At 58.6% G+C, this 54,565-nt stretch carries 65 protein-coding genes, 1 tRNA gene and 1 pseudogene (1 of these 67 cut by a window edge); 12 read left to right on the forward strand and 55 right to left on the reverse strand.

Annotated features, from left to right (window positions below; genetic code table 11):
* The 4 genes from AC1DE4_RS22365 to metG form a co-directional block, all read right to left on the reverse strand.
* Positions 1-1,106, reverse strand: a 1,106-nt coding sequence (locus AC1DE4_RS22365) for an ISNCY family transposase (RefSeq protein ID WP_477883125.1), incomplete at its 3' end; no start/stop codon positions are given.
* Between the two features lie 324 nt (positions 1,107-1,430).
* Entirely contained in the window at positions 1,431-2,261 is an 831-nt protein-coding gene (locus tag AC1DE4_RS22370; RefSeq protein WP_477883127.1) for an MBL fold metallo-hydrolase, read from the reverse strand.
* Positions 2,262-2,265: 4 nt separating this feature from the next.
* Positions 2,266-3,048 carry a TatD family hydrolase gene (locus AC1DE4_RS22375; RefSeq protein ID WP_113472155.1) on the reverse strand — a complete coding sequence of 261 codons (783 nt, stop codon included), beginning with the start codon at positions 3,046-3,048 and terminating at the stop codon, positions 2,266-2,268.
* Positions 3,049-3,055: 7 nt separating this feature from the next.
* Positions 3,056-4,606, reverse strand: coding sequence for a methionine--tRNA ligase (gene metG, locus AC1DE4_RS22380; protein ID WP_026371503.1), 1,551 nt, complete (start codon positions 4,604-4,606; stop codon positions 3,056-3,058).
* Positions 4,607-4,842: 236 nt separating this feature from the next.
* Here metG and AC1DE4_RS22385 point away from each other — a divergent pair, with 236 nt between their 5' ends.
* A complete protein-coding gene (locus tag AC1DE4_RS22385; protein WP_192242038.1) occupies positions 4,843-5,643 on the forward strand; it encodes a sulfite exporter TauE/SafE family protein in 801 nt (266 codons plus the stop codon).
* Here the strand turns inward: AC1DE4_RS22385 and AC1DE4_RS22390 are convergent, their stop codons facing one another.
* The 5 genes from AC1DE4_RS22390 to AC1DE4_RS22410 all read right to left on the reverse strand — a co-directional run bounded on the left by AC1DE4_RS22390 (position 5,644) and on the right by AC1DE4_RS22410 (position 11,682).
* Complete coding sequence (locus tag AC1DE4_RS22390) at positions 5,644-6,666, reverse strand: DNA polymerase III subunit delta' (protein WP_113472154.1); 1,023 nt, start codon at positions 6,664-6,666, stop codon at positions 5,644-5,646.
* Entirely contained in the window at positions 6,656-7,342 is a 687-nt protein-coding gene (tmk, locus tag AC1DE4_RS22395) for a dTMP kinase (RefSeq protein WP_026371504.1), read from the reverse strand. The genes AC1DE4_RS22390 and tmk overlap by 11 nt, the downstream gene beginning before the upstream one ends.
* Positions 7,343-7,457: 115 nt before the next feature.
* Positions 7,458-8,654: a D-alanyl-D-alanine carboxypeptidase family protein gene (locus tag AC1DE4_RS22400; RefSeq protein ID WP_477883131.1), complete on the reverse strand. Its 1,197-nt coding sequence runs from the start codon at positions 8,652-8,654 to the stop codon at positions 7,458-7,460.
* Positions 8,655-8,724: 70 nt separating this feature from the next.
* Entirely contained in the window at positions 8,725-9,825 is a 1,101-nt protein-coding gene (locus AC1DE4_RS22405) for a septal ring lytic transglycosylase RlpA family protein (protein ID WP_477883133.1), read from the reverse strand.
* Positions 9,826-10,827: 1,002 nt separating this feature from the next.
* Positions 10,828-11,682 carry a ParB N-terminal domain-containing protein gene (locus tag AC1DE4_RS22410; protein ID WP_477883135.1) on the reverse strand — a complete coding sequence of 285 codons (855 nt, stop codon included), beginning with the start codon at positions 11,680-11,682 and terminating at the stop codon, positions 10,828-10,830.
* A gap of 251 nt (positions 11,683-11,933) precedes the next feature.
* Between AC1DE4_RS22410 and AC1DE4_RS22415 the strand changes: the two genes are divergently transcribed.
* Positions 11,934-12,236: a hypothetical protein gene (locus tag AC1DE4_RS22415; RefSeq protein WP_477883137.1), complete on the forward strand. Its 303-nt coding sequence runs from the start codon at positions 11,934-11,936 to the stop codon at positions 12,234-12,236.
* On the opposite strand, the gene AC1DE4_RS22420 is transcribed toward AC1DE4_RS22415, so the two are convergent.
* From AC1DE4_RS22420 to AC1DE4_RS22545, 26 genes are all read right to left on the reverse strand, one after another.
* The gene (locus AC1DE4_RS22420; RefSeq protein WP_477883139.1) at positions 12,216-12,560 is read right to left on the reverse strand and encodes a DUF982 domain-containing protein; all 345 of its coding nucleotides are present in this window, start codon (positions 12,558-12,560) and stop codon (positions 12,216-12,218) included. The genes AC1DE4_RS22415 and AC1DE4_RS22420 overlap by 21 nt on opposite strands.
* A 107-nt stretch (positions 12,561-12,667) precedes the next feature.
* Positions 12,668-13,018 (reverse strand): DUF1515 family protein, encoded by a 351-nt coding sequence (locus AC1DE4_RS22425; protein ID WP_477883141.1) that lies wholly within the window; start codon positions 13,016-13,018, stop codon positions 12,668-12,670.
* 48 nt (positions 13,019-13,066) lie between these two features.
* The gene (locus tag AC1DE4_RS22430; RefSeq protein ID WP_477883142.1) at positions 13,067-13,444 is read right to left on the reverse strand and encodes a hypothetical protein; all 378 of its coding nucleotides are present in this window, start codon (positions 13,442-13,444) and stop codon (positions 13,067-13,069) included.
* Positions 13,441-13,632, reverse strand: coding sequence for a hypothetical protein (locus AC1DE4_RS22435; protein WP_477883144.1), 192 nt, complete (start codon positions 13,630-13,632; stop codon positions 13,441-13,443). Before AC1DE4_RS22435 ends, AC1DE4_RS22430 begins: the two co-directional genes overlap by 4 nt.
* Complete coding sequence (locus tag AC1DE4_RS22440; protein WP_477883146.1) at positions 13,629-14,369, reverse strand: glycoside hydrolase family 19 protein; 741 nt, start codon at positions 14,367-14,369, stop codon at positions 13,629-13,631. Before AC1DE4_RS22440 ends, AC1DE4_RS22435 begins: the two co-directional genes overlap by 4 nt.
* A 413-nt stretch (positions 14,370-14,782) precedes the next feature.
* Positions 14,783-15,280 (reverse strand): DUF7338 family protein, encoded by a 498-nt coding sequence (locus AC1DE4_RS22445; RefSeq protein WP_477883148.1) that lies wholly within the window; start codon positions 15,278-15,280, stop codon positions 14,783-14,785.
* Positions 15,281-15,290: 10 nt separating this feature from the next.
* Complete coding sequence (locus tag AC1DE4_RS22450; protein WP_477883149.1) at positions 15,291-15,704, reverse strand: hypothetical protein; 414 nt, start codon at positions 15,702-15,704, stop codon at positions 15,291-15,293.
* Positions 15,701-16,750 carry a hypothetical protein gene (locus AC1DE4_RS22455; RefSeq protein ID WP_477883151.1) on the reverse strand — a complete coding sequence of 350 codons (1,050 nt, stop codon included), beginning with the start codon at positions 16,748-16,750 and terminating at the stop codon, positions 15,701-15,703. Before AC1DE4_RS22455 ends, AC1DE4_RS22450 begins: the two co-directional genes overlap by 4 nt.
* Positions 16,747-20,382, reverse strand: coding sequence for a host specificity factor TipJ family phage tail protein (locus AC1DE4_RS22460; protein ID WP_477883153.1), 3,636 nt, complete (start codon positions 20,380-20,382; stop codon positions 16,747-16,749). The genes AC1DE4_RS22455 and AC1DE4_RS22460 overlap by 4 nt, the downstream gene beginning before the upstream one ends.
* Positions 20,367-20,768, reverse strand: a complete 402-nt coding sequence (locus AC1DE4_RS22465; protein ID WP_477883155.1) for a C40 family peptidase — start codon at positions 20,766-20,768, stop codon at positions 20,367-20,369. The genes AC1DE4_RS22460 and AC1DE4_RS22465 overlap by 16 nt, the downstream gene beginning before the upstream one ends.
* Complete coding sequence (locus AC1DE4_RS22470) at positions 20,768-21,271, reverse strand: DUF1833 family protein (RefSeq protein ID WP_477883157.1); 504 nt, start codon at positions 21,269-21,271, stop codon at positions 20,768-20,770. The genes AC1DE4_RS22465 and AC1DE4_RS22470 overlap by 1 nt, the downstream gene beginning before the upstream one ends.
* Before the next feature lie 11 nt (positions 21,272-21,282).
* Positions 21,283-21,636, reverse strand: coding sequence for a hypothetical protein (locus tag AC1DE4_RS22475; protein ID WP_477883159.1), 354 nt, complete (start codon positions 21,634-21,636; stop codon positions 21,283-21,285).
* Positions 21,633-23,987: a tape measure protein gene (locus AC1DE4_RS22480; RefSeq protein ID WP_477883161.1), complete on the reverse strand. Its 2,355-nt coding sequence runs from the start codon at positions 23,985-23,987 to the stop codon at positions 21,633-21,635. Before AC1DE4_RS22480 ends, AC1DE4_RS22475 begins: the two co-directional genes overlap by 4 nt.
* Before the next feature lie 270 nt (positions 23,988-24,257).
* The gene (locus tag AC1DE4_RS22485; protein WP_477883163.1) at positions 24,258-24,398 is read right to left on the reverse strand and encodes a hypothetical protein; all 141 of its coding nucleotides are present in this window, start codon (positions 24,396-24,398) and stop codon (positions 24,258-24,260) included.
* A 56-nt stretch (positions 24,399-24,454) separates the two neighbouring features.
* The gene (locus tag AC1DE4_RS22490; RefSeq protein WP_477883165.1) at positions 24,455-24,814 is read right to left on the reverse strand and encodes a gene transfer agent family protein; all 360 of its coding nucleotides are present in this window, start codon (positions 24,812-24,814) and stop codon (positions 24,455-24,457) included.
* Entirely contained in the window at positions 24,811-25,251 is a 441-nt protein-coding gene (locus AC1DE4_RS22495; RefSeq protein ID WP_477883167.1) for a phage tail tube protein, read from the reverse strand. Before AC1DE4_RS22495 ends, AC1DE4_RS22490 begins: the two co-directional genes overlap by 4 nt.
* A 28-nt stretch (positions 25,252-25,279) precedes the next feature.
* Positions 25,280-25,744: an HK97-gp10 family putative phage morphogenesis protein gene (locus tag AC1DE4_RS22500; RefSeq protein WP_477883169.1), complete on the reverse strand. Its 465-nt coding sequence runs from the start codon at positions 25,742-25,744 to the stop codon at positions 25,280-25,282.
* The gene (locus tag AC1DE4_RS22505; RefSeq protein WP_477883171.1) at positions 25,741-26,154 is read right to left on the reverse strand and encodes a DUF3168 domain-containing protein; all 414 of its coding nucleotides are present in this window, start codon (positions 26,152-26,154) and stop codon (positions 25,741-25,743) included. Before AC1DE4_RS22505 ends, AC1DE4_RS22500 begins: the two co-directional genes overlap by 4 nt.
* A gap of 8 nt (positions 26,155-26,162) precedes the next feature.
* Positions 26,163-26,513, reverse strand: coding sequence for a head-tail adaptor protein (locus AC1DE4_RS22510; RefSeq protein ID WP_477883173.1), 351 nt, complete (start codon positions 26,511-26,513; stop codon positions 26,163-26,165).
* Entirely contained in the window at positions 26,500-26,676 is a 177-nt protein-coding gene (locus tag AC1DE4_RS22515; protein WP_477883175.1) for a hypothetical protein, read from the reverse strand. The genes AC1DE4_RS22510 and AC1DE4_RS22515 overlap by 14 nt, the downstream gene beginning before the upstream one ends.
* 11 nt (positions 26,677-26,687) lie before the next feature.
* Positions 26,688-27,002, reverse strand: a complete 315-nt coding sequence (locus AC1DE4_RS22520) for a head-tail connector protein (protein ID WP_477883177.1) — start codon at positions 27,000-27,002, stop codon at positions 26,688-26,690.
* 1 nt (position 27,003) lies between these two features.
* Positions 27,004-27,609: a hypothetical protein gene (locus AC1DE4_RS22525; protein ID WP_477883179.1), complete on the reverse strand. Its 606-nt coding sequence runs from the start codon at positions 27,607-27,609 to the stop codon at positions 27,004-27,006.
* A complete protein-coding gene (locus AC1DE4_RS22530) occupies positions 27,609-28,970 on the reverse strand; it encodes a phage portal protein (RefSeq protein WP_477883181.1) in 1,362 nt (453 codons plus the stop codon). Before AC1DE4_RS22530 ends, AC1DE4_RS22525 begins: the two co-directional genes overlap by 1 nt.
* On the reverse strand, positions 28,970-29,254 hold the full coding sequence (locus tag AC1DE4_RS22535; protein ID WP_477883182.1) for a hypothetical protein: 285 nt from the start codon (positions 29,252-29,254) through the stop codon (positions 28,970-28,972). The genes AC1DE4_RS22530 and AC1DE4_RS22535 overlap by 1 nt, the downstream gene beginning before the upstream one ends.
* 66 nt (positions 29,255-29,320) lie before the next feature.
* Complete coding sequence (locus AC1DE4_RS22540) at positions 29,321-31,276, reverse strand: phage major capsid protein (protein ID WP_477883184.1); 1,956 nt, start codon at positions 31,274-31,276, stop codon at positions 29,321-29,323.
* A 10-nt stretch (positions 31,277-31,286) separates the two neighbouring features.
* Positions 31,287-32,984, reverse strand: coding sequence for a terminase large subunit (locus tag AC1DE4_RS22545; protein WP_477883240.1), 1,698 nt, complete (start codon positions 32,982-32,984; stop codon positions 31,287-31,289).
* 32 nt (positions 32,985-33,016) lie between these two features.
* On the opposite strand from AC1DE4_RS22545, the gene AC1DE4_RS22550 reads away from it, so the two are divergent.
* Complete coding sequence (locus AC1DE4_RS22550; RefSeq protein WP_477883186.1) at positions 33,017-33,331, forward strand: hypothetical protein; 315 nt, start codon at positions 33,017-33,019, stop codon at positions 33,329-33,331.
* 143 nt (positions 33,332-33,474) lie between these two features.
* On the opposite strand, the gene AC1DE4_RS22555 is transcribed toward AC1DE4_RS22550, so the two are convergent.
* From AC1DE4_RS22555 to AC1DE4_RS22565, 3 genes are all read right to left on the reverse strand, one after another.
* Positions 33,475-33,726: a hypothetical protein gene (locus tag AC1DE4_RS22555; RefSeq protein WP_477883188.1), complete on the reverse strand. Its 252-nt coding sequence runs from the start codon at positions 33,724-33,726 to the stop codon at positions 33,475-33,477.
* A 2-nt stretch (positions 33,727-33,728) separates the two neighbouring features.
* On the reverse strand, positions 33,729-34,052 hold the full coding sequence (locus AC1DE4_RS22560; protein WP_477883190.1) for a GNAT family N-acetyltransferase: 324 nt from the start codon (positions 34,050-34,052) through the stop codon (positions 33,729-33,731).
* 137 nt (positions 34,053-34,189) lie between these two features.
* A complete protein-coding gene (locus AC1DE4_RS22565; protein ID WP_477883192.1) occupies positions 34,190-34,324 on the reverse strand; it encodes a hypothetical protein in 135 nt (44 codons plus the stop codon).
* Between the two features lie 665 nt (positions 34,325-34,989).
* Between AC1DE4_RS22565 and AC1DE4_RS22570 the strand changes: the two genes are divergently transcribed.
* Positions 34,990-35,169, forward strand: a complete 180-nt coding sequence (locus AC1DE4_RS22570; protein WP_477883194.1) for a hypothetical protein — start codon at positions 34,990-34,992, stop codon at positions 35,167-35,169.
* A 133-nt stretch (positions 35,170-35,302) separates the two neighbouring features.
* Here the strand turns inward: AC1DE4_RS22570 and AC1DE4_RS22575 are convergent, their stop codons facing one another.
* The 11 genes from AC1DE4_RS22575 to AC1DE4_RS22625 are packed head-to-tail and all read right to left on the reverse strand — an operon-like array spanning position 35,303 to position 40,901.
* Entirely contained in the window at positions 35,303-36,025 is a 723-nt protein-coding gene (locus AC1DE4_RS22575; RefSeq protein WP_477883242.1) for a transcription termination/antitermination NusG family protein, read from the reverse strand.
* A 2-nt stretch (positions 36,026-36,027) separates the two neighbouring features.
* Positions 36,028-36,414 carry a hypothetical protein gene (locus AC1DE4_RS22580; protein ID WP_477883196.1) on the reverse strand — a complete coding sequence of 129 codons (387 nt, stop codon included), beginning with the start codon at positions 36,412-36,414 and terminating at the stop codon, positions 36,028-36,030.
* Positions 36,414-36,848: a hypothetical protein gene (locus AC1DE4_RS22585; protein WP_477883198.1), complete on the reverse strand. Its 435-nt coding sequence runs from the start codon at positions 36,846-36,848 to the stop codon at positions 36,414-36,416. The genes AC1DE4_RS22580 and AC1DE4_RS22585 overlap by 1 nt, the downstream gene beginning before the upstream one ends.
* Positions 36,845-37,114 (reverse strand): hypothetical protein, encoded by a 270-nt coding sequence (locus AC1DE4_RS22590; protein ID WP_477883200.1) that lies wholly within the window; start codon positions 37,112-37,114, stop codon positions 36,845-36,847. The genes AC1DE4_RS22585 and AC1DE4_RS22590 overlap by 4 nt, the downstream gene beginning before the upstream one ends.
* Positions 37,115-37,118: 4 nt before the next feature.
* Positions 37,119-38,849 carry a bifunctional DNA primase/helicase gene (locus AC1DE4_RS22595; protein ID WP_477883202.1) on the reverse strand — a complete coding sequence of 577 codons (1,731 nt, stop codon included), beginning with the start codon at positions 38,847-38,849 and terminating at the stop codon, positions 37,119-37,121.
* Entirely contained in the window at positions 38,849-39,562 is a 714-nt protein-coding gene (locus tag AC1DE4_RS22600; protein ID WP_477883204.1) for a DUF1376 domain-containing protein, read from the reverse strand. Before AC1DE4_RS22600 ends, AC1DE4_RS22595 begins: the two co-directional genes overlap by 1 nt.
* Entirely contained in the window at positions 39,562-39,789 is a 228-nt protein-coding gene (locus AC1DE4_RS22605) for a hypothetical protein (protein ID WP_477883206.1), read from the reverse strand. The genes AC1DE4_RS22600 and AC1DE4_RS22605 overlap by 1 nt, the downstream gene beginning before the upstream one ends.
* Positions 39,789-40,037, reverse strand: coding sequence for a hypothetical protein (locus AC1DE4_RS22610; RefSeq protein WP_477883208.1), 249 nt, complete (start codon positions 40,035-40,037; stop codon positions 39,789-39,791). Before AC1DE4_RS22610 ends, AC1DE4_RS22605 begins: the two co-directional genes overlap by 1 nt.
* A complete protein-coding gene (locus AC1DE4_RS22615; protein ID WP_477883209.1) occupies positions 40,034-40,246 on the reverse strand; it encodes a hypothetical protein in 213 nt (70 codons plus the stop codon). Before AC1DE4_RS22615 ends, AC1DE4_RS22610 begins: the two co-directional genes overlap by 4 nt.
* A 2-nt stretch (positions 40,247-40,248) precedes the next feature.
* Positions 40,249-40,527, reverse strand: coding sequence for a hypothetical protein (locus AC1DE4_RS22620; RefSeq protein WP_477883211.1), 279 nt, complete (start codon positions 40,525-40,527; stop codon positions 40,249-40,251).
* Complete coding sequence (locus AC1DE4_RS22625) at positions 40,524-40,901, reverse strand: hypothetical protein (protein WP_477883213.1); 378 nt, start codon at positions 40,899-40,901, stop codon at positions 40,524-40,526. Before AC1DE4_RS22625 ends, AC1DE4_RS22620 begins: the two co-directional genes overlap by 4 nt.
* A gap of 344 nt (positions 40,902-41,245) precedes the next feature.
* Between AC1DE4_RS22625 and AC1DE4_RS22630 the strand changes: the two genes are divergently transcribed.
* The 4 genes from AC1DE4_RS22630 to AC1DE4_RS22645 all read left to right on the forward strand — a co-directional run bounded on the left by AC1DE4_RS22630 (position 41,246) and on the right by AC1DE4_RS22645 (position 43,916).
* A complete protein-coding gene (locus tag AC1DE4_RS22630; RefSeq protein ID WP_477883215.1) occupies positions 41,246-41,764 on the forward strand; it encodes a hypothetical protein in 519 nt (172 codons plus the stop codon).
* On the forward strand, positions 41,761-42,915 hold the full coding sequence (locus AC1DE4_RS22635) for a site-specific integrase (RefSeq protein ID WP_477883217.1): 1,155 nt from the start codon (positions 41,761-41,763) through the stop codon (positions 42,913-42,915). Before AC1DE4_RS22630 ends, AC1DE4_RS22635 begins: the two co-directional genes overlap by 4 nt.
* A gap of 77 nt (positions 42,916-42,992) precedes the next feature.
* A tRNA-Ser gene (locus tag AC1DE4_RS22640) sits at positions 42,993-43,082 on the forward strand.
* A gap of 204 nt (positions 43,083-43,286) precedes the next feature.
* A complete protein-coding gene (locus tag AC1DE4_RS22645; RefSeq protein ID WP_477883219.1) occupies positions 43,287-43,916 on the forward strand; it encodes an eCIS core domain-containing protein in 630 nt (209 codons plus the stop codon).
* A 181-nt stretch (positions 43,917-44,097) separates the two neighbouring features.
* Here AC1DE4_RS22645 and AC1DE4_RS22650 read toward each other — a convergent pair whose 3' ends face one another.
* Entirely contained in the window at positions 44,098-45,627 is a 1,530-nt protein-coding gene (locus AC1DE4_RS22650) for a cation:proton antiporter (RefSeq protein ID WP_169684029.1), read from the reverse strand.
* A gap of 116 nt (positions 45,628-45,743) precedes the next feature.
* On the opposite strand from AC1DE4_RS22650, the gene AC1DE4_RS22655 reads away from it, so the two are divergent.
* Positions 45,744-46,961, forward strand: a complete 1,218-nt coding sequence (locus AC1DE4_RS22655; protein ID WP_477883222.1) for a flavin monoamine oxidase family protein — start codon at positions 45,744-45,746, stop codon at positions 46,959-46,961.
* Between the two features lie 38 nt (positions 46,962-46,999).
* Here AC1DE4_RS22655 and AC1DE4_RS22660 read toward each other — a convergent pair whose 3' ends face one another.
* The 4 genes and pseudogenes from AC1DE4_RS22660 to AC1DE4_RS22675 all read right to left on the reverse strand — a co-directional run bounded on the left by AC1DE4_RS22660 (position 47,000) and on the right by AC1DE4_RS22675 (position 50,736).
* Complete coding sequence (locus tag AC1DE4_RS22660) at positions 47,000-48,499, reverse strand: L,D-transpeptidase family protein (RefSeq protein WP_477883224.1); 1,500 nt, start codon at positions 48,497-48,499, stop codon at positions 47,000-47,002.
* Between the two features lie 469 nt (positions 48,500-48,968).
* Positions 48,969-49,475, reverse strand: coding sequence for a hypothetical protein (locus AC1DE4_RS22665; RefSeq protein ID WP_018855071.1), 507 nt, complete (start codon positions 49,473-49,475; stop codon positions 48,969-48,971).
* Positions 49,476-49,732: 257 nt separating this feature from the next.
* Positions 49,733-49,864 (reverse strand): annotated as a pseudogene (locus AC1DE4_RS22670) (hydrolase); the annotation flags it as partial.
* Positions 49,865-50,028: 164 nt separating this feature from the next.
* Positions 50,029-50,736 (reverse strand): type 1 glutamine amidotransferase domain-containing protein, encoded by a 708-nt coding sequence (locus tag AC1DE4_RS22675; RefSeq protein WP_018855073.1) that lies wholly within the window; start codon positions 50,734-50,736, stop codon positions 50,029-50,031.
* Between the two features lie 388 nt (positions 50,737-51,124).
* Here AC1DE4_RS22675 and AC1DE4_RS22680 point away from each other — a divergent pair, with 388 nt between their 5' ends.
* The 3 genes from AC1DE4_RS22680 to AC1DE4_RS22690 all read left to right on the forward strand — a co-directional run bounded on the left by AC1DE4_RS22680 (position 51,125) and on the right by AC1DE4_RS22690 (position 53,697).
* Positions 51,125-52,423, forward strand: coding sequence for an epoxide hydrolase family protein (locus AC1DE4_RS22680; RefSeq protein WP_477883226.1), 1,299 nt, complete (start codon positions 51,125-51,127; stop codon positions 52,421-52,423).
* A 62-nt stretch (positions 52,424-52,485) separates the two neighbouring features.
* Positions 52,486-53,031, forward strand: coding sequence for a hypothetical protein (locus tag AC1DE4_RS22685; RefSeq protein WP_169684022.1), 546 nt, complete (start codon positions 52,486-52,488; stop codon positions 53,029-53,031).
* Between the two features lie 21 nt (positions 53,032-53,052).
* Complete coding sequence (locus AC1DE4_RS22690) at positions 53,053-53,697, forward strand: cysteine hydrolase family protein (RefSeq protein ID WP_210258417.1); 645 nt, start codon at positions 53,053-53,055, stop codon at positions 53,695-53,697.
* 91 nt (positions 53,698-53,788) lie between these two features.
* Here the strand turns inward: AC1DE4_RS22690 and AC1DE4_RS22695 are convergent, their stop codons facing one another.
* On the reverse strand, positions 53,789-54,565 hold the 3' end of the coding sequence (locus tag AC1DE4_RS22695) for an ATP-binding protein (RefSeq protein ID WP_169684021.1). It continues 2,052 nt past the right edge of the window; the window shows 777 of its 2,829 coding nt (coding positions 2,053-2,829); its start codon lies off the right edge, out of view — the gene reads right to left on this strand; its stop codon occupies positions 53,789-53,791.

Below are 54,565 nucleotides of genomic sequence, written 5' to 3' on the forward strand. Positions count from 1 at the left end.
TTCCAACGCACATCCAGCCGACCGTCCGCATAGGCATAGGTCTCGACATAGCGACCGACCAAACCACGCGTCACCTCTGTCTCCTCCAGCATGATCCGCTTGCGCTCGAACGAGAACGTCAGCTGCGCACCGACATAGCGCTGCTCGCGYTTGCAGAGGATCTCYKKCAAYCGATCCGGCGCCAGATTCATCGGCCGRTGCAGGTCRTCWSRSCGGGCAGGGACGATCGCAAATCGCGTATTGTAGTCCTCCACGAAGTCCSGCAAGAASGYATTGCCKGCCTCCATGGTRTCRATGCCAGAAAGCCGCAGTTCYTTGACCAACCGRTCCTGCAGCGTCCGGTTCATYCGCTCGACACGGCCCTTGGCYTGGCTCGAATTTGCGCAAAGAATCTCGATRTTTAGCTCGCAMAGCGCACGCCCGAACTGGGTCATSCCCTGGCCACCCTTGGCRTCCTTTTTAGGGACCCGGAACACCGTRTGCTTGTCGGAATAAAAGGCGATCGGAGCACCGTGATCCTTCAGGTAAAGCTCGAGCGCCTCGAAATAGCTGAAGGTGCTCTCCGAACGCACGAAGCGCAACTGCATCAGCTTGCCGGTCGCATCATCGACAAACACCAGCAGCGAGCAAGCCGGCCCGCGGTCCTCGAACCAGCGATGCTCGGAACCGTCGATCTGCACCAGTTCGCCATAGGCCTCGCGCCGCAATCGTGGCTGATGAAACGTCCGCCGCTGCTTGCGCGACAACCACAGTCCAGCATCGACCATCCAGCCGCGCACCGTCTCGCGCGACACACGCAACCCATCACGCTCGGCCAGCTTCTCCGTCGCCAAGGTCGGCCCGAAATCCGCATAGCGCTCGCCAACCAGCGTTACCGCATAATCGCGAACGCCGTCGCTGATCCGGTTGTTCGACGGTCGGCCAATCGCCTTGTGCCGGATCGACGCCGCGCCGCCAGTCCGCATCCGTTGCAGAAGCCGACGGACCTGGCGGGTGCTCAGGTCAAGCACATGCGCCGCTGACACCAGCGTCATCCGGCCGTCAATCACCTTCGACAAAACCTCGATCCGCTGCAGATCACGCTCGCTCATCGCAATCAATCCCATCTGCAATCTCCGCCGTCATCAAAACCGGGGAGAGAGTGACATTTCTACTTTGCAGAAACAGGACACTTTAACTTTGCGGCTACACCATTAGATCGGATAAGATAGATTATGGAACCATTGCGTATCTAGATCTGCGAAGAGGCTCATAACTATCAGCCGTACGCCAACATCGCCAAATCGCTTTTTCTTTCGGCGCTTATCGCTGGATGCTGATGTGCCGATTAAATCACTTCGCGCTTTCAGCGCCAGCGAAACAATAAAAACCGCGACACCTCAACAACAGGCAAACTGCGATCATTACGCCGCGCGACATCATGCAGGTCGTCAGCCGCTTTCCAGTTCGACCAGTTCGATATCGAAGCTCATCTGATCATAAGCCGGAACCACATGATCGGGCGTTTCGGCCATGACCGTGTCATAGTCGAGCGGCGTATGCATATGGGTCAGGATCGCCCGTTTCGGCTTCAGGCGCTTAATCCAGTCGAGCGATTGCTCGAGCGACAGATGGCTCGGATGATAGCGATATTGCAAGGCATCGATGATGAGGACGTCGAGCTCTTGAAGTTTTTCGACAGTTTCAGGCGGAAAGTCACTGATATCACTGCAATAAGCGACGTCGCCAACGCGAATGCCAAGCGAAAATATGTCGCCATGCTGCTGCAGGTGCGGTCGGATCGAGATCGTTCCGCCCCCGCCGCTGATCCGCACCGGGACGTCGAGGCTTCCGATGACCTTTGCTTCGACGATCGGCGGATAGTTGCTGCCGGGCGGCGTTTCAAGGCAGTAGCCGAACCCTTGTCGAATGCGGTCCATCGTCTCACGCGTGGCGTGAATCGGAACCCGCTGCTGCGCGCCATAGAAATAGCCACGCAGATCGTCGAGGCCATGGATGTGGTCGGCATGGGCATGAGTATAGAGGACGGCGTCGATGTGAGTGACGCGGGCCGCGATCATCTGCTCGCGAAAATCCGGCCCGGTATCGATGACAACGGTCGTGACGCCGCCGTTGTCATCATATTGCTGGACCATGAACGCCGCGCGGGTGCGGCGATTCTTCGGATTGGTCGGGTCGCAGGCACCCCAATCGCCAGTGATGCGTGGAACGCCGGGCGACGACGAACAGCCGAGAATGGTGAAACGCCGCCTGTAGCCCACGCTGTCAGATCCTCGGCATCTTTGAGAAAATGCGGAATGCGTTTTCGGTGGTGATCCGCGCCATCTCGGCATGGCTGAGGCCGAGCGTCTCGGCCAGAACCTCGGCCGTGTTCACGACATAGGACGGTTCGTTGCGCTTGCCGCGCCAGCGCTTTGGCGCAAGGTAGGGCGCGTCGGTCTCGACAAGAAGCCGATCCTGCGGCACCGTTTTGGCGATATCACGAAGTTCCTCCGACTTCGGGAAGGTCAGGATACCGGAGAAGGACACGTAGCCGCCCAGGTCGACGCCGATCCTTGCGAGTTCAGCGCCAGACGAGAAGCAATGGAGGATAAAGGGAAACGCCCCCTTCCCCATTTCCTCTGTCAGGATCGCAGCCATGTCTCCGTCGGCGCTGCGGCTATGGATTACGAGCGGCAGCTGCGTCTCGCGCGAAGCGTCAATGTGGCGCCGCAGCCCGGTCTGCTGGTCCTCCGGCTTTTGCGTATCGTAGAAATAGTCAAGGCCGGCCTCGCCGATCGCGACAATCTTCTCGTGGGCATTGGCCAGACGCACGAGATCTTCCGTCTGGATATCGAGCTCATCGCCCGCATTATTCGGATGCGTGCCGACGGAACAGAAAACAGACGGATATTTCTCGGTGATGGCCAGCAGCGCGTCCAGCTTGCGCACCCGCGTCGAGATCGTCACCATCTGCTTGACACCCGCGTCGTGGGCGCGCTTGACGATCTCGTCCCGCTGCTCCTCGAAGTCGGCGAAATCCAGATGGCAATGCGTATCGATCAGCATGAGGTCCTCACGCTTCCGGCGCGACGTAGCGCGGGAACACTGGCTTCGGCGCTTCGAGCGCCGTGCCTGCGATGAGGCGGCCGGCTTCGCCGAGCGCCGCGAAGTCGCGCTTGTCGGCAGGGGCCGCAACCAGATCAAGCAGCTTGCCGGCCGATTCAGGCACGAAAGGCTGCAACAGGATGGCAATCTGGCGGACGACCTCGGCCGTGACGTAGAGCACGGTGCCCATGCGTGCCGGATCGGTCTTCTTCAGCGCCCAGGGCTCCTGGCCGGCGAAGTAGCGGTCGGTCTCGGAAACGACAGCGATGATCGACGCGAGCGCGCGATGGATCAGCTGCTTGTTCATGTCGTCACGCGTCGACGCGAGCAGCGCGTCGGCCTGCGCCAGCATGGTCTTGTCCTCGTCCGTCAGCGGACCGCATTCCGGGACCTTGCCGTCGCAGTTCTTGACGATCATCGACAGCGAGCGGCTGGCAAGGTTTCCGATGCCGTTGGCAAGGTCGGAGTTGATGCGCGTGCCGATCGCCTCTTCGCTGTAGCTGCCGTCCTGACCGAAGGAGACTTCGCGGAGGAAGAAATAGCGCACCTGGTCGAGGCCGAAATGGTTCACCAGATTGACGGGATCGACGACGTTGCCGAGCGACTTCGACATCTTCTCGCCCTTGTTGAGCAGGAAGCCGTGCGCGAAGACGCGCTTGGGAAGCGGCAGCTTGGCGGACATCAGGAAGGCCGGCCAGTAGACCGCGTGGAAGCGGATGATGTCCTTGCCGATGATATGAACGTCCGCCGGCCAGTACTTGGCGCGGGGACCGTTGCGATCCTCGATGTACCCGGTCGCCGTAATGTAGTTGGTCAGGGCATCGACCCAGACATACATGACGTGATCAGGGTCGTTCGGCACCTTGATGCCCCAATCGAAGGTCGTGCGTGAAATCGAGAGATCCTTCAGTCCCGACTTGACGAAGGAGATGACCTCGTTGCGCCGCTCGGCAGGCCCGATGAAGTCAGGGTTGGCTTCGTAGTGCGCGAGCAGCTTGTCCTGATATTCGGAAAGCTTGAAGAAGTAGCTGGCCTCTTCTACCCATTCGACAGGCGTGCCTTGCGGTCCGTAGCGCACGCCATCGGCGCGCAGCTCCGTCTCGCTTCCCTGATAGTAGGCTTCGTCGCGAACCGAGTACCAGCCGGCATAAGAATCCTTGTAGATGTCGCCATTGTCAGCCATCAGGTTCCAGATGTTCTGCGACGTCTCGTGGTGACGCTCCTGCGTCGTGCGAATGAAGTCGTCGTTCGAGGCGTTGAGGAGCTGCCCCATCGACTGGAACGCACTGGAATTGCGATCTGCAAGCTCCTGGGCCGACATACCCTCGGCTCGGGCCGTCTGCTGCATCTTCTGGCCGTGCTCGTCGGTACCCGTCAGGAAGAAGACATCCTTGCCGTCGAGGCGCTGGTAGCGCGCCATTGCGTCCGTCGCAATCAGCTCGTAGGCATGGCCGATGTGCGGCTTGCCGTTCGGGTATGAAATCGCGGTGGTGATGTAAAACGGTGTCTTCTCTGTCATGGCGGCCATTCGTGTCCGGCTTACTCTATAAAATTTGTCAGCCGCTCTTAGCGCAAGTCATGGCGAAGCGAAACAGCAAGTTTCGAAAGCAGGCGATTTGCCGTTCGCCGGCGTGCTGCACTTGACTCGATTCTGGGCGCATTCTACCCAAAGAAAATTCAAAGGGCGGGCATCAGCGACGTGACATATTCAGCACTCGGCAGCACCATTCACGCGCAGGGCTCGAGGTCTCCTATTTGACCGACCTTTTCAGCTTCAATCCCCTCTATTCCCTCTCCGGGCTTCTTGTCGGCGCCTTGGTCGGCATTACGGGTGTCGGTGGCGGGTCGCTGATGACGCCGTTGCTGGTACTTCTCTTCGGGGTTCATCCAGCGACAGCCGTCGGAACCGATCTGCTCTACGCAGCTTTGACCAAGACAGCCGGAACAGCAGTTCACGGCATGCATGGCAGGGTGAATTGGCGCATTGTAGGCTGCCTGGCTGCCGGAAGCGTCCCGGCCGCCCTGCTGACGCTCTGGCTGATGGCGGGAGTCGATCGTAGGAGCGTCGAGGTCGCCCACACGATTACAATGGCCCTTGGTTGGTTGCTTGTCATGACCGCGTTTATGCTGGTCTTTCGCAAGCAAGTCCTCGCGCTCGCGCTTCGCTCGATTGGAGAGCGCTCGCCGCCCAAGCCGCTCACGATCGCCATCTGGACAATGGTCCTCGGGCTGGTGCTAGGCACCCTCGTGACGCTGACGTCGGTGGGCGCAGGGGCGCTCGGCGTGACGGTACTGCTGGTCCTCTACCCGCGCCTCGATGTTCGCGAAATTGTTGGCTCCGATATCGTTCACGCCGTCCCGCTGACACTGATCGGCGGGATGGGCTACTGGGTGATCGGCGAGATCAACTGGGGAATGCTGTTTGCCCTGCTGGTCGGCTCGATCCCCGGGATTATCGCGGGCAGCCTGATCGCACCTAAGCTCCACGAACGGACAATCCGCATCGTGCTGGCGCTGACGCTTGCCGTCGTCGCATGGAAGCTGCTGGCAACCTGATCAGGGGCCGGGCTGCTTGATATCTCCAAGGATGCTGAGGATCGTCTGCTTGCGATCCAGATTGTAGGCATCCGAAACGGTCAGCCGCTCGCCAATGTCTGAATGCAGGCGGGCCAGCCTCTCCGCGGCAGCCACCTGCCCTGCCATCGCCGCAGCCCGTGCCTTCTGCATCAAGTCCTCGCCGACGTGGCCGGTGAAAAATTCAAAGATTGTGTCACTGTCCTTCCCGGAAAGCGCATCCGCCAGCCGATGCATAGCCCTGCGGGCAGATGCCCCCTGCGCACCCAATACATCGTTGTAAGCAGCGATGATATCGCTGCCGCCGTAGTTCACCAGCTTCAGCGCCTCGCCTACGCTGCCATTTGCCGCCGCAAGCAAGTCGCGGTTGGCCTCGATACCGAGATGGGCGAGCGCCGCACCGAGAGCACTGTCGTCAAGCGGCGCGAGCTTCAGCGGCAGGCAGCGCGAACGAATGGTTGGAAGCAGCTTGCCGGGCGCATGGGAGATAAGCAGGAACAGTGCGCGTTTCGGCGGCTCCTCGAGGATTTTCAGGATCGCATTCGCGGCATTGCGGTTCATGTCATCGGCAGGATCGATGATGACAATGCGCCAATTGCCGGTGCCCGACGTCTGCGAGAAGAAGCGCCCTGCCCGCCTGACCTCATCGACCGTGATTGCGGATTTCATCTTCCCCGTCTTTTCATCGACGGGCCGCGCCAGGTGCAGCAGGTTATGCGAGGCGCCCGAGGCGATCTGGCGGCTGACAGGAGAGGCCGGATCCGGATCCTCCAACCGATCCGGCGCGCCGGCCGGATCCGGATGCGTCAGGACATGATTGGCGAAGCGGAAGGCAAGCGTTGCCTTGCCGACGCCCGGCGGTCCCTCGATCAGGATCGCATGGTGGCCCTTGCCCGACCGATACGACTGCGCGAGGAAGGCCTCGGCGTCATCATGGCCGAATAGCTTCATGTTTTCGGCTGGCCAGATGGCACCGTCAAGCAATCCCGGTCGTTCATCGTTCATGAGTTGCTTCCGCTAACTTGGTCGCTGTCGCATGCGGCAGTTGCCGCCAGACGGTCTCCAGAACCTCGGCGGCAATGACCTCTTCGGACCGCGTTGCATCGATGACGTGGCAACGGTCAGGCTCCCGGGCGGCGATATCGAGAAACGCTTCTCGGCGCTTCTCGTGGGTTTCGAGCTCCTCCTTCTCGAAGCGGTCCGGGGCGACGTCGCCAGCAGCGCCTCGCCTCCGGGCGCGCTCGAGACCCGCCAGCGCCGGCAGATCGAAGACAAGCGTGCAGTCGGGAACGATACCATTGACCGCGACGCGCTGCAGCGCCTCGATGAATTCCGACTCAAGATTCCCGGTCACGCCTTGATAGACCCGCGACGAATCCATGAAGCGATCGCAAAGGACCACCTTGCCGGTCATCAAAGCCGGCCGGATGACTTCCTCGACGTGATCATTGCGTGCCGCTGCGAAGAGGATTGCCTCCATGCGGGTTCCAAAGGCTTCGGCAGCACCCGAAAGAAGCACGTGACGCACAGCCTCGGCGCCCGGAGAACCGCCCGGCTCCCGTGTCAAAAGCACGTCATGACCGCGGGCACGGAGAGACTCAGCAAGGCGGCGGATCTGCGTCGACTTGCCCGCGCCCTCCCCGCCTTCAAACGTTACAAACAACCCAGTACCGGATGGCAATGACTAATTCCTGCATTACGGCGGTCACCCGCACCACTGCCGTACATTTAACGGAAGGCAGCGAAAAGCGAAACCGCTCGACGGTAACTCTCACCCTGAATAGCGAATTCGGCGATCAGGTGGGTTCGGGCTTATCCCACAGCCAGGAGAACAACAGCGTCTCGCCGAGTTCCATCAGCGCGTCGACGGCACGGCGGCTCAAAGAGCCAACCGCCACGGTCTCCTTCGTATAAAGGGGTACCTCACGCAACAGGCGACCGCCCGCGAAGATGCGCAGCGTCCCTATTTCATGGCCGGCCTCCACGGGAGCCATCAACGGCCAATGGTAGACGATGCGCGCCGACAGCCGCTCGGGATTGCTGATCGGTACATAGACACTCACGGGCGTCTTTGCGACGAGATCAACGCTTCGCGAGGTTCCACCGTAGACGCTTGCTTCGCCGATCACCTCGGCGTCGGCGAAAATCTGACGGCTTTCGAAGGCGGTCAGCCCCCATTCGAGCACACGCTTGGCCTCTTCGGTGCGCTCCTTGTCGGAGGCAATGCCGCCCAGGGCCATGAAGAGCCGCCGGCCATCGCGTTCGGCGGAGGCGACGATGGAATAGCCCTCTCCCTCGGCAAAGCCGGTCGCCAGGCCATCAACACCCATGCCGAAACCAAGCAAAGGATTGCGGTTGCGCTGGAAAATCCTGTTCCACTCGAAATCAGGCTGCGCAAAATAGGAATAGAGGTTCGGATAGGACATTTGCAGTTCCGCCGCCAACGTCACCATGTCGAGCGCCGTCGTCCTGCTTTTGCCGTCAGGCAGCCCGGTCGAATTCCCGAAGATGGACCGCTCCATACCGAGCGTTTTAGCACGCCGCGTCATAGCAGCCGCAAAGGCCGGCTCACTGCCGCTCATGCCTTCAGCGAGAACGATGCAGCTGTCGTTGGCGCCCTGAATGGCAATGCCTTTGATCAGATCCTCGACGCGGACGTTCGACTTGAGCGCGGCAAACATCGTTGCCGTGCGCGACGGCGCCCCCCCAGTTCGCCAGGCGTATTCCGAAACCGGATACTGCGTGTCGAGGGTGATCTGGTTCTTCGAAAGGGCGTCGAAGACGAGATCCACCGTCATCAGCTTCGCGAGTGACGCCGGCGAGAAGGTCTGATTCTCGTTCTTGGCAAGAAGCACGGTCCGGGTAGACGCCTCGACCATGTAGGCTTGGGCCGCCTTGGTCACGAATGAAGCGTTGGCATCACCGCTCGCGGCAGCGGCAACCGTTGCGAAAGGCAGAAGGCAAACACAGAGGCCAACGAAACGCTTGAACACCGAAAAACCCCACAGCTCGGTCGAGCTCGACGATGCTAACAACGGACCTGGAGCGACGCAATGGCCGCCGTTACTCGCCGCGCGCGGCGGCTGTCTTTTGACGCTTGACGGATGCCAGGATCGAGTCCTGCGTGAGGCCGTCGTTGCGAACCATCACGGCGTCGAAAGCGAGTTCGACGGTAACAGTTTTGGCGCCCTGTTCCTGATACCCCATTGCGAGAGAGCGCTGCCCTCCATAGGGGCGTTCATATGGGAAAGGGCCAAATTCCGGGAGGACGATCATCTGAGTGGCCGCCGGCTCCGCCAGGGGCGCGACGCCGCCAAAAGACGGTGACGGCATCGGCGTCGGGACAGGCGCAGCATTGTAGCGCGCGCTCGGAGTCGAGCCGGCATAGGACGTCGCCGAGACCGGCACAGGAACATTCTCCGGCTCGGGCGCGAAACCGCCGAAGCTCTGGAGCTGGTCTGCGGTTATGCGCTTGCTGTTGGAGGCGACCATGACACCGGTGGCAATCTGCCCGCCACCCGGGTTGATGCCCGGAATGCGGCTGCCCTTCGGCACATAGGAGGCCATCAGATAAGGCATATCATGCCCATCCATCCGGGCACGCCCCACATACTGGACGCGGACGTTTCCGGTACCGCTGTGCTGCAGGTCAAGCATATCCGCCGTCTTATTGGACAGGTCGATAATGCGCCCTTCGTGATACGGACCACGATCGTTGACACGCACGATAATGGACGCGCCGTTTTCCGTATTCGTCACGCGTGCATAGCTCGGCAGCGGAAACGTTGGATGCGCGGCGGAAAGGTGCATCTGGTCATAGACTTCGCCGTTCGCCGTCAAACGGCCATGAAAGGCCGAGCCGTACCACGACGCAACACCAACCTTGTTGTAGGAGAAATCTTCCTTCGGGTAGTACCACCTCCCCTTCACCACGTAGGGGTCCCCGACCATATAGCGGCCGCCGCCCTTCGGGATGTTGTTGCCGGTGGCAACACGGGGGCTGGCCTTGACGCCGTATTCCTTCTCCGAGAAATACTCCTTGCCGTGAGCGCGCTTTGTGGGCGTAGGCGAGGAACCGCAAGCCGTAACCGTTGCGCAGATCAGCGACAGCCCTACCCATCGCATTCCCGTTGCGAATGACGCCGCCCCGTACTCTCGTTTCATATGTCCCACGCCGCTCAAGACCGTTATGGTTAAGAAATCTGCCCGATCCGGGCAAGACACCCCTAATCCCACCAACCTAACGAGACTTTAATCATGCGGCCTTCATGGCAAATTTGCGAAGCATTTCGCCAAGATAGGGACAATTCTAATTAATATGGTTAATAATTCACTAATTTAAGATTCTGAATAACGCAGTCGGTTCAGCCCGGCTGGGCGTTTCAGCAACGGGGAGCTTCTCCCCTCCGCGGCCCTTCGGGTACCGTACAGAACCAGTTGACGCTGCCGCCGAACGGCTTTAAACGCTGCATAGCCTGAGCTGATGGCGTCAGGCAACCGCAGGTGCGCGGGTTTCGAGCCCGCTTCAAATCAACTGCATGGAAGAGTGTCCGAGTGGTTTAAGGAACCGGTCTTGAAATTCGGTTCACGGCATCCTCCATCGCCAACAGTCATCCTCGGACATACTGAAGCGTAAGGCGAAGCACCAACCACGGTGCCTTTTTGTACTATCGCATTTGATATCGTGCTACCGAGTTGGGTAGCAAAATGGTAGCAAATCGTTCCTGCGATGTTCACCTAAGGCTTCCGTTCTCCAGTCTCGCCGCTACCTCTAGTCTTCGCAATCCCTTTCGCGCTCCAGAATCGACACCATTTCCTTTAGGGCTTCGATCGTTACTACAATCTCGCAGAGTTTTCGGTCGTTATCTCCGGCCCCTGCCATAACGTTTATAGAGACCGGTGTTCCTAGCTTTTCGTTCTCGGGATAATACCCCGTAGATGCCTGCCCAACGGCCCCGAACTGCAGGTATCGATCCGAGACGACACAATTTACGGCTCGAGGGCCGCGCCTATTCCAAATTCGCCGCCAAGTGCTCACTGGAAATCTTATCGGGCCGCTGTTCATTCATTTCTCCTGTGAAAGCTTCAAAGGAGCTTTGCGCAGCGGAGACTGTTTGACAATTGATGTGGTGCCCGGGCCTCGACTTCGAACCGCACGGAGCCGTGTCAGGCGGCCCGCACCACGGATTGTCGACGCTTCTTGCATTTCCTGAACCATGTGATCGCCAATGCTCTCCAGAAAGTAACCTTATGGCTCGCGGCAAAGATTTTAGCTTCATCCTCTGCAGTGAAGAGCAGATCGACGATGGCGTTAGTGAGATCCTCCGGTGTGATGAGGTCCGCATATTCGGGATCGGTCATCAACAACTCGACGGCCTTGATCTGGGTTGCGGTTAGTGGCCCGCGCTCGGCATTTGCCAGAACCTCAAGGATTTCCCGTGCCATTTTAGAGCCGCGTCTATTTATCAACGCCTCTATCTGCTTTACCGCAATGGTCTGTCGGGAGCCTGTGCCGGTGTACGAGTTGGTTGCCTTCAAGACTTTGATATTCGCCCGAGTGCAAACCAGCTCAAGTGTCTGCGCATCTTCGTCAGCAGCTGCTAGCGCGGCTTGGTGAAGCTGCAATGTTGTGACGCCGAGGCGATCAGTGTTTTGCCCAATGAATGCCTTTGCTTGAGCTATGGTATCTTCGGCATCAACGATCATAACGGGTATCAACGCGACGTGCGGATTGGAAGCGGCGGCGATTGCAGTATGCTGCCCATCCAAAACCTTCAGAATTGTGCGGCCGTCGCATTCCGCATACGCGCAGACAGGCGGTTTGAATTTTGCCCAATCAAATCCTTCGATTATCCGCCGGATCTGGCGAAGGCCTTTCTCGCTGACGTTCCGCTGATAAGCAGGATCCACGTGAAGTGTAGCTGGGTCTACTACCTCACATATGGGCATTCCAGTTTCAGGCGCCATCGGCACCAAGCCTGCAACACTTATAGGGGCAATCGGTCGGATGTTGTCTTGCATGGGAACTCCCTCACCTTGGTGTGGGGAGACTGAGATTTCGCCGGCCAAGAAGATAACCGAGATTTTGAATAGCCTTTCGGCGGCCTTAAGCTCCACAGCTTGGCGGTCCGTAATGGGTCATCCTGTGGAAAACCGCCTGAGGCTTGACCGCGCTCTGCGCCATCGCCATTTCTTCAGTTGCTCGGGCGGGAGCATTCCAACAATCCATCGACATCATGCGGCTGTCGGCAACCTCTTCAAGGAGAGGCGCTATGCGCGTGTCTGCCTACCAACCCAAACACAAATGGCGCCGCACGAAGCTCGACGACAACGACGTACCGACGGATAACGACTGGTCCGGGTATGACGGGGAGATTGTCGTGGGGAGGATTCAGAGGCAGCCGCACGGCCCGATGAAGGGCAAATGGCTCTGGTCGGCTCATGGGCCGAGGGCGGCTAAGCGCCTTCTTCCGCATCAAGGCTATGAAGCCGAAGGCCGGGAGGCCATGCGGAAAGTCGAGGAGTATTATGATAGGCTGCTGGCAGCCAATGGCTTAAGCCCCGGCGTCAAGTGATCGCTGCCCGCGCTTGGCCTTGGGTCGCTTCTCGCCCCGCACCTGTATGTATTCTTCTTTGACCATGAGCATCTCAGCGGCCAGAGCTGCGGCGACGAAAGCCGCACGAGCCTGCTCCGGGTCTCTGTGGCCTTCCATGGCCTCAAGGCACATGGTTTGCGCAACCACCCATTCCTTGCCACGATGATCTTCCGGCCACCGGTAAAGCAGGCTGTAGGCCAGATCGCTCAACGTACAGTGCCGGCGCATGTTGATGCCCTTGCGCTTTTCAACGCACACCAACACGTCGCGGATACTGATGTGCTCACCTATGTATTCTGCCATTCACGTCACCTCTGGCCGAATCAGGTGAGCATAAAATCCTGCCAGTCAATACACGTTTTTAAGATTCTTCTAATTCGTTCGCTAGGTGACAAAGCTAGTCGCTCTCCCTACACCGCCTTTAGAAACTCCAGCACCCGATGGAACGCGCCAGCCAAGGTGATGCCAAGCGCCGTGCCGCCGATCCCTACGACGCCCAGAGCACCCAGCCCCATGAGTTTCCATCGCTTCACGTCGTCGGTAACTGGGCGCATCTCTGAGACATCCTCCTGAACGGCCGCGACATTCCCCTCGACTTTTCCGAGCCGATCAACAAGCTGATCCATCCGGGAATGCACAGCGGCTCGGCTGCTGTCGGATTTAATTTCGGATTGCCGAAAGGCGTCACGCAGATTGCGGACCTCGGCGAGCACTTCCCCCATCTGCTGATGCAGACGCGGATCATATTCCGTTGGCGTCAATTCCCCTGCCCCTTCAAATGCGCATTCAAATGCACTGTTTCGATGCTGCTATTTGCTTCGCCACTTGGCGAGGATCTGCTCACCGGCCTTGCCGATGAAGAGAGAACCGACGATAGCCCCCATCCAATCGCTCAGTGGAGGCGGTAAAGCGGCGATAGTCCATTCCTGGGGGTATGCGCAGTCACGGCACCAAAGCACGCTGTAGACGCACACAGCGCCGAACCAGAAGCCAGCCGGAGCGAGGAATAGGACCGGGAACCACCAGCCTCGACCGGTGAGCACCTGGGCCTGTGCGTTGACGTAGCTCTGCACGGCCTCCGTCTTGATCCGCTCGCGCTCGGTCGTGGCATCGGTGTTCTTGTCGATCGTATCGAGGATCCGGTCCAGCGGCCCTTTAAAGAAGCCGAGGATGAGAGACCCGATCATCTCTTCCAGCCCATCCGGTGGGCGATGACATAGGCCAACTCAGTCAACGCCCCAATGCCCAAGCCAGCGAGCATAAGCACATCCGGATCGGTCGCGAGGGTGTTGCCAGTCCCGGCGTCGAGGAATCCCTTGGCGATGAGTGCGCCAGCGATATACCGGCATGCAATTCTTGCGATAACAGCGGTCATGCTTCTTTCCTCGTGAAAACGGCAGCAATTGCCTTGATGATAGCGGCTAGCCAGTTGCCATCAGAAACCTGCTGCGGCTCGATGGTGGCGATGGGCTTGGGGATTGGTGCCGGCTCTGGAGCGGGTGTGACAACTGGAACGCCGCCAGCCTCTTTGATGGCCGAAAGGAAGGCCGCGTAATAGCCGCCGATCAGTTCCCACTTGTCGGTCACGTTGACCGTGCGGCGCGCGTTCTTGAGGTCATCAGGACCGTTTGTGGGCAAGTAGGAGGCAATCCCCTTCCCGGCTCCGTTCCATCGGCCGTCAAGAAGTCCCTTGATCATCACCACGGCCGAGATGATCGGATCAAGCATCTTGTCGGGATAGGCCACGAGATCATAGGCGGCGTCGGCTGAGGACGTGTCATAGTTCTTCAGCCAGGTGAGCTGTACCTGTCCGCGACCGTAATAGACATGGCCGTATTTGCCCGCTGGCTTGCCATACTCTCGCTTGGCGACGATCCGGCGGGCGCTGGCGTCATCCTTCGCAAACCCCTCTCTAACTGGAACCATGCGGGCGCCGGTCTCGTGGTAGGCCGTGGCGAGAGCATAGGCGAGCGTCTTGTCTCGTCCATCTCCATGAGTGGCGAAGGCATCCAGAATGCCGTTGATACCGTCCACCTGCGACTGGCTGAGAGACGTGCCGAGGATGCCAGACGTGCGACGGCGCAACGCGGCGAAAAATACCGTGCGGTCCATAGAGAAGTTCCAGATTTGAATGTTGTGGTTTCCCGCACTCGACTCTCGGTCGGGGGAAACGCCCATTACATTAGAGTTTTCCACTAGCGGTAGGCTTGGATACCACTATTGCAGTACGTGCGATCGATGGCCGGTTGTGCTTTCATAGGCCGCGGCCCGGATGCGGCCGTTTCCTGTGACAATGCTCTGAGGTCCGCGAACACCCCTGCGGACCTCTCACTCACTCCCCAAAGTGTTGAGCCCATCTATGCAAACGAAGAGGTCGCGCTTTTTCAGTGGTGCGATATCCTCGTATAGCTTGCAGATTTGTCTGTGAGCAGGGCACCGCACACGGCCGAGCGGAACCCCAACGCGACCACTGTGCGCCTCTGTCAACAGCCAGGCCGCTGCCCGTGCGGCGGCCTCGGCGTTGTTTAGAAAGGCTTGGCCTTGAGCAAGTACCGCCCCGCAATGGCCTCGTGCTTCCATCCGAACCAGCGGCCCTTGTGGCGATAGCCGAAGATGCGGCGGCCTGATTTCAGTTCGATCGCGGTCCAGTAGGAGACCGGCGGGTAAGGCTCGCCGCTCTTGAAGATCAGCTTGGAGCCGTCCGACGGATATCCGAGGATGAACCCATTGAACCGGCCGCCGGGGTTGCGGCAGATCCAGCAGACCCGCTGCCACCAGAGCTTTGCGCCCTTGGCGTTGGGATCGTAGCCGTCGATCGATTGTTCTATCCCGCCGTCAAGGCTGGCGTCGTGGGTATAGAGCAGCGAGAAGAGGCGAACCTCATTCTTGCCCGCCATCATGGAGATGCCAGCAATCACCGGGGACAGAGACCACGCTGTCAGCGTCACCAGCCATGATATAGGCATGAGGAAGGGATAGATCGCGACCGATAGCGGCGCGAGCCGGAAGATTTTCCAGAACATGGAGAGAGCCTTAGAGTTGCGAAGCAGCCAGGAAGAAGGCGTCGATCTGTTCCGGCGTCATACCGAGAGTCTGGCCGAATGCGTTGGCCATTGGAGACGACCGAACAAACTCACTCACCGCGAACAGCATTTTGGCACCGAACTGCTGCTCGGCAGCCAACGTGCTGATGAAGGCTGTGATTGCCGTCGGCAAAGCCCCCGTTGTCACGGCAGCCAGCGCCTCGTTTTCCGTAATAATGCTGGCAATCGCTGCCTGTTGGAAGAACTGCCGACGGCTGATCGGAGGGATAGGCGGGGGCGGATTGAGAAAGGCCACAACGTCCGAACTGTCTTCAGGCAATTCCTCTTCCGCCACGCCTTCGCAGACGTAGGCATAGACGCCATCTATCTTGCCATTACTGTCGCGCGATACAAAAACCGTCATACGTTGATCCCCCTGTCGTCCCACCAACCGAGACTAATCATGGTATTCGAGCTAAACGTCCCAGAGCTTGCAGACGCAAGGAACCGTACTTGGGCCGACGTGTTCGTGTAGACGCACTCAACTATGGTAGTGTCGAACTGAGACCCGTTCGCGCTCTGGAATGCGATATTAGGCGATGCTAAATCTCCATCGCCTATTTGGTTCCCACCAGCGGAGGCCGCGCTCATGCCAATGGTCGATGACAGGATCGGTCGGGTGCGAATGCCGACTGGAGCCGTACAGGTCAGAAGGATATTGCCTGAGCCGCCTGTGCTTGATCGGATAGTTACGGGGGTTGCCAGCAGGTACCGATTGCCGATCTGTGTGAATGGCAATATGGCGGCGCTGGCCCGAATAATCGACCCGATGCGGCGCTTGCGATCGTAACTCGTCGGCATCGTTGGCGACGTTGCTGATGCCGAGAACAGTGCGTCCACAACTCCCGTATCGGATCGCTGGATGAGCCAGATATGGTAGGTGCCGTTGGCGATCGAGCCGGTATCAAGTCCACCGTTGCCGGTGCCGACTGCCCAGACTGCATCGAGGCGCTTGGTGAGGGCTGAGGCAAGCGTGATCAATGTGGGGGTAGCCGCATCGCTTGCGGCCGTGCCGGCCGCAATGTCAATATCATTGGTGGCATCGCTGACGTTGTTGGAAGTCGTCAGGCCATTCAGCAGTCCCGATAGCTGGAGGCCAGCCGGGTTTTGAATGGCATTGTAGTTCATGTCGAGCGGACCTGACATCTTGGTGCTTGGCCGCGTCTGCGCGCCTGTCGCAGTATCAATCGTCAACACTAGCCGGTCATTCACGCCGTCGTAGAAATAGTACGTGTGCAGGCCAGCCGTTGCGGTGCTAAGCCACATCGTACCGGCCACCGCATAAGTGGGGCGCGAGGCCCCACTATGCGACGAAATCTGTGCGTCAAAGTTATCATCGATGCGGCCGGCCATTACATCCGGCGCCACCGGCCCGGAACGCGGAACGCCAAAGATTGGTGCTTGGGTCATTGAACTGTCCCGTATCCTTTCGCGACATAGTCAAACGTGCGGGCGATAGAGGTCCCTGCACTGTTCTTGAACTCGATGTGAAACCCGATCTCGTCCTTGCCGGTGATCAGGTAGTAATCGCCGGTTGCCAGCCCCTGCGCGGCGATGGAAACGCCCTGCAAATGCTTGAACGATGGCGTAAAGGCGATTGCCAGCCCGCCAGGAGGCACGACGATATCGTTGCCGGCGATCACACGATCCGGCATGTCGACCGTGACCGTGAGGCCATCAACGATCGGCGTGATATCCGCTTGACTGCTTTCGAGCGCGGCTCGAAAGCGATAGCCCCTTGCCGACACGTCGCCTGTTACTAGCGGCGTCCAGCCAGACCACACCGGTGTTCCAGATGGATCATCATCGGTCGTTGATATCTCGACTCCGACATTCCATTTGCTGCCGATATCGCCAAAGAAGTCGGTTCGATCGAAGAAGTCGTTCAGCGCAAAGAAGTCATCGCTGGACCATTGGCCGTGCGCATCAATCTGCGCCGTTATGCGGGAGGTGTAGACATCTACGAGATCAACCACATTGGTGAAATAGTAGTAGCCAAGCGGCAGATATCCCTCCGACGACAAGAAGAAATCTGCCGGCGCGAAGAAGTCCGATGGCGCGAAGAAGTCGGACGCCACTCCAAGCCTAAGCGCCGAGCCGTCGAAGAACGTGCCATCCTTGACGCCGGAGAACGGTGCCACCTCTTCCGCTTCTTCAACGGCATTGAATGCGGTGAGGCCGTCGATCGTGCTTACAACGATTGCTGGGTTGAGCGACTGAAGGCCAGAATAGCTGATCGCCTTGATGAGATACGTTCCCATCAAAGGCGGCACATGTGCCTGCGGCCCGATGACAGGCGAGCGCAGTATCGACGCCGTTTGCCACGTCACGAAGGCCGATGGCACCGGTGAATAGCGGATCTCGTAGTGGGAAATCCCCGTCGATGCATCGACCGCATCCCAAGTCAGCGTTGCCAGATCTCCGGCTACGGCAATCCCGAAACCGGTCACATCGGCAGGAACCGTTGAGAAGATGACGGCATTCACCGCGGCATTCAGCCATCCGGACAATTGGCCGTTGGCAAAAATTGCCCGAACTCGGACATCATAGGCGCCGGGATCAAGACCGGGAAGATCTGCCTTTGTCGAACCTACAGTAATCGACGGGGCCCAGTTTCCAGTCCCCTTCGCCGCATACTGGACAATGTAATCGGTGACCTTTCCAACATCAGGAGCGAACCACGACAGCGTCAGAACCGACGTCGGTGGAGCCGTCGTCCAGATGCTCTCCACATAAGAAAGCGCGGTTGGCTTATGCGAACGGTAATCCACCAGAGGCGGAATGCCAGTCTGGAAAGGCGGAATCGCTCCCTCGTCAGCATGAATAATGGCAGGAGCGTCGTCGACGAGCTCGAGCTTTGCCGACAGGTCAGCCTGCGGCGTGATGCTCTTGACGCGAAGAACGACGCTTTCCATGCCGTTCTCGCCGAACTGCACAAGGTCGCCAACGGCTGGCAATGCGCCAGAGTCGGAGAACGTGAACTGCGTGAACTCGCCATCGATACCTGCGACAGTGCGAACCAATGAAGAACCGTCGGCAAGCCGGAAGCGCATGGAATAGTTCTTGCCAGCTTCCATCGGCAGCGTATCGTCAAGCGTCACACCACCCGCAGAGACCGCCTTAACACGGGCAGCGCCGAGACCCCAAAGTACCACGTCATGGTTGACGCGCACACGGTCGCCTCTGGTGCATACGAGGTGTTCAAAGTCGGTCGTCAGGCTGTAGGTTTCGCGCTGGAGACGAAGCTGGGCGAGATGATACCGGCCGTGCCGCCAAACCAGATCTGAACTGGTGATGCCTGGGAAGTCCAAGCCCTCGAATTTGGTGGCGTTCGCTTCCGAGTATCCATCGTCATAGACAACGCGCTCATCGTTCAGGAAGCCATTGTCACGATTGATGAAGTTGACCCTGAAGCCATGCGGCAAGTCGGCATAGGCGCGAACCGACGAGAAGCCAGACGAGTTGCGCGGCGTGAAGTGCTGCACAATGTCAGAGCCGGCAACATCCCAAACCACACCCCACTTCCCATCTCGGAACGAGACGGAAGCGCGGCCTGCGGCGGCGATCTCGGTCAGCCGGTCGTAGACCGAAACCTGATCGGTGCAGACCTTGTCGTAGAAGAAGCCCTCAGCCGCGCAGTAGTCGTGCCAATCCTGAATGCTTTCGAGATCGATCGATGCGTCGGCGACAGGACGAGCGTTCGCGTTACCCTGCAACACCTGCCTGAAGTGATCGGCGGGGTTGCGGGTTATCTGACCACCTACCCACGTCGACCCATTCCACGAACGGATCAGCGGCGCGGCCATGAAGTTAAGTTGATTGACCGTGCCGTTGAGTTCATTCGTTGCCTTGACGCGGAGAGCAATCAGCGTCAGTGGTTTGCTGAAGTTGATGGATGGCTGATCACGCCGGCCACGGAGAGCCGTCCAGTAGGTTGCCTCCGCAACTGTATCGTCGCCAACGTAGTCCGCTGAGACCTTTCGAATCCGAACGTCATACTTCCCGCGAGCCACCGAGGCCGCGTAGGAGCGGCGAATGGCTTGTGCAGAGGCGGCATAAGCTTCCACAACGCCAAGAGATACCCATGCGCCAGAACCAGCCAGTGCGTACTGGATCTCGATTTGCACAAGGTAGTTGACTCGATTGCCGTCCGACTTCTTGTAGCGATAGACGCCATTCGGCCAACTGATATCGACCGAGAACTCGTCTACGTCGTCAGCCGTCGTGCGCTGAACCCAGCCACTGGCATTATCCAGAAGGACAGAAATGCTCTCTTCGTAGGCGGGGATCGTGTAGAGCGTTGGCGACTGAACAGTATGATCTGGAATAATCTCGTACGTCAGCCCCTCAAACGCACTGACGGGAGTTTCGGCGATCCTGAGATCCCACAACGACATGGGTCCGTAGCCAACAACAAACAACTGCCGCAGATACTGATCGTCGCCGACGATTTCCGTATAGGAACCAGCCGCATAGGGCGGCGAGACCCGATGCACGCCGAAGATCTCGGGGATAGCACCATACTGCTGGTTTTCGTTCTGCGCGCCGCCGATCGAATAGAGTGTCTTGGTCTTGTCTTCGGCCTGCTGCTGTGGCTTTGCAACCGGGAACAGTGCGTTGATGGCAAGAGACCCGGCCATCGTTATACCGGCGCCAATCAGGCCTATACCCGCTGATGTTGCGAAGAACCCGCCGATTGCCGCACCGAGAACCGGAGCGAGGAAAACCGCCGCAATCGCCACAACAACACCAAGGATGCTACGAAGCGCGCCTTTCCCCGGAACCTTAACGATGGAGACATTCGCCCCTGGCTTGACGCGGACCCGAGACCAGTTGTTGAACTCGATCGAATGGCCGTTGATCGTCACGTAGAGGCGGCTCGGCTCGATCCCGCACTCTTCGATGATCTCGGCAATCGACAGGCCCGCCGGAACCCGCACGTGCTCGCGGTGCTGGCGAAGCGGGGACCGACGCAGATAGACATCCACGTCCTCTCCCGGCGCGAACAGCTCCGCGCGTCGTTCTTCTACGATTGCCAGCATTCGTTGAACCTATAAAATCCTGAAATCCGGTTCCGCCAGCGCATGTCGCCGATACGGTCAATGACCGAAGGGTGAGGCCCTTCGCTGTGGAGCATGCGCCCCTGCCCCAGGAATACGCCGACATGGCTGTCATGCCTTCCAGCCCGCATCAGGACGCAATCACCGACTGCGGGCGTCTCCACCTGCTGCCAGTGCTTTTCGCGCTCCGCGGCGATCAGTGGGGCGATGCCGCTATGTTTGAATTCTCGGGCATCCATCTCAACCGAGTAAGCCGGTACCGGTGTGCCAAGCACGTCGCGATAGTAGAGAAAAAGGATGCCCCAGCAGTCCGCGCCGGTGTATTCGCGCCCGTGCGGCACGTAGGGAATCCCGATGAATTGTTCCATCAGAACAGGCCGGGGAAGCTGCCAGGCGTAAAAAGCTGCGCCGGATGTGGCTCGTTGATCAGTCCGTCGGCGACCAGTGTTGCGGATATCCGGCCTTCGTCTAGCGTGACGTCCGAGAGTTGCAGCGCCGGCAGCTGGATTTCGACGGCATCGAGATCGGAAGCAAGCACTATCTCAACCATGATGCTGGCCGGTGTGGAGATGCTGCGGAGGATCGCCACCAGCGAGCGATCCGTGTTGTCCATACTGAGATCAATCCGTGGTGGACTATCGCTCTTGTCGTCCGGCAGTGTGAACTCGAACGGTAGAAACAAATACTCGTTGCCGCGGCTCATCGTGCCGTAGATCAGCGGGTCATTAGACAGACGCGTGGTCGGGTCGCTGGATAGGTAGATCGGCGCGTCCAAATCCTCATGCGTAACGGTCAGGAGGCATATGACGACCTCTTCTGATTCCTGATCGTAGAGCCCGGCGATGAAGCCAGGCGACAGGTTGCGGCTCATGCTGCCTCCATTCAGGGCAAGACTTCTAGCGCGAGCGAGACATACCACTTAGGGCCCGTGCGGCTCGCTTTGTGAGGAGTCGTCAGCCGTACGAGATTTGCAGGGCGCCCGAGCTGGTCAGGGAAGATGAAAGCCTTCGCGCCATCGAGAAGGTCCGTTTTCACGAAAGCCATGAACACCTGGTATTGCGTGGCGGACATGACCATCTGCCCGCTTTGCTTCCAGACGTTCGCAGTCGTCCTGCGGCGGGCCTTTGCCGGCCCTACCGAGTTTTCAGTGCGCAGCAAATTATCCGCGCCCTCCTCTTCATACGAGGTGAGCGTGAAGCACTGCGGGAGTTCTTCGGGCCATGTCGGGGTGGTCATCTCTTGGCAAGGCCTCCTCTAAGACCAAACTGAGACTGCACCGCGTTGCGCGAGCGTGAGCCGGGAGTCGACATCTTGTCAGCGACTAGCTCGTCAACGACCACGTCAATTTGCGTACCTCTGGAAGTCTGCTTTGATTGCTGACTTATCTGGGCGGACGAGTTGTTGGTGATGTTCACAACGACGCCCTCCCCTTTCGCAGATCCTTTCCCGGCGAGCTTGGGTAGTGTCGGCGCGCCGACCAAACCACCACTAGCGTATCCCTGTAGCCGCCGGAGATTGGCAACACCGATACGTCGGGTGGCCTCTGCGTCGAAGACATACTCGCCCTTGTGAACAACGCCCGCCGGTTGGTATTTTCCACCAGCGCCGGTGTAGCCGCCCTTGTCGAATCCATTCGTCAGGAAGCTCCCGAGCGTCGTGTTGGCTTTGAACGCGCCGCCACCGAAGTTGAAGATACTGCCGAATCCGTCGAAAGCAGCGTTGAGCGCCATGTCGAGCAGCTTCTCCGTGACTTTGTCCAAAGCGCCTTCAAGCGCCTCGGCCGCGGACTTGCCTTCGCGAAGATCCGAGATGAACCCGCCGACGGCATCCTTCGCGAGCGACTTGAAATCATCGGCGCTTTGTCGAACCAGATCCTGACTGTGAGCGAGCTGCTCGGCCTCGGCGCTGGCAGTGGCGTACCCGTTGGCGAGATCGAGCATGGCTTGCGCCTGGTCTCGTGCTGCTGGGGATAGTCCATCGAAGTTTCCTGCCAGAAGCTGCGAGACGTCCTTTAGTTCCTTGCCCACGGCAAGCCCGGACTTCTGCGCTGCGGTCAGCAGGCTTGCTGCTGCGCTCGCTCTTTCTGAAGCGTAGCCGTAATCATCAATGAGCGGGTTGACGGAAGCCTGCGCCGCCGCCTCTGCCTGAACCGCGGCAGTCCGCTCCTTAATTTGCTCGATCTCACGCTGGTAGTCGCTTTCGCCTCCACCGCCACCACCGCCTCCGCGCTTGCGGCCGCCTCCACTACCGCCGCCTTTTCCGCCAGTGACTGGAAAGCTCGCGAGCGAGACTGGCTTGACCCTTGCAGGCTGATTGCTGAGCAGGTCATCCTTGTTCTTGCCGGCGAACTCCGGGGCGTTGATATTGGCAACGCTACCGGGCGTGATGCTTATTGAGGGGATGGTGGCCGGCATATTCGCGGCTGCCGCCCGCACGTTGGCAAGCGCCGCCTGCACTTCACCAAGTCGGGCAAGAGCCTCAGTGTTGTCGAACCCTAACGATGTGTTGAGCGCGATGCGCTCCTGAAGCACCTTGATCTCCTTTTCGAGGCTTGCTGTCTCGTCCTTCGCTTCAGAGGCATCAAGATTTATGATGTTGCCATCGCTGTCGGTGACGCCCAATGCTTTGTTGAGGTCGGCGAAGAAATCAGAGTTCCCGATGCCTCCCAAGAAGCTCTCAAACTCTGCTTTGGCCGACCGGATTTTTTCGATCAAGCCGGACACGTTGAAGTCTGCAATGGCCTGCGCCGCCGTATTGATGCCACCCGCAAAGCGTTCGCTTGCGCCGGTTGAATTATTGAACTCGCGCGCGACGTCGATAAGAGCGGTCTGGAGGTTAGTTGTCGCTTGCGAGACTGTAGTCGTGGCACCAGCGACCTTCTGCTGAAGTGTGGGCGCGCCGGCCTCGAATGCGCGAAAGAAAGCCTCCGAAGAAACTTTGCCGTCTACGATCAACTGCTTGAGCTGAGATACAGAGCCGCCCGCCTCCTTGAGACCAGCAGCAACAGCCTGGGCAATCGTGGGGACGCCTTCTAGGATCGAATTGAACTCTTCAGCATGGACCGTACCAGAGCCAAGAGCTTGCCCGAGCTGCAGTATAGAGCCGGAAGCGGCGACGGCGTCGGTGCCGGCTACTCGCATAGCCAGAGCCACGTTGTTGCTGAAGTTGGTAATCTCTACGCTGGAAACGCCAAGCTCCTTCTGAGCTTGAGCAACTTTGGAATACAGCCCGGCGAGCGTTTCTATAGGAGCGCCGTTCGCTAGCGCCGCCTTTTGTAGGTTCTGGTAAACCTTCTCCAACTCAGCGCCAGAGAGACCGGCGACCTTGAGAGAGTTGTCGATGCGCGTAGCTGCCTCGGATAGCCTCAGTATCTCTTGAGCAGCCTTGCCGGTGGCGAGGCCAGCGGCGATAGCCACCCCTGCTCTAGCAAACGAGAGACCGATGCCCTTTGTAACGGAGTCCGTTTTCTTCTGGATTGCGCCCAGCCGTTGGTTGGTCACACCTTGGGCCCGGTTCAAAGCGCTCTCGTACTTTTTGATGTCCGCCGAAAGCTGGACAACAAGACGCTCAAGGTCAGTTGCGGGCAATCTCGCCTCCTGCTAACGTGCAACCTATGGATGGATTTCTCAAAATAATCGGAATGGCGGTATTCGTGGTCGCCTTGGGTGCAGTTGTCGTTCTCGCAGCCTCGACACGGGGAGCCGGAATGGCAGCAATTGTCTATGCGTTGCCAATTATGGTCAGCGGCGCTGCGACCTATGCGCTCGGGGCAATTCTCTCGAACCTGATCGCGATCAGAGATGCCTCAGAGAGGCAGGCCGCGGCATTGAGCGCTCTAGTGGCTCAGCAGAGGTCATCTACTCCTTCGACTTGAGCCACTCGAAAAGTTCGTCTGCCTGCGTGTCGCTCATCCTGCCGTCTTCGCGTTGGTGAGCATCAGCGGCGGCGTAGAACTGCCACATCGACATTGCATTCACTTGCTGCGGCGTGAACCCCATCAATGATCCAACGCCGTAGATCGCGCCAAACCTAAGCTTGCCGTTTGGCAGGTCGTCTATTCGACTTCCGCTTGATTTGGCGCTTCGGCTTCCCCCAGCTTCTCATCCTCCGCTCCGATCAGGCCTGCCGATAGGATCGCCACGGCGTATGGATGGCTTTCGAGCGGCGGGCGAGCTTCGACGTAGGACCGGACGAGCTTGAGAGCTTTGACCGGCTCCATCCCGCCGCCAATCAGGCCGAGGCGGATCACATTGGAGATGTCCTCGATGCGCCATTGGTGAAGGTGCAAACGGTTGAGGACCACGTAGGGGCCTGCATCCGTCTTTTCCTGTAGCTCGGCAAGTTCGCCCCACCCCAGGCGGAAGACATAGTCGCCATCCGCCCAAGCAATCTGGATCTTTGCGTCCCGGCTCACGGGGTCACCGTGCGAACGAGTTCACCATCGCTCTGCATCTCGACGTTCAGCGTGACGCGGCCGCCTTGCTCTGCGCCGATCTCAATCTGCGAGATGTGCATGAGGCCAGTCCAGGTGATCGTCTTCGCCGGGAACTCGAGTTCGATCTTTACCGGCACGCTCTCGACGCTCTCAGAGGCATCAAGCCACTTTTCGGCAGATTCGACAGCCGCAACGCCTTCACCAGAAATTGAGGCAGAGAGCGAGCTAGCGTCGCGACCGACCCACGCGACCTTATCCGGATCGTCACAGTCCGGAAGATTGACGTCGGTGAGATCCTTCGTGAGCGTCAAGCTCTTGGAGGTGAACCCGCAGGGCGCGGTGTAGACGATCGGTTCAGCATCGTTGCCGAGGAGAACTCGGAACTTGCCAAAGCGGGCAGTAGTGGGCTGTGCCATGGAGTATCTCCTTCAATGGCGGTTGCGGTTAGCTTCCAGCAGCGACTTCCTTCGCCGCCTTATTGATTGCTCGGGTGACGCGGCTTTTGATGCGCTTCCGATTGGCTCGAAAACTGACGTAGAAGAACGGCCTCGGCGGTTGTGCGGGTATCGTCGCCCCGGCGAACTTCCCACCGGCGGTGTGCGCGCTCGTGCCGAACTCGATCCAACGAGCGTAGAAGGCCTCACTGTTGCCGGCGTAGATCGTGATGGTGAGATCACCGCCGGTGCTCTCAATCTTACCGATCGCCATTGCACCCTTCGGGGCGCGGCCGTAAGTCCAACCGATGCTGTCGCGCAGTGCGCCGGTATCGTCAGCCACCAGCGATTTCGCCAATGTGACGATCTCGTCGGCACCGGCTTCCATCGCGTCTTTGATTCGCTGTTTCACTTTTGAAGGCAGTCGATCAAGCTTTGCCTGAAGTCGCTTCAAGCCCTCTATAGTGACCGTCACGTCTCGGCCTCTTCAATGATCGCCAAGATCTGGACGGTGCCATGCTGCGTGGTGGGGTCCGGATCATCAACCACGCGCCAGAGACGAACCTCCATCGTGGCCAGCGCCATCTCGTCGAGCGGGAACTCCTTCTGATGAAGCGACCGTCTAACCTCGGCGATCATGTCGTCCATCGACCAGCGTGACGCCTTGCGCGACCAGATGTCGATCTGCCCCGTTATCTCCTGCCCGAGGATGCAGTCAGCATCTTCCGACGAGCCATAGAACGGCCCGCGACTGATGTAGGCATTCTTCGCTCCCCACGGCTGGTCTGGGGCCTTGTCGTGGATACCTTCGACCATTGCCACCAGGGCAGCATTCGCCGTCAGCGCGTGAAAGATCGCGCTCCAGAGTTCCTTACCAGCGCTCATGATTGCCCCTATGCGGCAGTGCCCGTCTGGGCTTCGAGATAGACCCAGTATCGATCGGAGACGGCATCCACGATGCGCACCGCGTAGACGTCACCGGTGCGAACGTCCCTCATTCGCCAGTCGGACTTGATCTGCTTGGTCTCTGCGGTTGAGCGAAGATAGACGCCGAGCAAGTTGCGACCCTCCAGCCGCGCGGCAACAACAGTCTCGGAGCCGCCGCGGGGCCGAAACGCCGCCCACGCTTTGAAGCGCTCAGCGAAAGCCCCTTCCGTGTTTCCGAGCCCGTCATCGACGACGGTCCGCTCATCGAAGGCAACGCGGTGCTGCAGCTCCCCTGAGGTTGGCTTACTCGGCGCCATCGTCTGCCTTTCCGCCAGAGGGGATCTCGACTGCCTTTCCGGCTGCGACAGCCTGATCGGCGCACTCGCGCTTTACGGTCAACTCCATGCCGGCCTTGTAGCCGATCGTAGAGCGAGGCGTAGGCTTGTAGTCGAAGTTATCGGTGAAGCGGACACGAGCCATCTCGAACTCCTTTAGGCCATTGCAGGGTCGCGGAGGCGATATAGGAGCGCCACCACCGGGTTTTTCGGATCACCTGAGCCGAGACCGGGCAAAAGGCCGCCGGTCTCGGCCACATCGAGCAGGCTCTGGATGACGAGCAAGATCGCAGCGGAAACACGCCCAGGAACGGTGGTCTGATCCCATCCATGGTCTGGCTTTTTCAGGTAGTCGATTACTGCATCCTCGGCCTGGCTGATCTTCAGCTCGATATCCGGGATGCGTTCATCGTCAACTACCAGTTCGAGGCGCAGCGCGAGATTAACTTGATCGACGGTCACAAGAGCCATGTCACTTCACCTTCGCAGGAGCGCCTATCGCCAGCGGTTGGAACTGCTTGGCTTCCTTCGCCTCCCCGTTCTTGCCGTCGCGACCCTTCTTTGCGCAGAGGGTCCAGTCATTCGAGCCTTCGCCCGGCTTTTCAGCCGTCTTCTGCGCATCACAGTGCCAGAGGGAGCCGGCCCACGTTACCGTGTCGCCGCGCTCGTAGGGCTGACCGTCCTTGAAGACGCCGCGGTAGAGCATGACCGGGAATCCAAGCTCGATCTTGTAGTCCATCTCCTTCCCGGTGAAGGACAGAAGGACCGTGCGGCCGTCATCCATCACCGAGGCGTCAAAGTCTTCGAGATTGAAACCATCGCGGCCGGGCTTCCCGGGGTCACCATCCTTGCCGACGACAAGACCGAGATCCTTCGCGCTGCCGTCCGACATGGTGATGATGAGGTTGCCCGATCGATCTATGAGCGCGCTGACCACATCGACCGGAGCCGACTTGCCAGCTATGTCTGCCAGCCGCTTGTCCATCGCGTCGATCCGAGCCTCGAAGGCGTCGAAGGACTGCTCGACGTATGCCTTAACCGCCTCGAAGCCCGCGTCGAATGCTTCTTGCAAGTCCATTACGCGGCCTTTCGTGTCTTGCGAGGAGCTGAGAACAGCCCCTTGGCGTGGGTGACCGAGAGTTTCTTCTCTGGCGGCTCTGGCGTGGCCGCTGGCGGCGGTTCAGGCGCTGAAGCAGTACCGAACGGGTCAGGTTGCGCGTCGCGCTTGGCGAGTGCTGCGAGGCTGTAGTTCTGCTGTTGCAGGTAAACGCTATCACCACCGATAACCGGCTTGAGATCCAGCTTCCGCCGTTTCTCGTCGATGGTCATGATGCCGGACGCCTTGTCGAGCGTCTCCATCAGAGACAGGCTGTCCATGCGGAGTAATCCGTCCTGGTCGAACTCAGTCCCCAACGTTTCCCCGGTTCCGAGACCTTCGTCGAGGCAAAGCTCGATGTCCTCCATGAGGCGCTGCAAGCACTGGCTATAGTACTCGACGTTCAGGCTCTGGACGTTGTTGTTCGTCGGCATCTGGCCAACGCCGATCTTGTAAGGCGGGACATGGTACGTCGAGCAGATGACTTCGGCGGTCCACTTGAGCTGCTCGATCAGCTGGCTATCAGTGGACTTTGCCCTCATCGCCTCGTACTTGAGGCCATCCCCGAGAACAGCCACCTTGCCCGAGTTCTTGCCCGAAAAGCTGCTATCCCAGTAGTCCTTGACCCTCTTTGCCGTCGCATCTTCGATCGCACCAGGCGCGGTGAGAACCCCTCCGGGCTGCGCACCGTTCTGGAAGAACAAAGCGCTGTCATTCTGGATCGCGAGCCCCTGCATTGCAGCGAGCCCGCCTGCGAAGATCGGCGATAGGCCAACCAGCGGATGAAAGAAACAATTGAAGCGATCGTGGATGATTTCACGTGCCGGAACGACAATGAACTGGTCCACACCGCTCAAAGCATCTGTATTCAGCTGGTAGAAAACCGCCCCGCTATCGGACACGAGCGGCGTGACGAGATCCGGGTTCAGGACGTAGAGCTTGACCACGACGCCGCGACCGTCGCGCTGCTTCAGGATGTATGCATTCCCGCGCTGCAGCTTCGACAGCACCCAGCTTTCCATGAACTGGATGCGGGTCTGCCAATCGTTCGGCTTGCGCAGGACAGGCGAATAAGCAGGGTTCGATGTCTCCGACCAGATGCCGTTGCTGTCCTTTGACACAAGCTTGATACGAAGCTTGGCAATGTCCGAGGCGATTAGCGTGCGGCAGGCGAAATCAGCGTGATTGGAAAGAACGGAGTCGAACTTGATCTCGACGTTCTGTTGCCATGCGCCTGGATAGCTTTCGAGGATTGACCACCATCCGCGGCCGCCCTGCGGGACAGGCGAGATAGCCTTCTGCGCTGTCTTGACGCGGGATATGTTGAACCCGAATAGGCGCATCAGTTAGCGTCCTTCGCCTCTGCAATTTTCGACTGAAGAGTTTCGGCGTCCCATCCGTTGAACGCCCGTTTCCCAAGAACGTCCTGATATTCCTTACGGAGAGCAGCCAGCCCGTCGGCCGGCGCACCGGACGCTTTATGTTTCGCCTCGGCCCGATCAGGCGCGGCCTTCGCCTTCTTGATTGCGATCAACAGGCGACCGTTCATGTTTGACGTTGTGAACCTGTCGCCTGCCGAGAGCCGACGCGTTCCATAGACCATGGGGCGAGTAGCAATGAGGTCCATTTAACCCTCCATCCAAACGAGAAAGAGGTGGGGCCAAAGCCCCACCTCACACCTGTTCACCAGCTTTTACGGGGTGACTACTGCGCCGTAGTCGGCATCGCCGATGTAAGCGACGGCAGAAGCGCGGCGCTTAGCGAAGTTCAGCGGACGTACGACCTTGATGGCCACGGAATCCGTCTGGAACATCGACACAACGCTGGTATTTGCCACCGGAGTGTCGCTGGCTCCGTCCGGAGCGCTGTCCATCTGGATGGCAGCCTCTGTCGAGAGCGAGACTTCGACGCCACGATCACCGATCTTGTAGATGTCGGACGGCTTCAGCAGGATCAGGTCGCCGGCACCAACGTTGCCACCCGCGACGAGCGGATCGCCCAAGAGCGAACCACCATTCGCCGAAAGGCCGGGGAATGCCCAATTGCCGAGCGCGTTCTGCATGAGACCGAGCGACTTCGCCAGCGACTGCGTAGTGACGAAATAGAGGCCGTCGGCGTTGTTCGCCGTGATGAAGCCACCATAGAGCGCCTTCACGTCGGCGATTACGCCTTCGATGTCATCGCCTGCGCTGGTTCCCGCCGTGAGCCCGTTCAGGATGCCGGCTGGGGAAACGCCGGCGCTCGCCGCACCGGTGCCGAGGAAGGTCTGATCGACACGCTGCGCGGATGCCTCCACGAGAGCGTCACGAACGAGCTTTTCGGCAGATGGCGAAGAGTCGCGGAGTAGTTCCTTCGAAACGACTGCCAAGGCCGCGACCTTGAGCGGGGTCAGGTTGACGTCCATGAAATCCGCCTTGCTGACGGGAATGGACTTGGACTGACCGACCCAGTAGCCGGTGGCCGCTCCATCCTGGCCGGCGATGTTGACGTTGGCCGGAACTTCGCGCAACGGCAGCTTGTCGAACACGGTTCGGCTGTACAGGTATTCGATGAAGTCGCCGGTGTAGCGATCGATATGGACCAATTCCGCACCCCATTCACCGGAGTCGGTGCCACCGCCAGCAACAGCAGCCTTGATTGTCTCGACGAGCTGCGGGCTTTTCTGGCCCCAGCGCTTGTGCGCAATGCCGACTGCCGACACATCGTCGATACGGGCCAGGGTCTTGGCGATCACCATGCGGGTGAAGTTCTGACCCTCGAAGGCCTCGTCCTTGTCGCTCTTGATCACGACAGGAGCGCCCATGCGAGCGGCAGCGGCAGCATCAGTCGTCTTGATCTGGTTGGCGACGACCGGCCTTGCGCTGAGAGCCTGTGCCTTCTCCAGAGAGCGGAAACGCTTCAGGTCACCGTCGATCTGCTCGACTTCGCCCTGCAAGGTGTCGAACTCTTCCTGTTCGGACTGGTCCGTGGAGCGGCCTTCGTCGATGGACTTCTGCATGATATCGGCCATGCGAGCGGCTTTAGCCTGCCGAGAGGCTTCCAGCGCCGCGATCTGTTCAGCAATGGTCTTCATAGCTGTGTGTTCCTTTGGTTTCAGGTTTACTGGTTTGGTGGATTTTCCCGAGGCGCCGGGGCGAGCAGGCCGATCGCCTGCCTTCGGCTCTTTGCCTGACGCGGCAAGCAGAGGGCGATCGATCGACTTGATGGTGGAGATCACCGCATCAGCGTTTGCCGGTACGGAGACGAGCGAGAGTTCGAGGACTTCGGAGGCGATGAAGCGAATGCCGCCATTGTCCATCCAAGCGTGTTCGAGCGAACGAAAACCAATCGAGACGGCTCTGACCAGCCCAGCCTTGAGTTCGCCCCATGCGGTTTCAATACGATCGCGCAGCGGGCCAGCTTCCTCGATGATCGGGAGCTTTGCCTCGAAGGTGATGCCGTCCTTAGTGGGTTTGTCGAAGGTCACGGTACCGACAGGTTTGTCGTGATCGTGCTGATGCAGGAGTGGCATCGGGTTCTTGAACTGGACGCCGAGGGGTTCAACGATGTCGCCGACGCGATCCGGGTTAGGTGTGGTGGCCACGCCGCGGATAATGCGCTGCTCCTCCTCGACGGCTTTCACCGTCAGGACAGAATACATCCTGTTCATGTGTGCTTCCTTATCGGCCGCCTACGACCAGCATCTGGAATTGCGGCTTGCGCTTCGGTTCGGGATTGCGGCTCATCACCGTCACGGCGTTGAAAAGCGCCATCGCGACGTCGATCTTCGCATCGCCGGCATTCTGCTTCGTTGCTCTGATTGCCGTTGCCGTCGGCTCTATCTTCAGGTTGCCGACGCACCACTGCATGAGGGCGGTGCCGGAATGGCGTAAGGTGCCATTCGCAAGCTTCCGTTCTGCCGTCTTGATGGCGTTCATCAACTGGTAGCCCTGCGGCACGCCGATCAGGAGCCCCTCTTCCTGCGTCACGCCGATCTCGTCGAGAGCTTCGACCATTTCGCCCAGTCCGGCCGGGTCGACGGCGACACAGGCAAGAAGACCAGCGTCTTTGATCTGTGCGACGATACCGACGATATCCGAAATATCTTCAAGCTCGTCGTCAACGATCGTCAACTCGCCCTTGGCCTCGAATTCGCGCAGCTTGGTGGCTATCGACTGGCGCCGCCTCAGAACGCCATGGTGGCACCAGGCGTGCACCCAACAGAGCCACTCTCGCGTCACCTTGTGCCTTCCAACGACAGCGAGGCCGAACAAGTCATCGAGGCCGCCACCGTCCAACCCCGGCACGATCACATCGCAGCTGGCGAGGAGGTACTCGAGCGTAATCTTCTCTTCTGCTCTACCGTCCCAGAGATCAGCCCCTGGCCATCTGTTGGCCCTGAGGTTCATTCCGATCTCAACGTTCAGGTGTTTAGCGAGGAAAGTTGCCAGCGTCGTGCGGTCACCGGACAATTCCTTGGTCATCTCGTCTTGCAACCACTCCTGGCTGACCGATCGACCGATATTCGGATTCGTGACGTAGAAGTTCGCCGGATCTTCGTAGGCTTTCGCCTTGATCATGTCGGGCGGAAACTCATAAATCACCGGCAAGAACTTGCGGTTCTCGATCACACCGTCACGAACGTTTCGAGCATAGTCCAGCTTCGCCTTGAAGACACCGGCGGGTGGCTCGTCGCTTTGAGTCGACAGCGTGATGATGAAACCTTCCGGCCTCGACACCAACCCGCCCGTCGCCTCCCTGAGCATCGCATCTGCGTTTGCTCGCTTGCCGAACACCCAAAGCTCATCGATGAGTATCCGACCTGCCTTTTTGCCGGACACCGTATCCGTGTCAGCGGCGACTACCTTCAGCGCCGCATCAGTTCCGAGGTGCTTGATTGTCCGAAGGTGGTCCTGAACGACAAGCAGACCACCCTCGTCTGCGTTGGCGTCAAGCTCAGGATCTGCCCGAACCATGGCAGCAGCCGGCTTGTAACTGTTCTGGGCAACTTCGATCGTCGGCGCGAGGATCAGCAGTTCCTCATTATGACGCCAGTTGATGATCAACGCCGTCAGCATGATCGCCGCGGCGATGGTGGATTTGGTGTTCTTCTTGCTGATCAGCAGGAAGAATTCGGTAATGAGCTGCTTGCCGGTCTCGGCATCATAGGCGCCGAAAATCGCAGCGACGAAATCGAAGACCCACTGGTCGCTGACTTCGCCGAACGTCGGTTGCCCTGGCAGGTCGGTGACCTTCAGCGCCTTGAAGACACTCAAGGCGTAGTCAGCTTCGCTCTGAAACAGAGGACGGAAGGCGATAAGCGAACGCTGCGAGACAATGCGCTTCTCCCAATCGGGGCAAGCGGTCGACCAATTCAGCGTCACGTGTTATCGACCGCGAGCTTAGGCCCATGCCGCTGGGCAAACTTCCCGCCAGCGGCAGACGCCGCAGCAGCCGCATCTTTTCGAGCGGCCTTCTTTCCGGCCTTTGCCTCTTCGGCCTTCGCATGGACGAACGGGGCTGCTGCAATCGCCATCTTATCCCGTCGCGCGTCTTCTGCGTCGTCGTCATTCATCACATCGAGCATGTACTCGAGGGGACTTTTGTCGCCCAAGGACTTCTGCGGCTTTCTCGCATGATCTTCGTCACGAGCGATTGGAGCCTTGCCAGCTTCCTTCCGCGGCCGGCCGGCGCCCGCGCGGTAACCACCTCTGGCCATCTTTGATTCCTTTGATTTCTAGGAAGCGAAATTCAAACAGCAGAAATAAAATCTCTGCATGTGGGGGACGCGGGTCCGGCCGGGAGGCTAGTTTCCAGTCTGACCCTCCCCCCCTCTGATGGGATAGGCCCGCTTTGCCTCACAGCGCCTCACTGGTGCGCTTCGTCGTCATCCGGGCTTGGTTGCCCACCTCTGTCCTCGCTACTTCTCAGAGGAGAGGTCTCCATTCTGTAAGCGAGACCGATGATGGAGAGTGAGAGGAGCGATCGATATCCTGCTTCCTGCTTTACCTCTGCACTGACGACGCCGGGGATTAGCTTGCCATCGAGGAATACTCGCATCTTGCCGTCCTGGTAGTGGCGGACGACAAGGCGTGCACTGCTGGGCTTGGTTATGGCCATGGCTACTGCGCCACCTCCGTAGGTTCCTTGCCATCGAGCCAGTCCTTCAGGTGGAAGGAATACATGATCGCCGTCTTCGCCCTGCCCTGCGCTTCGAACGCAGCCTGTGCAGCTACGTTGTTGATGTGGGTGCCGCAGTCGATCGAGAGGATGTCACCGCGCTTTTTGGCGCGCTCAACGAGTGCAGTGAATAGCGCGGTGTGGATACCTTTGCGCCGATGCTCCTCCAGCACCCACGCGAGCACGATGAACCATGAACATTTCAGATCATCGTAGCGATAGATGAGGAAGCCGATTGCTTGTCCGTCTTCCCCGACCGCTGCCATTCAAGGATCACTCCATGCCGGTGCCACATGAGGCTGGAAGTCGAAACCCTTAGTCTCAAGTTCGATCATCGCGTGCGGGACAAGTGGCCAGATCGGCGAATGTCCACAGTTCGAATGGAAGAGGATCGACGCCAAACCTATGTTCCTAACTGCGCTCTGCGCTCTTCCGACTGGATCAGCCCGTCGTGGATGCGCTTGGTCACCGTCTCGATGTTGTTGATGTCCCAGAAGAGAGCCGGATCGCCGTGATGCGGGATCTTGTGGTTAGCCACTGGTGAGTTCTGATCATTGCCAGTGCCCGAGCAGATCTCTCCGCTGCGCTGGCAGGTGTAGAGGTCACGCTCGAAGGCCTGACGCCTGAGTCTCTCCCATCGTGGGGTGTTGTACCAGGCGCGCCATGGCTGGGTTTGGCGTCTATAGTGGTCTCTTGCCTTCTCGCCTTTCGGTCTGCCTACAAGTGGAGGCAACGTAGAGACCAAAGGACGGATGATTTTAAGCTTCTTCCCCAATCAACGTCTCCGGACGCGCCGACCACTCATTGCAACTCTTCGATGTATTCGGTTAACTCACATAGTTCAGGTGCAGCGAGGTGAGTCGGAATGCGCATGCATACCCCTTGTGAAGGATTGAGGCTGAGGCAATGCCTTGAGCTTCGGTACGACGGCTATACCCGAGTTGTCGAAGTACACGCAGTTGGGACGACCCAAGACGGAAATGACATAATGCTAGTCTGGCAGGTCCGCGGCGGCAGTAATAGCGGCGAGCGTCAAGGTTGGAAGTATTTGCGGCTCGACGAGACATTCTCGATCCACGTGATCGATGAAGCATCAAGAGCGCCTCGAACAGGATATAAACGCGGGGACAAGAGAGTGGCCTACATGCGCTGCCAGCTGTAGCCTCATGTCTTTCGATGGAAGCCCAGATAGGAGACCAATAAATGCGCATGAAGGTTACTATTCGCGATGAAAAGAACCCTGATAGATCTGTTGTCTTAGAGTTTTCCGCTTCCGAAGAAGGTGATATTGCCACCTACGTCAAGGCTGCTGGTGACAATTTCCGGCTGGACTATCCGGATGTGAGCTTCGAAGACAAGCTCATTTCTATTGAGAAGGTCTGACCTGTATAAAAAACGCATTTCTTCTATCGCGCGGCTTACCCCTCAGGGGCCGCGTGGGCCGGCGTCTCTGCGCACTGTACGCCCACAAATCAGTGCGCAGATATTACCAGACGGTTATGTGTTTGCAAGCGGATCAGCCGAGCTTCAACAACTGATCTAGCGTTTCCATAACTATTGCGCGTGACGAAGGCGCCATCATCGCTCTCGATAGGCCCCCAGTAAGCTCGGAATACTGAGAATTGCGGATGCGCCGGCTGTTGCCTGCCTTCGGGCTGCCCTTCCGTTTCGCGCGCTGCTCACGCTCCACTTCGTCCTGACGCATGGCATAAGACTTCGCCAGCATGAACGCCTGATCCTCGAACCACTCGGCATAGCGCAGTCGGTCAATCACCTCCTGGGCGAAACTGAAGGGCTCTGGCTCATCGCTGTAGACCCGACTGAACTTCAGCAGCTTGCCGACTCCTTCAACGGCCTCGACCCCGCGGAATTGTAGTGTTGGCAAATTGACGAAGACATACCCCGTGAAGATCGGGAAACGTCGTTCAATGAGCTTGTGGTTGCGATGGTGGCGGATCACCTTGCGATAGCACGGCATGAACGATTCAAAGCCGGCGTTGGCGAGATTGCGCTCGATGAGGCTCAGACTGGGCTCTCGACCGTCGTTGACGGTGGCAGAGGGTGAACGCTGCGACCCTGGAACAGCCTTCACCGCAAACCAAAGTTCTTGCGCTGGGTTCCACCCCCTTTGATGTCCCTCACCTTTGCGTACAACGCGAAACTTAAGTTCCTCGGCGCGCGCAAGCTTAGCCTGCCTTTCCTCGTTCGATGGATCGAAGGCCCTTTGAAGCGTCTGCATGTTCAAATCTTGATATCCTTCAGCTGGTTCATGATTGAGCTGCGGCGCTGTTGTCCGGCCGCTCGGGCTTGCTCGCGCTGAGCCTTTGTAGGTTGGAGGCCCATCGTCACCTGTCGCACCGTGAAGCCCTTGCGCTTCAGCGCTTCGACTTCAGCCATGCAGTCATCGCGGTCGGAGTGCGCGAGGTGCTGGTCTTTTCGGCCGTTCTCGATGCGATCGATCCGCCAGTTCCTGAAAAGCTGACCCGGCATCTGGTAATACTCGTAGGCGACGATAACGGGCGTCGGACGAAAGCGTTTGGTCGCTGTTTTGATGCGCTCGGCATTCACCTTGCCGAGCAGCTTTTCAATCATGCGCTGCTGCACATCCTCGGGGAGTTCTTCGACCATCACTTACTCCGGGCCTTCTCGGCCATGTACGTGGCCGGATCGATCCGTTTGACTTCAGAAGCCGCACCGAACGTGCCGAGCTTGTGGTCTCGGTAGGCGCGCTCCCCGGCTGGATCGAATTTGGTAGCAGCGATCGAACGGACCCAACCGACAGCCTTGCCGGCGTTCGCCATCATCTGACGATCCTGCAGCTCCTTCTGCCGCTTAGCCTTCCGGCGACCCTTCTTCGACTTCTGCACTTCCGGCGTTCCCCAAAGCACCTTTTTGTTGCTCTTCGGCTTCGTGGGCCGGCTGGCTTCGTTGTCGAGACGATCGAGAGCCTTCCAGGCAGCTGCGTTGGTATCGAACGGTCCTTCCACAACCTTGCCGCGCTGGTCAGTGATCTCGTATCGGCCGTCGTCGTTTCTGGAGACGGTGAGAATCGCTGCCTTCATGCCGCGTCTCCCGTCAGGTCACGAATGCGCCCACTGAAATCCTGAGCTAGTTCATGTGCGGCCCGACGAGCCGCATGGTTGTCGATGCCGCTCCACATGCTAATGCGCCCACCATCGGCCTCGACAACATCCACAAAATACATTCGCTGCCCGGCCGCATAGTGCACGCTGCGGGTCCGTCCAGCAGTGGTGGTCGTCGTCATTTTGACGACACGAGCATTTATCTCGATATGAACGATCGATGGAAAATTGATCACGTTGCTCATGCCGCTATTCGCTCCCAAGATTTTTGAAGCTGGCGGGGATCTCTTCGAACCGTCGATCGGCACCGACGAATTGAAGCGTCACTGATCCAGGTCGGCCGCATATTGGCTGGCGACGGATCTTCTTGGAGATGACGTAAGTCACCTCCTCTTCGTAGTCGCGGTAGACGACAAGGCCGGCATCCGCCTTGTTGCGCCAATGAGCACTTCCTGCGAGGTCATAGAGGCCTGGGATAGGTTCCTTGCCCTCGCCGTGCGCCTTGAGCTTTGTCGGGTGGATAATCATCCAGATCGTGCAGCCATGGCGTTTGCCGAACTGCTTGCACTTGGAGATGAGCTGCGAAATGAACTCCGTTTCCGTGAGCTTGTCTGGTCGGGATGCCTCAATCTCGTTGTAGGGATCGATAACGATGTTCGTAACGCCGTACCGGATCACCGCGGCGCGTGCTCGCTCGAGGAGCCAATCGATTGATGGCGTATGATCGACAGCGCCAAGAAGGAAAATCCGCTCGTTCAACCACGCCATGGCCGACATCAATTCAGCTTCAGTCATTCGGTGCGTCGGGCCGTCGTGGAATGGCTGCCCAACCCAGATTTCGCAGAGATCTACGATGTGATTTGCCTCGCCCGTCTCCGGGGAGAAGAACCCCCACTTTTCGTCGCGGAGTCTGGCGGTTTGAACGGCGAACTGATCGATGACGCGAGACTTGCCGTGATTCGGGATGCCCGTGATCGCGATGAACTGCCCGGGGATGTACTTGAATGCCTTGTCTAGCTCCTTGAAGCCGGTCGTGAGCGGCTGCGGACCTTTGCCATGGTAGATATCGAGCACGTCGCTTGCGAAGCTCTCGACATCGTGCAGACCGTCGATCGGCCATGGCTCGGCATTAGCGACACAGTCGACCAACATCTGCCTGCCGTGGTTCAGTAGGCATTCGTTCGCGTCCTTGCTGCCAGCCGGCAACCGCACCCGGAAACTCCGGTCTTTGCCGACGCGGCGCGCTATCTCCTGCGCCAATGCTTCACCGGGTCCGTCCATGTCGGTGGCGATGAGGAAGCGCTTTACCTCCACCAGCAGCTCCCAATGGGTGCCGAAAGGCTCGTAACGCTTCTCGCTCGTCTCAGGGCCAGACGGCGCCCCGTTCGGCAATGAAATGACGTGATGCAGGCCGGCCTCGACCAACGCCATGACGTCGATCTCACCTTCGCAGATGATCAGATCCTCCCCGGCGCCGATACTGTCAGCGTTGAAGAATACGGGCTCCGGGTCCTTCTCCTGGCGAAACAGCTTATTCGCAGTGCGATACTTGACGTTCCGAAGTTCGCCGTCCCACTCGTACGGGAAGGCGATACAGTCCTCTTCCTTCTCAGTCTGCGGGAAGAACTGGCGGGTTTTGTAGATGCCAAACCGCTCGACCACGGCTCGAGAAATTCCACGCTTCTCAAACCATGCGTGCAGGCTATCAGGGCGCTGTGGCGAGGTTTCCCGCTGCGGCTTGCGATAGACGCGACGCTCGCGCACCGGGCGATACTCGTTGCCACCAGCGCCACCGCTGAATGAGCAGTGGTGACAGTTCCAGACGGCGCTGCCATCCGCCTTGACCGTCACCGACAGGCAGGGATCGCTCTTCTTGCGACGGGACGACGAGCATGCGGGGCACGTTGTCTTATGGCTGCCGACGCTCGTGCTGCGGATGCGGATGTTGTGTTCGGCGAGAGCTGCGAAGACGTCCGTCATCACATCCTCCCGAACAACTGGGCTTTGGTCGTACCGGTCTTCGGCTTGTCCAGCTTGCGCTTGTACCAATTTCGCCAGGTTGCCAGCCAATCGAGCTTGGCGCCCTTGGGATCGGACAACGACCAGTTCTTCATGCGCTCGGCTTCGGCCACTGCTTGCGATTTCGACATGCCTGCCACGACAGCCTCATCGATCCACTCGGCCGGTGGCGACCAATCGGCAGGAAGCCGCGAAGCGCGCTTTTTGGAAGAACCGATAGGTTCTTTTTTTCCTTCTAGGTTGGTGGTTGGTGGTTGGTGGTTGGTGGTTAGGTTTTGCTCGGGAAAACCATCAGGTTTCACGTTCTCTTGATTTTGCTTTGTTTTTGAGCGCGGTCGGCCACCATTCGCGCCAACTTCAGATGCTCTTTGGATGCGGTTTAGAGACTTTTCAACCTCACTTTGGGCTCTCTTCTGCGCAAGTTTGCCGTCAGTTTGGATAAAGATTTTCCCTTTCTCGACTAGGCTCGCAACAATGCGTTTGCTGTCGGACGGACGCACGCCGCACAGCATTGAGAGGCGGCGATGGTTCTCGGGAATGGTGCCTCCCTCGGACATGATCAACGAGCACACCATCCAGTAGACGCCCTGCTCTTCTGCGTTCAGGATGCCGGCAACGCCGGCAATGTATTCGTCAAAATAGAAGTCAACGTGCCGTGCCTTCCCTGCAGCCATCATAGATCACCACTTGGCATACGGGTCTTATGGACCGGGAAAACAGCGATGTTTCGTTGTTCGACGTCGATCGGCAAACGTCTGCCTTCGGGAAGGAAAACGTTGCTGAATTCCTTCCATGCCCGAACAGCAGCAATACCATCTTCGATTTTGAGGGTGCGATCAGCCCGACGCCTTGCGGTCGAGTATCGGTCCCATGCTTCGATTTGCTCTTCGGTGCTCGTCATCAGGTGCCAGCTCCCCTGACATAGGTGCCCGGGATATCGAAATGGCTGATGGCAGCTCCGAGGTTGGCGACCAGATCGAAGCTGACCTTGTGAAGCTTGGAGACACGATCAAGCTCAGAGTTTCGGCTACCGTCCGCCTTCACGTAATCCATGTCCATCAAGAGGTCATAGATCACCGCCATCAGCTCGCGGAGATTTTCCATTTCGTAGACGAGGTCTGAAGGATCGAGCGTTTGGTTCGGTCTCATTTCAGCTCCTCCCGGATCTCTTCGAGCCTATCCCCCACGATCAGGAGCTTGTTTTCGATTGCGTCACAGACCGCCTGAATGGCGTTCCTATGCTCGGCCGTTCCTAGGCCGGAGGCGGCAAGAAATACGGCTTCGTTCAGGAAGCGGACGCTGGATAGGATGTCTTCGACATCGCCGATCTTGCGGCTTGCGAGGGTCGTAGTAGCCATTTTCACGCCTCCTCCCGAACAACAAAGACTGGGCGAGCGTCACCGACCACGAGGCAGAAATGGCATTCATGGTTGATGGCGCTTCGCCACGACTTCTCGGGATGCAGCTCTGCCATGGCTTCCGCCAAGGCATCGGCATGGTACTGAGCGCGTGCGGTCGCTGATGCGCTTGCCAGGAAGTCGTCTGCGCTGGCCTTATTAGTCTGGGCTGTTACGACGGTTGGAGCGGCGATGCCGGCCAGCAGGCCAAGCGTGCGGCGGCGGGAGAGTTCGAAGGTCATCGTGTTGCCTCCTCGAACGCGTCATGAATTTTGCCGATGAAGTCCTGCACCTGGTAGATCGAGAACAGGGTGTTTTCGACTTGATCTCGGGTAAGAAAATAGTGGCTTGGGCGCCCGTAGTCCGTCATGTCCCTTGAAAGCCCCTCCTCGAGCAATCCGGCCAAGATCGACGCCATGCGGCGGGCGTTATCGATCGGCGCCTCGAAAAGGTCTGAAATAGACTTTGGTCGCTCGGCCATGACTTCGCCTACTGGCGCGGCGGCGACCGACGTGTTAAGACTTGCCTTGTTCATTTCCTTCTCCTTCTCGGGATTGATTGAACCATGGCCCGGAACCGTTGGCGCGGTTGCCGGGCCTTTTGTTTTTTGGGTCATGATTAGGCCATCCTCGCGATGCTTGCCTTAAGACCTAGTTTCTCCGCCAGGGGAGCGACCGGAACTACTATGCGACCTCCGACCTTGAGCGTCTCAATGTCTCCTTTGCGGGCGGCTTCGTAGGAGCCATTCCGTGCAAGGCCGAAAAACAACCTTCCAGCCTCGGGGACCGAAATTGTCGGTCGAGCAAGCGCTTCTTCTAAAGTCATATTCATCTCCATAAATCAGCATTACCGGCGCTACTTGTGCCGTTTTTTATTTATTAACCATGTCTGCAGGTGCGTCAAGCGCCTCTTGTGCTTTTTGTGCCGATTTTTTATGATCCGTCCCGGCGAGGTAAAAAAATGGAGTTTGCTGTGGTTAAGCCGCGCGAGAACCGCGTACCGATTATGATGTCCGACGCCGAGCTTCAGGCAATCGACGATTGGCGCTTCAGCAACAGGGTAGCGACCAGATCAGAAGCTATCCGGCGCTTGTGCCAAGTAGGTCTTCGAACGTTGCATCACCTGAACGGGATAGCGGATGCGGCTCATGAAGCCACATCCACCTCCGAACAAATATCGAAGGCCTGGTATGCCAAGGTTGATGAATATTCAGCCGCCAAGACGCTAGATATGTATGGTCGCGAGGTCGCATTGCTTTTCAGCGAACAGTTTCCGTCGCTGGAATTGCAGGTTTATGATGTCCATAACAAGGTGGCCGATCTCGCGGGCGAACTGAACGCAATGTTTGGGAAGCAGCTACTCCCGGAGGCGGTTATTGCAGCCGATGAAGAGCGCGCCCAATCCATCGCTCGTTGGAACGAGTGGGCGTCCCGCGAAGAACAATGGACGACGTCTGAAACGAAGGACGATAAGAAATGAAAGGCCACGTCCGCGAGCGCTCCCCGGGAAAGTGGGCAATAGTCATTGACGTACCAGATCTCAACACTGGAAAGCGTCGGCGGAAATGGCACACTTTCCATGGCACGAAGCGCCAAGCCGAGACCGAGTGCGCGCGTCTTATCGCCGAACTTGATGGCGGCAACTACATTGAGCCGGCAAAGACGACAGTGCGCGAGTACTTCGCGACTTGGTTGAAGCACGAAAAGACCAACGTTAGCCCGAAGACACACCAGCGCTATGAGGAGCTTCTGCTGAAGAATATCGCGCCGATTTTGGGAGCGATCACGCTTAATAAGCTGACGGCAGCTCGGATTGATGCGGCCTGGGGCAAGCTGCTTGAGAGTGGCCGGAGAGATGGCAAGGGAGGCCTGTCGCCCCGGACTGTTCATCACTGCAGGCGAGTGATGCTGACAGCCATGGACCAGGCCGTGAAATGGGATCTACTGAAAAAGAACCCTGTCGCCCTCACCCGTCCGCCGAAGGTCGAACGCCAGCAGATGGGAGCTTACACGGCACCGCAAACGGCAGTCATGCTCGATGACTTGCGGAACAGCCGCGTTTTCATTCCCGCGCTGCTGGCTGCTCTCTGTGGCATGAGGCGTGGTGAAATCATCGCTCTTCGGTGGAAGGATATAGACCTGGCGGGAGCGGTCATCGCGGTTACGAGAAGCGCCGAGCAGGTAGGCAAGGACGTCCGCTACAAGGAGACCAAGTCAGGAAAGTCCCGCACTGTGGCGCTCTCCTCGACAGTTCTTGAGGAGTTGAAGCGGCACCGCCTGGCGCAGGCCGAGGAGCAACTGAAGATCGGGGTCAGACCGGGAGAAGAAGCGTTCGTAGTAGCCCAAGTTGACGGCAACCCGCTGAAGCCGGTTTCCCTTACCCACGAGTGGACAAGGCTCTTAGCCAAGACGGATCTGCCTCGTATTCGTTTCCATGATCTAAGGCACTCACACGCAACGCAGTTGCTCGCAGCCGGCGTGCATCCAAAAATCGCCAGCGAGCGTCTCGGGCATTCCACCATCGGCATCACTCTCGATCTTTACTCGCATGTGATGCCGGGAATGCAGGCAAACGCTGCAGAGCAAGTTGACGCGGCCATCAAAGCTGCTAAAAAGCCAGCCGTCGAGTGATTGGGTAGCAAAGCGGTAGCAAACGCCACTTTACAGTTTTTCGGATTTTCCGGATAACCTAACCTTATCAATCAGATGGAAGAGTGTCCGAGTGGTTTAAGGAACCGGTCTTGAAAACCGGCGTGCGGGAGACCGTACCGTGGGTTCGAATCCCACCTCTTCCGCCAAGTTTTTTATTCATAACACTGATATCAGACGATTTTCATCGATAGCTCGTTCTCGCTTGCTATCTTAGATTGCGCCATGCTGGGAATGAGAGGAGAAACCCATACGGGTGACCGAGGCTCGGCGATCCATAGGAGAATTCAACGCAGTAGCCGCGGATGATCCACAGGACTATCATGTCTTACCGATGAGAAGAAATTACTGCGATGAACCGACGCCGCGCGACTATCTGGGTCCTGTCTGTCATCGCTGCCGTTAGTCTGATGCTCGACGGACCATCCGCCGTTGCTCATTATCAGGCTGACCGCAGGGACAATAGCTTCGTCATCATCGCAAATGAAAGTGTGGTCGACGCTCTCAACGAGCTTCAGGCACATGCTCTGAGCGGCCCGATACTCGCGAGCGTAATCACTGCGAGYCGCGATGAGGCCATCCACAAGGCTTTGCCGATACCTGCACACATTCGCCGTCAGTTGACCGGCTATGCCAGCGAAGACTCAATGAATCGCGTCAGATACAAAATCAATAACGACAGCTCCTTCAGCCTTGCCTACTTGCTGGAGCATGGCGGTTTTGCAGATGCAGTTACCCTAATCGATGTCGTTGTGTTCAGAGACCCGCGTGTAGCCGCGAGTCCCTGTGCGTGGGCCCATGAGTTGACGCATGTCGACCAATTCCGGGAATGGGGGGTGGAGGGTTTTGCCGTCCGATATGCGCGGGATTGGCGGACGGTCGAAAGTCAAGCTTATGCCAAAGGTGACGGCTACGACCGTTGGAAGCATCAACAGAAAGAATTCCCCAGCCTTGATGTCGATCACAAATGCAGCCTGAAATGATCGGAGTCGAGCGCCAGGCAAACGCTGCCCAAGGAGCGAGGCGCTTGGGCTAGCCAGACAAACATTCCACTGATGATCCAACCTCGACCCTCCTGAGAACTCTCTGAATTTCGAGGATCTTGTCCTTCATCAGGACCAGGAAATGGAGTTCATCCAGGCGCGAGCCGCTCTTGGTGCGCACCTAACTCTCGGTAATTCGCCGCTCCTCGTCCAAAGCCACGGCAAGCTGCTTCCAGTCGAGATCCTCCTGCAGTTCAAGATACTGGCTAGGACCGACACGATCCGCGTCGCGCAGTTCGTCGAGGCGTTTGCGTTGCGCCAGTACAGCGGCAAGGGCCAGATCACGACGGCGTGCTGGCAAAGACCCAGGGCCACTCTCGCAGATTTCTCGATAGGCTAGTCTGATGGCCTCGACCTCCGGGCCCTTCTCGCCTTCAAGGCGGCCAAGGGCAGCCTGGGCAAGAGACTTGCGTGCCATGTGGATTTCCTGCCTCGACTTGTCCTCCCTCCCGAGCTTCAGGAGGCGGATCATGGGCGCGAGAGTTGCGCCCTGGATGACCAGTGTTGCGAGCACGACCGAGAAGGCCGTCAAAACCACGAGGTCTCGTTCGGGGAAGTCCGCGGGCAACACGAACGCGGTGGCAAGGGTAACCAGTCCGCGCATACCCGACCACCCAACCAGCAGCGTTTCACCATGTTCAAAGGGTGCGAGTTCATGACCGCGCCGATGCCGATAGCCAACAACCGCGTGAAAAAAGAATGCAATCGCCAAGCGCGACGCAATAACGCCTACGACGACGATCGCAGCGAACCCGATCGCCCTCTCCAGCTCGGCCGCCGACATGGCGCCAACAATGCGGCGGGCCTGCAGTCCCATCAGCAGAAAGGCAACCACGTTCAACAAGAAGACCACGGTCGTCCAGACGGCAAACGAGTGGACCCGCATGCGCGGAGGATCATCGACCTTGGCAAGGGTAGCGAGTGTCATCGCACTTGCCACTGTTGCCAGCACGGCAGAGAGGTGCAGACGCTCGGCAATCAGCCACGTCGCGAATGCATAGACGAACTGAAGCAGCGTGCCGCCAACCGTATTGTCGGTGACGGGACGAAGTCGTGAAACCAGAAACCCGAAGGCAATTCCGAACAAAACTCCGCCCGGCGCCGCAAAAGCCATCCGCGCTACGGTTTCAGTATCGAACCCACCCCTCGCCTGGATGGTCAAAGCCGCGCTGAACAGCAGCAGCGCCGTAGCATCGTTGAACAGGCTTTCGCCTTTGAGAAGTGCGTCGACCCGGCGGTCGACCGGCAGATTGGACAGGACCGCGGTGGCCGCAGCTGCATCCGGCGGTGCGACGATCGCACCGAGCGTCACTGCCACCGCGATGGGCAACCCGACGGTAAGTGCACTGATCGACACCACGACTCCAACCGTGAACAGCACTGCCACAACCGCGTAGACGAACAGCGGCACCAGCATGCGCCGCGCCGCGCCGAGCGGGAAGTCGTAGGCGGAATCGACAAGTACGGGGGCGATGAACAATGCAAGGGCGGTTGGAGGGTCGATGGGTATATCTGGCGCACCCGGCAACACCGCGACGGCAACGCCGGCTGCGGCGAGGATGCCGGGATACGGCAGCCGCATTCGTCTGGTTACCTGCAATAGCAGGATTGCGACAGCAAGCAGTGCAACGAGTGTTTCGAAGAATGTCATGCCCCGAATAGTAGCAGTCTTTAGCGCGCGTTGAAGAGGGATCGATTCCCTTGTAGAACCCGGTAGTAGAACCAGTCAAAGACGAGCGACGAGCGCCTCAAGGCGGAGCGGCGACCATGGATTACGACGTAGCGATTGTCGGTGCCGGCGCTGCTGGAATTGCGGCGGCACGGACCCTGTCCAGCGCCGGCTCCTCGGTCATCCTCCTGGAAGCGAGTGACCGCATCGGCGGTCGCGCCTGGACAATTGAGATCAGCGGAATGCCGCTCGACATGGGTTGTGGTTGGCTTCATTCGGCCGAACGCAATCCACTCGTCGAAATGGCTCGTGCTGCCGGGCTTACCATCGAAAGCGGCCCGACGGCATGGCGACGGCAGTGGCGCGATTTGGGCTTCACGCCGGAAGATCAGAAGGCGGCGGAAGCAGCGTGGGACGCATTCCAAACCCGCATTCGCAGCGATCGCCAACCAAGCGACCGTGCTTCCGATGCGCTGCCGGCAAACGCGGAATGGAATGCCTATTGCGACGCGACAAGCGGATACATGAATGGGACACCGCTCGAGCGGCTGTCGATCAAAGACTTCCTTGCATACGACAATGCCGCATCAGATGCCAATTGGCGGGTTCACGAAGGCTACGGCACTCTGATTTCTTCGAGCATTCCTGATGTTGCATTGCGACCCTCGACACCTGTGCGCCGTATCGCGCTGTCCGATCGTGGAGTCCAGCTGGAGACCGACCGCGGTGCGATCAGCGCCCAGAAGGCTGTGATTACGTCGTCGACCAACGTCCTTGCCAACGGTATGATCGCGTTCGATGCGGCAGTTGACGATCATCTTCACGCATCAAGCCAATTGCCGCTTGGCCTGGCAGACAAGCTATTCCTCGAACTGCACGGGAACCATGGCCTCGAGCCCGAGACCCATCTTCTCGGCGATCCCCGCAACGCCGAAACTGGCAGCTACTATATCCGTCCGCTTGGCCGACCGATTATCGAGGGCTTCTTCGGAGGCGCAGGTGCCCTGGTCATTGAGCGTGCGGGGCTGCTGGATGCGTTCGCTTTCGCGATTGAACAGTTGTCGTCCCTGCTGGGTAGCGGCATACGACGGCATCTGCGGCCACTGGCCGCGACTTCGTGGTGTCGTACCGATTGGATACGCGGTTCCTACAGTCATGCGCTCCCATATCACTCCGATGCCCGCAACATATTGGCGCGCCCAGTCGATGATCGACTGTTCTTTGCGGGCGAGGCCACCCACATCTCGGATTTCTCAACGGCGCATGGTGCCTGGGAAAGTGGTATCCGGGCAGCCAACGAAGTCTTGCGCGGCTGACTTGAAGATGTCGTAGACGCCCTGCGTTGTTTGGGCGCTCAGGATTGATTGCGGCTTGAGGTCGTCATCGATATCGCGGCGAGCGTCTCTGCATCACGACCGTAAATGTCATCGAAATAGTGCACGACGCCGTCTGCAGTTGGCCATGCTGTAAAGTATGAGACATATACCGGAACTTCTTCCGGTGCCGGCATCTCCTTCTTTTCCCCATCGGCTATCTGTTGTGCAACAAATTCAACGGATGTTTTCAGAACCGCAGCCGCCATTGCGCGTGGGTTTTCCAACCGTACGCATCCGTGACTGAACATTCGATCCTGCGCGGCGAACTTTCCGCGCGCCGGAGTATCGTGCATGTATATGTCGTGAGGGTTCGGGAACAGTATCTTTAGCTGTCCGAGTGCATTGTCCGGCCCCGGCGGCTGAACAACGGAGATGTTCTCGAGAGGCTGGGCCCAATCGACCTTCGCGGAGGACATCGGCTTTCCATTTACAGAAACCTTGTAACCTTCCCTGTCGAGATATGCGGGGTCGCGCTTCAGATGCGGTAGCATCTCGTTGCGAATGATCGATTGCGGCACGCCCCAGTCGGGATTGAACTGAACAGTCTTGATCGAAGCATCGAAGAAGTTCGTCTGATGATCCTGTTGCCCGATTACGGCCTTCATCGAAAGTGCCAACTGACCCTGCTCATAGTAATACGCCATGTAAGCTGGTTGATTGATGAAGACATAGCGATCAGGAAACTCCTGAGGCAGCCAACGGATTTCCTCCATCGCAACAATGACCTTATCAATGTTGGCGGCGCTATCGCCTCCCTGACCCGACGATCGCAGCCAATGAAGTTCCGCTGCAAGCTGGGCGAACTTCGGATTGCTCGGCATAAGCCGGTCGACGACCGGCATCAGATCCGGATGGGCAGACAATTGGTCGATGGCCGCCTTCAGATCAACCTGCTTCCGCTTGAAGTCATAGTAGTTGGAGAGCTGGTTGGGATCGATCCGCCCGCGGTAGTTATCCTGCAGAAACATCAAGAACTCGCCGGACAGCGACGCTTCAAATAGGGCCAAAGAATTCGCGTATTCGGGCGAGCCCCGCGGAACCGTCTCAAACGTCGTGGCGACCGCATAGTCACTGGTGCTCAGGCCCCAATCACCCGCCTGCTTCAACAGGTTCATCGCCTGCACTGCCTTGGCGGTGGGACCTCTGCCATCGACCCAGATAAGTTTTGCTTTCGGATTGCCGTAATAGGCCTCAACTGCGTCCGCTATATCGTTGTTCATCACGATCGAGACGCCGCTCATCTCGCGCAGTACCCTTGATTGATTACCTCCCACAGTCTCAAACAGTGTCGAGAACGAACTGGCTCCCTGCCGAGAAATATGGACAGCCCGGCGCACAGGAACCGCGTAGGCATTTTTCGGGCTGGCCTGCTCGGCAAGCGCCGGCTGCGGCTCGGCCCTAACCTTGCCTTCCAACGCGGCAAACAGAACTAGACCGGCGAGCGCACCCGCGAAGAGTGTCAGTGTTCTCAGGGCCATCGGGTGTCCTCGAAACATTAAAGCAAGATCCGTGCGCTGCTACCGTTATGTTCTATGAGCCAGACTACAGCGCCGACAATCGGGCGGAAGATGGGCGGTATGGACCTCGGCATGCTGCCCCTTGTCTTCCTGCTTCTGAGAAGGGCCGACATGCAACAGCGTCAGCACCTGCTTCCTGACGCCGAAGACACCGGGTCGCGCGAGCATTCTGGTAATCCCACCCTATTTCCTCAAGGGCGAGTGTACTGACATCGTGGCACCGCTCGCGCCATGGGCGCGGCGCGCTCGCATTGTTCATGCAGTTCTGGCAGCCGAGGCGGATACGGCGAGAAGATGGCGCTCCCCCGATATCAGCGAAATGGTGGTTGCTGACTAACGGAGGTCATGTCCTCTCGCCGCCGCAGTGCCGAAAGGCCAGCCAGCTTTCGGTAAGGTCGCAGCCACGTCCTCGGCGCAGGATCGGGCGCGTTCATAGGGCTCGGCTATCATAAGCCCACTGAAGTAGTGCCTGTCGCTGCCGAGGACGGCAGAACCAGTCGTGGGGCTCGCAGTGGCGCCGTAGCTGCGATGCATGTCGCTTCATAGACTTCCAACGCCCAATCTGGCGTTCATCCTCGCCGGGTAACCTGCGGCCTAGGAAATAGCGGCAGTACCATTGAAACCACCCGCGGGGATCGTCCGGATATATCCAGCCTTTGGCTCGCCAGACGCTAAGTGGTTGGCTGGCACCCACGCCGAAAAAATTCAAACTCGGATCATACCAGGATGAAATCTTGGCCGCGGCGAACCATTCTTTGGGGAATTCGTCCGCGCAATCGGTCATGTATTTGCCCCCGAATACACCTAGCCTTAGCATCTCCGCAGGTGTCAGTTCCGGTGCAAAGCCCTGGTGGAAGTCTTGGCCCGTGGGCGCGGTCAGAGGATATCGATAACCCTGCTGCATCCGATCTTTCACTTCAACCCACGAAATGACCATCGGTGATCTCCCTACTCGCATACATCATCGACTGATCTTCATAATGGGACAGGCGAGTGATGCCTGCTACTTTAACTGAAACATTTCGATGTGGGCTTGCTCGTATCGAGGTTGAGGCGCGGCTGAGACCAGCCACAACATTTCGCGGATATCGCCGTTAGATATCGATTTGCGCCACCAGAACTGCCTGCCTGCATTAAAGTTCCCTCGCTCAACGTCGAGGTTCAAAGACGGAGAACTTGCTTCGGACAATCATAAGCCATGGTGGTCAGACTGGTGGAAACGCCGAAACCCTTGGCTCCATGGGCGACGAGATCTGCGTTGTTCCGAAGATTGACGGCATCGATGCTCTTCGTCGCAAAAGCCATCTGCGACTGATAGTCGATCATGATCAGCGTGTAATCCTTCGGCGTGAGGAACTGAGGCCTGGCAGCCGTAGCGGAGCTAATGAATTTGCCGGCTGGCGACGCCGAGGCAAGGCGCAGGGCTGCGAGCGGTCACAACGGCTGGAATTGCGACCGCAGATTTGTCGTTACGCAGTTCGCATGGCCAGTTACGCAGCCGTGGAACTTGTCTGCTCCGTTGCGCCTTTCAGAAGCTTGACGAGGGCCTGCGCACCTGAGGTGGACGAGGCAGGGTTCTGGCCGGTGATGAGCCGACCGTCGGTGATGGCAAAGGGTTGCCAGTTGTCTTTCTTCTCGAAAAGTCCGCCGAGCCGTTTCAGTTCATCCTCAACAAGGAATGGCACGACGTTGGTCAGTTGAACCTCCTCCTCCTCGGTGTTGGTGAACCCTGTGACGCGCTTTCCCTTGACGATCGGCTCCCCCTTGTAGGTCACGCGATGCAAGACGCCAGGCGCGTGGCACACCGCCGCGACAGGCTTTCCGGCGTTATAGAAGGATTCGATCAAGGTGATTGAGTCCGGATCCTCGGCAAGATCCCACATCGGCCCGTGGCCGCCAGGATAGAAGACCGCGTCGAAATCGTCCGACCGCATATCCTTCAGCTTTTTCGTCGTCGCGAACACCTGCTGCGCGTCCGGATCTTTCTTGAAGCGAGCCATCGCGGCGGTCTGGTTTTCGGGCAGATCGCTCTTCGGGTCGACTGGCGGTTGACCGCCCTTCGGCGAGGCGAGCGTCAGATCAATGCCGGCGTCGCGAAAGACGTAATATGGTGCTGCGCCTTCCTCGAGCCAGAAGCCCGTCTTGCGGCCGGTGCTTCCGAGTATGTCATGCGATGTGAAAACCATCAGGATCTTCATCTGTCGGCTCCTTCCTTTGCCGTTACGCAGCGAAACCGGCTGCATTAGGAAAGTATGCCGACGATTGCCAGGAAGCGCACTTGCACGTTGGTATTGGCAACACCTTGGTATTGGGTAACACCGTGCGCTGAAAACCCTCGTTCGCGCAGTACCTGAAGCGAAGCCAGACGACGGTAACCGCGATCCACTAGCCAATGGCCAAACCGGAGCGACGATGTTCTCAGGTTGGCTGCATCGATCGGAACCATAGCGGACAGAGCTGAATACGAACATCCAAACGTGCTCTCGATTCCACTATACGAAGGTGTCGCCGATACCTTAGTTCAATGGCTGCATTTCCTCTTTGGTGACTTGTTACTCGCCAGCAAACTAACTCCAGGAGGCTCTCATGTCCCATAACCAACCGGCGGTTTCGCGCCGTACACTTCTCGCAGTGGCAGCATCAATCAGTGCATTGGGCGTGCTTCCTGAAGCGTTTGCCGCGAGTGGCGATCCAAACGCGATCAAACCATTTCGATTCTCGGCTAAGGATGCGGAGCTATCCGATCTTGCCCAGCGGGTCGCGGCGACCAGGTGGCCTGACCGGGAAACGGTCGAGGATCACTCGCAGGGCGTCCAGCTCGCTACCATCAGGAAGCTCGCCGACCACTGGGCCAAGCACTACGACTGGCGCAAAATCGAAACGAAACTGAACTCCTACCCGCAGTTCACCACGAAGATCGACGGGTTGGACTTTCACTTCATCCATGTGAAATCTAAGCACGCAAATGCCCTGCCGATCCTTGTCACCCATGGATGGCCCGGTTCCATCATCGAACAGCTAAAAATCATCGAGCCCCTGACCGATCCGACCGCGCACGGCGGCAGCGCCGACGACGCCTTCCACGTCGTCATCCCATCGCTTCCGGGTTACGGCTTCTCCGGCAAACCGACAGAGCCCGGATGGAACCCTCCCCGCATTGCCAAGGCATGGGCTGTACTGATGCAGCGCCTCGGCTACCCAAAATACGTCGCGCAGGGCGGCGACTGGGGCAACGCCGTTACCGAGCTGATGGCTGTGCAAGAGCCTCCGGGATTGCTCGGCATCCATACCAACATGGCAGCAACCGTTCCCGCCGACATATCCAAGGCGCTGTCAGCCGGCACGCCGCCTGCCAACCTCACGCCTGATGAAAAGCGCGCGTGGGACCAGCTCGACGATTTCTACAAGAATGGTCTTGGCTACGCCATCGAGATGAACAACCGCCCGCAGACGCTTTACGGCATCGTCGACTCACCGATCGGTCTTGCCTCATGGATGCTTGACCATGACATCCGCAGCTATGACATGATCGCTCGCGTCTTCGACGGCAAAACGGAAGGCCTGACGAAGGACGATATCCTCGACAATATCACGCTCTACTGGCTGACCAATACGGCGATCTCTTCCGCCCGCCTGTACTGGGATAACGCGCACTTCCCTTCGGGTGGTTTCTTCGATCCGCGCGGCATCAAGATATCGGTCGCGGTCAGTGCCTTCCCGGACGAGATTTACCAGGCTCCCCAGAGCTGGGCCGAGAAGGCATACCCGAAGCTCATCTTCTACAACCGGCCTCCCAAGGGCGGCCATTTCGCAGCCTGGGAGCAGCCGATGCTTCTCACGGCCGATCTGCGCGCCGCCTTCAAGCCGCTCCGCAAATCGATGTGACGGCGTCTGCGGCGTTCCCTGGTGCCGCAAAATTCCCACCCATTGGATGAAGGAGAAAGACAATGTCAGACAAGCAGATCGTCGATTCCAGCTTCACGGCCATCATCAACGCGTCGATCGAGAAGATCGACATCCCGACGTGGTGCTTCACGCTGCCCGAAAAGGAATACCAGGGCTGTTCGCCCGCCCATATCGCTGCTGGCTTCACTACCGCTCCAGACGGTACGCGCATGTCGATCAACGTCGAAACGATCGGCGGCAGCCTGATGGTGCAGCACTACGTCGAAACGCTCGGCGAAAAGGATCATCTGATCCTTGATTCCGACTCTGATGTGTTCACGCCGACGGGCCGGGTAGCCATTCACGTGACCTGGGAACTAAGCGTCAAGGCAATCGACAAATATCACTGCGAATTTACCAACCGGGTTCAGTCCTTCGCGACCCCGGACATGCTCGCCTCTCTCGACCGGCAGGGCATTCCTTTCGAGATCTTCCGCACGCAGCGCCAGCCGATGTCGATCGCCCATAACAAGGGCGAGACGCCACTGTTCGCAGCCAGCATCGAGCGCCACGCGCTTCGCAGCCAACAGCCGTCGAAAGCAGCCTGAAGCCCAAAGGAGCCGATAATCATGCATCTGTCCTACGAGCGCGGCATCACCGGTCTTCTGGTGGTCGACCCGTACAACGACTTCATCTCTGAAGGCGGCAAGATCTGGCCACGCATCAAGGAAGTCGCCGAAGCCAACAATTGCGTGCCGCACATGGAGCAAATCCTCAGTACGGCACGACAGGTCAAGATTCCCGTCTTCTTTGCCATGCACCACAGGTACCGCGAAGGCGACTACAAGAACTGGAAGTACATTGCGCCTATTCAAAAGCTTGCGTGGAGCCGTAGGAGTTTTGAATACGGGACCTGGGGCGGAGAGTTCAAGGCCGAGTTTGTACCCGCGTCCCGCGAGATTGTCGCCTCGGAGCATTGGTGCTCCAGCGGCTTTGCCAACACCGATCTCGATCTGCAGCTCAAGAGGCAGGGCATTCACAAACTCATTGTCATCGGGCTGATCGCACACACCTGCATCGAGGCGACCGTGCGTTTCGCGGCAGAGCTTGGATACGACGTGACAGTCGTGAAGGACGCCGTCGCCGACTACTCCGACGAGATGATGCACGCGGCGCTGGTGATCAATATGCCGAACTATGCGAGCGCGATCGTAACCACTGAGCAGATTGTCGATGCGCTGAAAACCACGGAGCCCGTGGCCCCTGCCACCTGAGACAACCAGTCATAGCGCCTGCCCACAGACGCCGGCGCTGCTCGTCGGTCGTGAGGGACCGAAAACGACGTCCGTCGGTTCCATGGCAGCTTCACACAGCCGATGCCTCGATCAATGCCTTTGCCTCGAGAAGCCTCGGACTGCTGAAGCCCTCAGTGAATCGCCGATAGACAGGAAGCAGAACACTCGGAACGCTTGCCTGGCGGAACGCACCAAGGCTGACGCCCGCGTTCAATTCCCAATACAGTGCTCCCTGCTTCGCCGCTTCCGCCATCGCCTGTTGAAAGAGACCTTCGATCAGGGACGTCTCGCTTGAGCCTTGCGCCTTGAGCACTTCTGCTTTCCGCCTCAGGATTTCGGGCACCATCCAACGGTAGCCTTTCTCTTCCGAGAACAGCAACGCGTTGGCGACCTCGTTCAAAGCCTCGTTGAAACGCCCCATTGACTGTAGCGCAGCTGCGAACTCACAGAGGTAGAAAGGATAGAACAACAGGTAGGCCCCACTACGCAGTTCCACGAGGCCGGTGCGAAGAGCCTCGATACCCTCTGCCGGGCTACCCGTTCGATAGGCGAGACTGCCCTTGATGCACAAGCCGGCGGCATGGAAGGGTCGAAGACAGTGCTTGGATGCCTCCGCTAAAAGCTCCTCGCCCCATTCCTGCGCGCGGTCCAGATCGTTAAGCGTTAACGAAACGAAGGAAGCCGACCATGCGAGCGCGACGCAGAGGACGAAAGGCTGCCGTGTCTCTCGGGCCTCCTGTATGGCGACCTCTGCCGTAAGTGTTGCGGCGTCCAGTCGGCCACCTGCGATCAGGTTCACTGTGTTGTGAGCCAGAGAAGACGTTCGTACGTCCGCTTCCAATCGCAG

Source organism: Rhizobium sp. 10N414, assembly GCF_056394785.1.

Coding starts and splice junctions, on each gene's coding strand:
- AC1DE4_RS22690 (WP_210258417.1), top strand. CDS start 53,053: ATGCATCTGTCCTACGAGCGCGGCATCACCGGTCTTCTGGTGGTCGAC.
- AC1DE4_RS22420 (WP_477883139.1), bottom strand. CDS start 12,560: ATGGCAGAATACATAGGTGAGCACATCAGTATCCGCGACGTGTTGGTG.
- AC1DE4_RS22570 (WP_477883194.1), top strand. CDS start 34,990: ATGCGCATGAAGGTTACTATTCGCGATGAAAAGAACCCTGATAGATCT.
- AC1DE4_RS22520 (WP_477883177.1), bottom strand. CDS start 27,002: ATGGCTCTTGTGACCGTCGATCAAGTTAATCTCGCGCTGCGCCTCGAA.
- AC1DE4_RS22430 (WP_477883142.1), bottom strand. CDS start 13,444: ATGATCGGGTCTCTCATCCTCGGCTTCTTTAAAGGGCCGCTGGACCGG.
- AC1DE4_RS22485 (WP_477883163.1), bottom strand. CDS start 24,398: ATGGGGTTCACGCCGCAGCAAGTGAATGCAATGTCGATGTGGCAGTTC.
- AC1DE4_RS22685 (WP_169684022.1), top strand. CDS start 52,486: ATGTCAGACAAGCAGATCGTCGATTCCAGCTTCACGGCCATCATCAAC.
- AC1DE4_RS22655 (WP_477883222.1), top strand. CDS start 45,744: ATGGATTACGACGTAGCGATTGTCGGTGCCGGCGCTGCTGGAATTGCG.
- AC1DE4_RS22465 (WP_477883155.1), bottom strand. CDS start 20,768: ATGGAACAATTCATCGGGATTCCCTACGTGCCGCACGGGCGCGAATAC.
- AC1DE4_RS22495 (WP_477883167.1), bottom strand. CDS start 25,251: ATGGCACAGCCCACTACTGCCCGCTTTGGCAAGTTCCGAGTTCTCCTC.
- AC1DE4_RS22530 (WP_477883181.1), bottom strand. CDS start 28,970: ATGCGCCTATTCGGGTTCAACATATCCCGCGTCAAGACAGCGCAGAAG.
- AC1DE4_RS22580 (WP_477883196.1), bottom strand. CDS start 36,414: ATGGTCGAAGAACTCCCCGAGGATGTGCAGCAGCGCATGATTGAAAAG.
- AC1DE4_RS22630 (WP_477883215.1), top strand. CDS start 41,246: ATGGAGTTTGCTGTGGTTAAGCCGCGCGAGAACCGCGTACCGATTATG.
- AC1DE4_RS22375 (WP_113472155.1), bottom strand. CDS start 3,048: ATGCTGATCGATACGCATTGCCATCTGGATTTCGCCGACTTCGAGGAG.
- AC1DE4_RS22460 (WP_477883153.1), bottom strand. CDS start 20,382: ATGCTGGCAATCGTAGAAGAACGACGCGCGGAGCTGTTCGCGCCGGGA.
- AC1DE4_RS22615 (WP_477883209.1), bottom strand. CDS start 40,246: ATGGCTACTACGACCCTCGCAAGCCGCAAGATCGGCGATGTCGAAGAC.
- AC1DE4_RS22440 (WP_477883146.1), bottom strand. CDS start 14,369: ATGGACCGCACGGTATTTTTCGCCGCGTTGCGCCGTCGCACGTCTGGC.
- AC1DE4_RS22445 (WP_477883148.1), bottom strand. CDS start 15,280: ATGTTCTGGAAAATCTTCCGGCTCGCGCCGCTATCGGTCGCGATCTAT.
- AC1DE4_RS22415 (WP_477883137.1), top strand. CDS start 11,934: ATGCGCGTGTCTGCCTACCAACCCAAACACAAATGGCGCCGCACGAAG.
- AC1DE4_RS22610 (WP_477883208.1), bottom strand. CDS start 40,037: ATGAGACCGAACCAAACGCTCGATCCTTCAGACCTCGTCTACGAAATG.
- AC1DE4_RS22625 (WP_477883213.1), bottom strand. CDS start 40,901: ATGACCCAAAAAACAAAAGGCCCGGCAACCGCGCCAACGGTTCCGGGC.
- AC1DE4_RS22515 (WP_477883175.1), bottom strand. CDS start 26,676: ATGGCTCGTGTCCGCTTCACCGATAACTTCGACTACAAGCCTACGCCT.
- AC1DE4_RS22540 (WP_477883184.1), bottom strand. CDS start 31,276: ATGAACAGGATGTATTCTGTCCTGACGGTGAAAGCCGTCGAGGAGGAG.
- AC1DE4_RS22455 (WP_477883151.1), bottom strand. CDS start 16,750: ATGACCCAAGCACCAATCTTTGGCGTTCCGCGTTCCGGGCCGGTGGCG.
- AC1DE4_RS22475 (WP_477883159.1), bottom strand. CDS start 21,636: ATGACCACCCCGACATGGCCCGAAGAACTCCCGCAGTGCTTCACGCTC.
- AC1DE4_RS22550 (WP_477883186.1), top strand. CDS start 33,017: ATGCCGCTGGGCAAACTTCCCGCCAGCGGCAGACGCCGCAGCAGCCGC.
- AC1DE4_RS22535 (WP_477883182.1), bottom strand. CDS start 29,254: ATGGACCTCATTGCTACTCGCCCCATGGTCTATGGAACGCGTCGGCTC.
- AC1DE4_RS22680 (WP_477883226.1), top strand. CDS start 51,125: ATGTCCCATAACCAACCGGCGGTTTCGCGCCGTACACTTCTCGCAGTG.
- AC1DE4_RS22595 (WP_477883202.1), bottom strand. CDS start 38,849: ATGACGGACGTCTTCGCAGCTCTCGCCGAACACAACATCCGCATCCGC.
- AC1DE4_RS22660 (WP_477883224.1), bottom strand. CDS start 48,499: ATGGCCCTGAGAACACTGACACTCTTCGCGGGTGCGCTCGCCGGTCTA.
- AC1DE4_RS22585 (WP_477883198.1), bottom strand. CDS start 36,848: ATGAAGGCAGCGATTCTCACCGTCTCCAGAAACGACGACGGCCGATAC.
- AC1DE4_RS22525 (WP_477883179.1), bottom strand. CDS start 27,609: ATGGACTTGCAAGAAGCATTCGACGCGGGCTTCGAGGCGGTTAAGGCA.
- AC1DE4_RS22450 (WP_477883149.1), bottom strand. CDS start 15,704: ATGACGGTTTTTGTATCGCGCGACAGTAATGGCAAGATAGATGGCGTC.
- AC1DE4_RS22635 (WP_477883217.1), top strand. CDS start 41,761: ATGAAAGGCCACGTCCGCGAGCGCTCCCCGGGAAAGTGGGCAATAGTC.
- AC1DE4_RS22405 (WP_477883133.1), bottom strand. CDS start 9,825: ATGAAACGAGAGTACGGGGCGGCGTCATTCGCAACGGGAATGCGATGG.
- AC1DE4_RS22470 (WP_477883157.1), bottom strand. CDS start 21,271: ATGAGCCGCAACCTGTCGCCTGGCTTCATCGCCGGGCTCTACGATCAG.
- AC1DE4_RS22620 (WP_477883211.1), bottom strand. CDS start 40,527: ATGACCTTCGAACTCTCCCGCCGCCGCACGCTTGGCCTGCTGGCCGGC.
- AC1DE4_RS22435 (WP_477883144.1), bottom strand. CDS start 13,632: ATGACCGCTGTTATCGCAAGAATTGCATGCCGGTATATCGCTGGCGCA.
- AC1DE4_RS22390 (WP_113472154.1), bottom strand. CDS start 6,666: ATGAACGATGAACGACCGGGATTGCTTGACGGTGCCATCTGGCCAGCC.
- AC1DE4_RS22510 (WP_477883173.1), bottom strand. CDS start 26,513: ATGGCGCCGAGTAAGCCAACCTCAGGGGAGCTGCAGCACCGCGTTGCC.
- AC1DE4_RS22605 (WP_477883206.1), bottom strand. CDS start 39,789: ATGACGAGCACCGAAGAGCAAATCGAAGCATGGGACCGATACTCGACC.
- AC1DE4_RS22575 (WP_477883242.1), bottom strand. CDS start 36,025: ATGCAGACGCTTCAAAGGGCCTTCGATCCATCGAACGAGGAAAGGCAG.
- AC1DE4_RS22555 (WP_477883188.1), bottom strand. CDS start 33,726: ATGGCCATAACCAAGCCCAGCAGTGCACGCCTTGTCGTCCGCCACTAC.
- metG (WP_026371503.1), bottom strand. CDS start 4,606: ATGACAGAGAAGACACCGTTTTACATCACCACCGCGATTTCATACCCG.
- AC1DE4_RS22505 (WP_477883171.1), bottom strand. CDS start 26,154: ATGAGCGCTGGTAAGGAACTCTGGAGCGCGATCTTTCACGCGCTGACG.
- AC1DE4_RS22560 (WP_477883190.1), bottom strand. CDS start 34,052: ATGGCAGCGGTCGGGGAAGACGGACAAGCAATCGGCTTCCTCATCTAT.
- AC1DE4_RS22590 (WP_477883200.1), bottom strand. CDS start 37,114: ATGAGCAACGTGATCAATTTTCCATCGATCGTTCATATCGAGATAAAT.
- AC1DE4_RS22410 (WP_477883135.1), bottom strand. CDS start 11,682: ATGCAAGACAACATCCGACCGATTGCCCCTATAAGTGTTGCAGGCTTG.
- AC1DE4_RS22600 (WP_477883204.1), bottom strand. CDS start 39,562: ATGGCTGCAGGGAAGGCACGGCACGTTGACTTCTATTTTGACGAATAC.
- AC1DE4_RS22675 (WP_018855073.1), bottom strand. CDS start 50,736: ATGAAGATCCTGATGGTTTTCACATCGCATGACATACTCGGAAGCACC.
- AC1DE4_RS22665 (WP_018855071.1), bottom strand. CDS start 49,475: ATGGTCATTTCGTGGGTTGAAGTGAAAGATCGGATGCAGCAGGGTTAT.
- AC1DE4_RS22650 (WP_169684029.1), bottom strand. CDS start 45,627: ATGACATTCTTCGAAACACTCGTTGCACTGCTTGCTGTCGCAATCCTG.